The sequence below is a fragment of the Streptomyces sp. NPDC002776 genome, assembly GCF_053592195.1.
The window spans coordinates 1-57,671 of sequence record NZ_JBSFVG010000010.1; the positions used below are offsets into that span (position 1 = coordinate 1).

Annotated in this window: 43 protein-coding genes (1 of these 43 running past the window's edge); 11 read left to right on the forward strand and 32 right to left on the reverse strand. The window is 71.5% G+C overall.

Annotated elements, in window-relative coordinates:
• Positions 1-338: 338 nt before the first annotated feature.
• The 3 genes from ACWD11_RS20615 to thyX form a co-directional block, all read right to left on the reverse strand.
• Positions 339-2,024: a ribonuclease J gene (locus tag ACWD11_RS20615; RefSeq protein ID WP_389414660.1), complete on the reverse strand. Its 1,686-nt coding sequence runs from the start codon at positions 2,022-2,024 to the stop codon at positions 339-341.
• A gap of 155 nt (positions 2,025-2,179) precedes the next feature.
• Entirely contained in the window at positions 2,180-3,079 is a 900-nt protein-coding gene (dapA, locus tag ACWD11_RS20620; protein ID WP_451284633.1) for a 4-hydroxy-tetrahydrodipicolinate synthase, read from the reverse strand.
• Positions 3,080-3,289: 210 nt separating this feature from the next.
• Positions 3,290-4,030 (reverse strand): FAD-dependent thymidylate synthase, encoded by a 741-nt coding sequence (thyX, locus tag ACWD11_RS20625; RefSeq protein WP_389414662.1) that lies wholly within the window; start codon positions 4,028-4,030, stop codon positions 3,290-3,292.
• A 159-nt stretch (positions 4,031-4,189) separates the two neighbouring features.
• Between thyX and ACWD11_RS20630 the strand changes: the two genes are divergently transcribed.
• Entirely contained in the window at positions 4,190-4,342 is a 153-nt protein-coding gene (locus tag ACWD11_RS20630; protein ID WP_389414663.1) for a hypothetical protein, read from the forward strand.
• Between the two features lie 101 nt (positions 4,343-4,443).
• On the forward strand, positions 4,444-4,995 hold the full coding sequence (locus ACWD11_RS20635) for a PH domain-containing protein (protein WP_389414664.1): 552 nt from the start codon (positions 4,444-4,446) through the stop codon (positions 4,993-4,995).
• Positions 4,996-5,237: 242 nt separating this feature from the next.
• Here ACWD11_RS20635 and ACWD11_RS20640 read toward each other — a convergent pair whose 3' ends face one another.
• From ACWD11_RS20640 to rpsO, 5 genes are all read right to left on the reverse strand, one after another.
• The gene (locus ACWD11_RS20640; RefSeq protein ID WP_451284635.1) at positions 5,238-5,681 is read right to left on the reverse strand and encodes a hypothetical protein; all 444 of its coding nucleotides are present in this window, start codon (positions 5,679-5,681) and stop codon (positions 5,238-5,240) included.
• A 7-nt stretch (positions 5,682-5,688) separates the two neighbouring features.
• Complete coding sequence (gene dapB, locus ACWD11_RS20645) at positions 5,689-6,441, reverse strand: 4-hydroxy-tetrahydrodipicolinate reductase (RefSeq protein WP_389414666.1); 753 nt, start codon at positions 6,439-6,441, stop codon at positions 5,689-5,691.
• Positions 6,442-6,465: 24 nt separating this feature from the next.
• Entirely contained in the window at positions 6,466-7,845 is a 1,380-nt protein-coding gene (locus ACWD11_RS20650) for a M16 family metallopeptidase (RefSeq protein WP_389414667.1), read from the reverse strand.
• Complete coding sequence (locus ACWD11_RS20655) at positions 7,842-10,061, reverse strand: polyribonucleotide nucleotidyltransferase (RefSeq protein ID WP_389414668.1); 2,220 nt, start codon at positions 10,059-10,061, stop codon at positions 7,842-7,844. Before ACWD11_RS20655 ends, ACWD11_RS20650 begins: the two co-directional genes overlap by 4 nt.
• 297 nt (positions 10,062-10,358) lie before the next feature.
• Positions 10,359-10,646 (reverse strand): 30S ribosomal protein S15, encoded by a 288-nt coding sequence (gene rpsO / locus ACWD11_RS20660; RefSeq protein WP_015657483.1) that lies wholly within the window; start codon positions 10,644-10,646, stop codon positions 10,359-10,361.
• Between the two features lie 288 nt (positions 10,647-10,934).
• Between rpsO and ACWD11_RS20665 the strand changes: the two genes are divergently transcribed.
• Together ACWD11_RS20665 and ACWD11_RS20670 are read left to right on the forward strand one after the other, a co-directional pair.
• The gene (locus tag ACWD11_RS20665) at positions 10,935-11,228 is read left to right on the forward strand and encodes a DUF397 domain-containing protein (RefSeq protein WP_389414669.1); all 294 of its coding nucleotides are present in this window, start codon (positions 10,935-10,937) and stop codon (positions 11,226-11,228) included.
• 452 nt (positions 11,229-11,680) lie between these two features.
• The gene (locus tag ACWD11_RS20670; protein WP_451284638.1) at positions 11,681-15,715 is read left to right on the forward strand and encodes an SCO5717 family growth-regulating ATPase; all 4,035 of its coding nucleotides are present in this window, start codon (positions 11,681-11,683) and stop codon (positions 15,713-15,715) included.
• A gap of 71 nt (positions 15,716-15,786) precedes the next feature.
• Here ACWD11_RS20670 and ACWD11_RS20675 read toward each other — a convergent pair whose 3' ends face one another.
• The 9 genes from ACWD11_RS20675 to rimP form a co-directional block, all read right to left on the reverse strand.
• Positions 15,787-16,755: a bifunctional riboflavin kinase/FAD synthetase gene (locus tag ACWD11_RS20675; RefSeq protein ID WP_451284640.1), complete on the reverse strand. Its 969-nt coding sequence runs from the start codon at positions 16,753-16,755 to the stop codon at positions 15,787-15,789.
• Between the two features lie 129 nt (positions 16,756-16,884).
• The gene (locus ACWD11_RS20680; RefSeq protein ID WP_451284642.1) at positions 16,885-20,274 is read right to left on the reverse strand and encodes a trypsin-like peptidase domain-containing protein; all 3,390 of its coding nucleotides are present in this window, start codon (positions 20,272-20,274) and stop codon (positions 16,885-16,887) included.
• Positions 20,275-20,519: 245 nt separating this feature from the next.
• Entirely contained in the window at positions 20,520-21,425 is a 906-nt protein-coding gene (truB, locus tag ACWD11_RS20685; protein ID WP_389414672.1) for a tRNA pseudouridine(55) synthase TruB, read from the reverse strand.
• A complete protein-coding gene (gene rbfA, locus ACWD11_RS20690) occupies positions 21,422-21,874 on the reverse strand; it encodes a 30S ribosome-binding factor RbfA (RefSeq protein WP_389414673.1) in 453 nt (150 codons plus the stop codon). Before rbfA ends, truB begins: the two co-directional genes overlap by 4 nt.
• Before the next feature lie 33 nt (positions 21,875-21,907).
• Positions 21,908-22,201 carry a DUF503 domain-containing protein gene (locus ACWD11_RS20695; protein WP_250074448.1) on the reverse strand — a complete coding sequence of 98 codons (294 nt, stop codon included), beginning with the start codon at positions 22,199-22,201 and terminating at the stop codon, positions 21,908-21,910.
• Positions 22,202-22,334: 133 nt separating this feature from the next.
• Positions 22,335-25,490, reverse strand: a complete 3,156-nt coding sequence (gene infB / locus ACWD11_RS20700) for a translation initiation factor IF-2 (RefSeq protein ID WP_389414674.1) — start codon at positions 25,488-25,490, stop codon at positions 22,335-22,337.
• A gap of 147 nt (positions 25,491-25,637) precedes the next feature.
• A complete protein-coding gene (locus ACWD11_RS20705; RefSeq protein ID WP_389414675.1) occupies positions 25,638-25,916 on the reverse strand; it encodes a YlxR family protein in 279 nt (92 codons plus the stop codon).
• 90 nt (positions 25,917-26,006) lie between these two features.
• Complete coding sequence (gene nusA, locus ACWD11_RS20710) at positions 26,007-26,993, reverse strand: transcription termination factor NusA (protein WP_389414676.1); 987 nt, start codon at positions 26,991-26,993, stop codon at positions 26,007-26,009.
• A gap of 2 nt (positions 26,994-26,995) precedes the next feature.
• Positions 26,996-27,505, reverse strand: a complete 510-nt coding sequence (rimP, locus tag ACWD11_RS20715) for a ribosome maturation factor RimP (RefSeq protein WP_389414677.1) — start codon at positions 27,503-27,505, stop codon at positions 26,996-26,998.
• Positions 27,506-27,699: 194 nt separating this feature from the next.
• Here rimP and ACWD11_RS20720 point away from each other — a divergent pair, with 194 nt between their 5' ends.
• The 3 genes from ACWD11_RS20720 to ACWD11_RS20730 are packed head-to-tail and all read left to right on the forward strand — an operon-like array spanning position 27,700 to position 29,596.
• Positions 27,700-28,209 (forward strand): hypothetical protein, encoded by a 510-nt coding sequence (locus ACWD11_RS20720; protein WP_389414678.1) that lies wholly within the window; start codon positions 27,700-27,702, stop codon positions 28,207-28,209.
• Positions 28,206-28,670, forward strand: coding sequence for a ferritin-like domain-containing protein (locus ACWD11_RS20725; protein ID WP_451284644.1), 465 nt, complete (start codon positions 28,206-28,208; stop codon positions 28,668-28,670). The genes ACWD11_RS20720 and ACWD11_RS20725 overlap by 4 nt, the downstream gene beginning before the upstream one ends.
• Before the next feature lie 26 nt (positions 28,671-28,696).
• A complete protein-coding gene (locus ACWD11_RS20730; RefSeq protein WP_389414680.1) occupies positions 28,697-29,596 on the forward strand; it encodes an aminoglycoside phosphotransferase family protein in 900 nt (299 codons plus the stop codon).
• A gap of 583 nt (positions 29,597-30,179) precedes the next feature.
• On the opposite strand, the gene ACWD11_RS20735 is transcribed toward ACWD11_RS20730, so the two are convergent.
• From ACWD11_RS20735 to ACWD11_RS20765, 7 genes are all read right to left on the reverse strand, one after another.
• Positions 30,180-31,883 (reverse strand): proline--tRNA ligase, encoded by a 1,704-nt coding sequence (locus ACWD11_RS20735; RefSeq protein WP_451284645.1) that lies wholly within the window; start codon positions 31,881-31,883, stop codon positions 30,180-30,182.
• Between the two features lie 81 nt (positions 31,884-31,964).
• Positions 31,965-32,495: a GNAT family N-acetyltransferase gene (locus ACWD11_RS20740; protein ID WP_389414682.1), complete on the reverse strand. Its 531-nt coding sequence runs from the start codon at positions 32,493-32,495 to the stop codon at positions 31,965-31,967.
• A gap of 19 nt (positions 32,496-32,514) precedes the next feature.
• Positions 32,515-33,363, reverse strand: coding sequence for a GNAT family N-acetyltransferase (locus ACWD11_RS20745; protein ID WP_451284646.1), 849 nt, complete (start codon positions 33,361-33,363; stop codon positions 32,515-32,517).
• A 132-nt stretch (positions 33,364-33,495) separates the two neighbouring features.
• Entirely contained in the window at positions 33,496-34,653 is a 1,158-nt protein-coding gene (gene ispG / locus ACWD11_RS20750; RefSeq protein ID WP_250074464.1) for a flavodoxin-dependent (E)-4-hydroxy-3-methylbut-2-enyl-diphosphate synthase, read from the reverse strand.
• Positions 34,654-34,822: 169 nt separating this feature from the next.
• Positions 34,823-36,115 carry a M50 family metallopeptidase gene (locus tag ACWD11_RS20755; protein ID WP_389415602.1) on the reverse strand — a complete coding sequence of 431 codons (1,293 nt, stop codon included), beginning with the start codon at positions 36,113-36,115 and terminating at the stop codon, positions 34,823-34,825.
• 8 nt (positions 36,116-36,123) lie between these two features.
• Positions 36,124-37,380, reverse strand: a complete 1,257-nt coding sequence (gene dxr / locus ACWD11_RS20760; RefSeq protein ID WP_451284648.1) for a 1-deoxy-D-xylulose-5-phosphate reductoisomerase — start codon at positions 37,378-37,380, stop codon at positions 36,124-36,126.
• An 85-nt stretch (positions 37,381-37,465) separates the two neighbouring features.
• Positions 37,466-39,397, reverse strand: coding sequence for an acyl-CoA dehydrogenase family protein (locus ACWD11_RS20765; protein ID WP_451284650.1), 1,932 nt, complete (start codon positions 39,395-39,397; stop codon positions 37,466-37,468).
• A 275-nt stretch (positions 39,398-39,672) separates the two neighbouring features.
• Between ACWD11_RS20765 and ACWD11_RS20770 the strand changes: the two genes are divergently transcribed.
• Together ACWD11_RS20770 and ACWD11_RS20775 are read left to right on the forward strand one after the other, a co-directional pair.
• Positions 39,673-40,680: a LacI family DNA-binding transcriptional regulator gene (locus tag ACWD11_RS20770; protein ID WP_389414686.1), complete on the forward strand. Its 1,008-nt coding sequence runs from the start codon at positions 39,673-39,675 to the stop codon at positions 40,678-40,680.
• Positions 40,681-40,746: 66 nt separating this feature from the next.
• A complete protein-coding gene (locus ACWD11_RS20775; RefSeq protein WP_389414687.1) occupies positions 40,747-42,789 on the forward strand; it encodes a glycoside hydrolase family 31 protein in 2,043 nt (680 codons plus the stop codon).
• Between the two features lie 50 nt (positions 42,790-42,839).
• Here the strand turns inward: ACWD11_RS20775 and ACWD11_RS20780 are convergent, their stop codons facing one another.
• From ACWD11_RS20780 to ACWD11_RS20810, 7 genes are all read right to left on the reverse strand, one after another.
• Positions 42,840-43,559 (reverse strand): glycoside hydrolase family 12 protein, encoded by a 720-nt coding sequence (locus ACWD11_RS20780; protein ID WP_389414688.1) that lies wholly within the window; start codon positions 43,557-43,559, stop codon positions 42,840-42,842.
• Positions 43,560-43,596: 37 nt separating this feature from the next.
• Complete coding sequence (locus tag ACWD11_RS20785; RefSeq protein ID WP_451284653.1) at positions 43,597-45,786, reverse strand: glycosyl hydrolase family 95 catalytic domain-containing protein; 2,190 nt, start codon at positions 45,784-45,786, stop codon at positions 43,597-43,599.
• Positions 45,783-47,753 carry a beta-galactosidase gene (locus ACWD11_RS20790; RefSeq protein ID WP_451284655.1) on the reverse strand — a complete coding sequence of 657 codons (1,971 nt, stop codon included), beginning with the start codon at positions 47,751-47,753 and terminating at the stop codon, positions 45,783-45,785. Before ACWD11_RS20790 ends, ACWD11_RS20785 begins: the two co-directional genes overlap by 4 nt.
• Positions 47,750-49,936 carry a 1,4-beta-glucanase gene (locus ACWD11_RS20795; protein WP_389414691.1) on the reverse strand — a complete coding sequence of 729 codons (2,187 nt, stop codon included), beginning with the start codon at positions 49,934-49,936 and terminating at the stop codon, positions 47,750-47,752. Before ACWD11_RS20795 ends, ACWD11_RS20790 begins: the two co-directional genes overlap by 4 nt.
• A gap of 124 nt (positions 49,937-50,060) precedes the next feature.
• Positions 50,061-50,990: a carbohydrate ABC transporter permease gene (locus ACWD11_RS20800; RefSeq protein ID WP_389414692.1), complete on the reverse strand. Its 930-nt coding sequence runs from the start codon at positions 50,988-50,990 to the stop codon at positions 50,061-50,063.
• Complete coding sequence (locus tag ACWD11_RS20805; RefSeq protein WP_451284657.1) at positions 50,987-52,021, reverse strand: ABC transporter permease; 1,035 nt, start codon at positions 52,019-52,021, stop codon at positions 50,987-50,989. Before ACWD11_RS20805 ends, ACWD11_RS20800 begins: the two co-directional genes overlap by 4 nt.
• Before the next feature lie 27 nt (positions 52,022-52,048).
• On the reverse strand, positions 52,049-53,743 hold the full coding sequence (locus tag ACWD11_RS20810) for an extracellular solute-binding protein (protein ID WP_389414694.1): 1,695 nt from the start codon (positions 53,741-53,743) through the stop codon (positions 52,049-52,051).
• Positions 53,744-54,067: 324 nt separating this feature from the next.
• Between ACWD11_RS20810 and ACWD11_RS20815 the strand changes: the two genes are divergently transcribed.
• Both ACWD11_RS20815 and ACWD11_RS20820 read left to right on the forward strand, forming a co-directional pair.
• Positions 54,068-56,887, forward strand: a complete 2,820-nt coding sequence (locus tag ACWD11_RS20815; RefSeq protein ID WP_451284659.1) for a glycoside hydrolase family 3 C-terminal domain-containing protein — start codon at positions 54,068-54,070, stop codon at positions 56,885-56,887.
• Between the two features lie 157 nt (positions 56,888-57,044).
• Positions 57,045-57,404, forward strand: a complete 360-nt coding sequence (locus ACWD11_RS20820; RefSeq protein ID WP_389414696.1) for a hypothetical protein — start codon at positions 57,045-57,047, stop codon at positions 57,402-57,404.
• Positions 57,405-57,466: 62 nt separating this feature from the next.
• On the opposite strand, the gene ACWD11_RS20825 is transcribed toward ACWD11_RS20820, so the two are convergent.
• Positions 57,467-57,671 carry the 3' end of an aldehyde dehydrogenase family protein gene (locus tag ACWD11_RS20825; RefSeq protein WP_451284661.1) on the reverse strand. The gene runs 1,241 nt beyond the window's last position, so the window shows 205 of its 1,446 coding nt (coding positions 1,242-1,446); its start codon lies off the right edge, out of view; its stop codon occupies positions 57,467-57,469.

The window sequence follows — 57,671 nt, forward strand, 5'->3', positions numbered from 1 at the left end:
GTTGAGTTCTCAAGGAACGGTCGCTTCCTTTGTACTCACCCTCTCGGGCTTTCCTCCGGGCTTCCCTTCGGTCTTGCGTTTCCGACTCTATCAGATCCTTTTCCGATCCGATTTCCTCGGTGCTTTCCAGGTTTCCGCTTTCGCGTTTCCCTTTCCGGCGGATCCGACTTTATCAGAAGTTCTGAGTCGGATTTCCCGCCCCCTGCGGGGACTGGTTCCGACGCACGAAGTGGTCGGGTTCCCGGTCAGGCGGAGCCGTAAACGTACTGGAGCGGGGCGCCTCGATGCAAATCGAGGCGCCCCGCTCCGGGTTCACGCGTCAGAGAGCCGACGGTCCGTCAGACCTCCACCACGACAGGGAGGATCATCGGCCTGCGGCGATAGGTGTCGGAGACCCACTTGCCCAGGGTGCGGCGGATCAGCTGCTGGAGCTGGTGGGGCTCGACGACGCCGTCCTGAGCCGACCGCTCCAGCACCTCCGTGATCCTCGGGATGACATCCCCGAAGGCGGAGTCATCGATGCCGGAGCCGCGGGCCTGGATGTGCGGTCCGCCCGTGATCTTGCCGGTGGAGGAGTCCACGACCACGAAGACCGAGATGATGCCCTCGTCGCCGAGGATCTTGCGGTCCTTCAGCGCCGGCTCGCCCACGTCACCGACGGAGAGGCCGTCGACGTAGACGTAACCCGCCTGGACCTTGCCGGAGATCTTGGCCTTGCCCTCGATGAGGTCGACGGCCACGCCGTCCTCGGCGATGACGATCCGGTCGTGCGGGACGCCGGTCATGGCGCCCAGCTCGGCGTTGGCGCGCAGGTGGCGCCATTCGCCGTGGACCGGCATCAGGTTCCGCGGACGGCAGATGTTGTAGAAGTACAGGAGCTCACCCGCGGACGCGTGGCCCGAGACGTGCACCTTGGCGTTGCCCTTGTGGACGACGTTGGCTCCCCAGCGGGTCAGGCCGTTGATGACGCGGTAGACAGCGTTCTCGTTGCCGGGGATCAGCGACGACGCCAGGATCACCGTGTCGCCGTCGACGATGCGGATCTGGTGGTCGCGGTTGGCCATGCGGGACAGGGCGGCCATCGGTTCGCCCTGGGAGCCCGTGCAGACCAGCACGATCTCGCTCTCGGGCAGGTCGTCCAGCGTCCTGACGTCCACCACCAGGCCCGGCGGGACCTTCAGATACCCCAGGTCGCGGGCGATACCCATGTTGCGGACCATCGAGCGGCCGACGAAGGCGACCCGGCGGCCGTGTTCGTGAGCGGCGTCCAGGATCTGCTGGATGCGGTGGACGTGGCTGGCGAAGCTCGCCACGATGATCCGCTTGCGGGCCCCGGCGAAGACCTGGCGCAGGACGTTGGAGATCTCGCGCTCCGGCGGAACGAACCCCGGGACCTCGGCGTTCGTCGAGTCACTGAGGAGAAGGTCGATGCCCTCTTCGCTCAGGCGTGCGAACGCGTGCAGGTCCGTGAGCCGGTTGTCCAGCGGGAGCTGGTCCATTTTGAAGTCGCCCGTGTGGACCACCATGCCCGCGGGGGTGCGGATGGCGACGGCCAGGGCGTCGGGGATGGAGTGGTTGACGGCGACGAACTCGCAGTCGAAGGGGCCGATGCGCTCGCGGTTCCCCTCCGCCACCTCGAGGGTGTACGGGCGGATGCGGTGCTCCTGGAGCTTGGCCTCGATGAGCGCGAGGGTCAGCTTGGAGCCGATCAGCGGGATGTCCGGCTTCTCGCGGAGCAGGAAGGGGACGCCGCCGATGTGGTCCTCGTGGCCGTGGGTGAGGACGATGCCCTCGATGTCGTCGAGGCGGTCCCTGATGGATGAGAAGTCCGGCAGGATCAGGTCGATTCCGGGCTGCTCCTCCTCGGGGAAGAGCACTCCGCAGTCGACGATCAGCAGGCGGCCGCCGTATTCGAAGACCGTCATGTTCCGGCCGATTTCACCGAGGCCGCCGAGCGGGGTGACCCGCAGGCCGCCTTCGGGGAGCGGCGGGGGCGGGCTGAGTTCAGGATGCGGATGACTCAAAAGACTCTCCTCAACCACGCGCGCCACGTACCGGTAGGGCACGTGGCGCGCATGACGTTCGTGCAGAAGCAGTTGTCGTTGTGGTGCAGGCACCGGTGGCCTGCCTATTCAGTTGTGAAGTCGGTGCGCGCGGTCGGGCCGCGCGAAGTCTCGTGCTAGAGCTCTACCCCACCCGCGGCAAGATCGATCTTGAGCTGTTCGATTTCCTCGGGCGAGCATTCGACCATCGGGGCGCGCAACGGTCCGGCGGGCAGGCCCTGGAGGGTGAGCGCGGCCTTGGTGGTCATGACGCCCTGGGTGCGGAACATGCCCGTGTAGACGGGCAGCAGCTTCTGGTGGATCTCGGTCGCCTTCTGGACGTCACCGCTGGTGTACGCGTCGACGAGGGCGCGCAGCTCCGGGGTGACGACATGGCCGACGACGGAGACGAAGCCGACCGCGCCCACGGAGAGGAGCGGCAGGTTCAGCATGTCGTCGCCGGAATACCAGGCGAGGCTGGAGCGGGCGATGGCCCAGCTGGCGCGGCCGAGGTCGCCCTTGGCGTCCTTGTTGGCGACGATCCGGGGGTGCTCGGCGAGCCGGACGAGTGTCTCGGTGCTGATCGGGACGCCGCTGCGGCCGGGGATGTCGTAGAGCATGACCGGCAGCTCGGTGGCGTCGGCGATGGTCCGGAAGTGCCGGTACAGGCCCTCCTGCGGGGGCTTGTTGTAGTACGGCGTGACGATCAGCAGGCCGTGGGCGCCGGTCTTCTCGGCCTGGCGGGCGAGCTCCATGCTGTGGTGGGTGTCGTTGGTGCCGACTCCGGCCACGATGTGGGCGCGGTCGCCCACCGCCTCCAGTACGGCTCGTACGAGATCCGCTTTCTCCGCGTCGCTGGTGGTGGGGGACTCGCCTGTGGTGCCGTTGATGATCAGGCCGTCGTTGCCTGCGTCCACCAGGTGCGAGGCGAGCCGCTGCGCGCCGTCGAGGTCGAGTGCGCCGTCCGCCGTGAAGGGCGTGACCATAGCGGTGAGGACCCGCCCGAAGGGGGTCTGCGGAGTGGAGGTCGGAGCCATGGGTTACACGCTACTCGTTGCTCAAGGCGCGGTCTGCCCTAGGGGTGCGGGGAAAGTCCTGACAAAGAAGGAGCCCGGCACTGCCTGCTCGGGGGTTCAAGCAGTGCCGGGTCCGTTTGATCAGGCTAGATGAACTTCGCTAAATGCCGCAATCCGGACACCTCATGAGGCTGACCCGTACATCTGTGCCCGACCGGGAACTCGGATGCGCTACGGCGCCACACGTCCGTTCGCATTGAAGGCGGCGTAGGTGAGCGGCATGAGCTTGGCCCACTCCGCCTCCATCTTCTCGCCGACCATCTCGATCTCCCGCTGCGGGAAGGACGGGACCTTGGCCAGCTCGTGCTGGGTGCGCAGACCGAGGAAGTGCATCAGCGAGCGGGCGTTGCAGGTGGCGTACATGGAGGAGAACAGGCCCACGGGGAGGACCGCGCGGGCGACCTCGCGGGCGACGCCGGCGGCGAGCATCTCCTGGTACGCCTCGTACGACCGGCGGTAGGAGTCCTCCATCGAGCGGCCGACCAGCTCCTGCTGGGCCTGGGTGCCCTCCACGAAGACATACTTGCCCGGGCGGCCCTCCTGGACGAGCTTGCGGGACTCGGCGGGGACGTAGAAGACCGGCTGGAGCTCCCGGTACCGGCCTGATTCCTCGTTGTAGGACCAGCCGACGCGGTGCCGCATGAACTCGCGGAAGACGAAGATCGGGGCGCTGATGAAGAAGGTCATCGAGTTGTGCTCGAAGGGGCTGCCGTGCCGGTCCCGCATCAGGTAGTTGATGAGGCCCTTGGAGCGCTCGGGGTCCTTCTTCAGCTCGTCCAGGGACTGCTCGCCGGCGGTGGAGACGCGGGCGGCCCACAGCACGTCGGAGTCGGCCGCGCTGTGCTTGACCAGCTCGACGGTGACGTCGCTGCGGTAGCTGGGCTTGAGGTCGTCGGCGGGGGTGTCGGTCACGACGTGGAGGGTCCTTCCATCACTTCACTCGGGCGGCGCCCACTCTACTCAGCGGCGAGGCGCGAGGTTTTTCCCGGTTGACCGGCACTTCTCCCGGTACCCGCTCGTCTGTGTTGGTGACAGTGATTCGTTCGGCTCCCGTGAGGAGCAGGATCTCCGATGTTCCGTCGGCGCGAGCCCGTACGGCGCTGGTTCCTCGGGCCCACCATCGTGTCCGCGCCGGCGGGCTCGCTCGTCCTCGGGATGCCGGCGCTCTCCGCCGACCAGCCGTCGCAGCAGACGCAGCAGACGCAGGCGTCCGACGGGCGCTGAGGCCGGTACCGACCCATCCGGACCCCCAAGGGTGGTGAGCCGGGACACAGGTCGATAGCCTCACCGGGCACAGCCCAGCATGGATTGAGTGAGGACCAGCCGTGCCCCTGCCCTTCCTGACGGCCGACCGAGCCTTCGAAACAGCCGACGATGTCGCGCTGCCCTTCGACGACCGTGACCGCTGGCGACGCCCCTACCGCCCGGGCCCCTGGCGGGTGGGCGCGGCCGCGGTTGTACTGCTGCTCGCCTCCTACGTGCTGTTCGCGGCGGTGATCATCGCGCTGACCGGCACACCGGCCGAGGCCGGCGTGGTCTTCGGCATCGCCGTGGCCGCGATCGCCGTCGCGCTGCGGCTGCTGCGCATGGGCGTGTGGGTGAGTGCCCAAGGGCTACGCCATGTCGGGTTCTTCGTCACGCGTACGACGCCCTGGGAACAAGTCGTCGCGGTGCGCACGGTGCAGCGGCCGGTGCGCTGGCTCGGGCTTCCGCGCACTCTGCAGGGGCAGGCCCTGGTCCTCGTACGCGCCGACCGGGCCGCGGACGATCTGCCGCCGCTGCTGACCACGCACAACGCGGACTTCCTGGCGCGGCCGGAGGCGTTCGACCGGGCCGCGGACACGATCGAGGCCTGGGGCGCGGAAGCGCGCCGCTAGGGGCGCCGTGACAATCTGCGGGGCGGTGGGGGCTGATCGCGCAGTTCCGCGCGCCCCTTCGGGACGCTCCTCCGGGCGATCGTTCGTCCGGGCCGCGGACACCATCCAAGCCTGGGGTCCGGAGGCACTCCGCGGGTCGTGGGGGCTCGTCGCGCAGTTCCCCGCGCCCCTTCGGGACGCTGCCCGGCTCGGCCGGACGCGAACGATCCCGTCGCGGACACCATCGAAGCGTGGGGCGTGCTTCAGCGGGCTGTTTCGCGGAGCGCGATGGCTCGCTGCATCGCCTTTCTTGCGCGGGGGGTGTCGCGGGCGTCGTGGTAGGCGATGGCGAGGCGGAACCAGCTGCGCCAGTCGTCCGGGGCGTCCTCCGTCTCGGCCTTGCGGCGGGCGAAGACCTCGTCGGCCGAGTCACGGTCGATGCGCCCGCTGGCGGTGCGCTTCAGCTCGTCGACGGGCAGGCCGCCCTCGGCGTCGAGTTCGGCGGCGAGCTTATTGGCCTTGCGGACGAACTCGGTGTTCTTCCACAGGAACCACAGGCCGATCAGCGGCAGGATCAGCACCGCGACACCGAAGGCGACGGTGAGCAGGGTGCCGGCCTGGATGAGCATCAGGCCCCGGCTGCCGACCAGGACGAAGTAGACGACCAGGACGGCGGCCGTGACGGCGTAGGAGATCTTCGCGCGCATCAGTCGGTCAGCCCAGGTCCAGGAAGTTTTCCAGGCCGACGGTGAGGCCGGGGGTGGCCACCACGCGGCGGGCGCCGAGCAGGATGCCCGGCATGAAGCTGCTGTGGTGCAGGGAGTCATGGCGGACGGTGAGGGTCTCGCCCTCGCCGCCCAGCAGGACCTCCTGGTGGGCCAGCAGGCCCCGCAGCCGGATCGCGTGGACCGGGATCCCGTCCACGCTGGCGCCGCGCGCACCGTCCAGGGCGGTGGTCGTGGCGTCCGGTGCGGGGGCCGAGCCGGCCTTGGCGCGGGCCTCGGCGATGAGCTGGGCGGTGCGGGTGGCGGTGCCGCTGGGCGCGTCCACCTTCTTGGGGTGGTGCAGCTCGACGACCTCGACCGACTCGAACCAGGGTGCGGCGATCTGCGCGAACTTCATGGTCAGGACGGCCCCGATGGAGAAGTTGGGCGCGATGAGCACGCCCGTCTCCGGGGACTCGGCCAGCCAGCCCTTCAGCTGCGCGAGGCGCTCGTCGGTCCAGCCCGTCGTACCGACGACCGCGTGGATGCCGTGGCGCACGCAGTAGTCGAGGTTGTCCATCACCGAGTCCGGCGTGGTCAGTTCGACGGCGACCTGGGCGCCGGTCCCGGCCAGGGTGTCCAGGGTGTCGCCCCGGCCCAGGGCGGCGACCAGCTCCATGTCGTCGGCCGCCTCGACGGCCCGGACCGCCTCGGAACCGATCCGGCCCTTGGCACCGAGGACCGCCACTCGCAGCTTGCTCATCTTCTTGCTTCCTTCGGGAGAGGCTTACGCGACCGCTTCGTGCAGACGGGACGCCTGTTTGTCCTTCAGCGGGCCGATGACCGACAGGGAGGGCCGCTGTCCCAGGATGTCCCGGGCCACCGAGCGGACGTCGTCCGGGGTGACCGACGCTATCCGGGCCAGCATGTCGTCCACGGACATCTGGTCGCCCCAGCACAGCTCGCTCTTGCCGATACGGTTCATCAGCGCGCCCGTGTCCTCCAGGCCGAGGACGGTGGAGCCCCGGAGCTGGCCGATGGCGCGGCCGATCTCGTCGTCGGACAGCCCGTGCTCGGCGACCTGGTCGAGTTCGTCGCGGCAGATCTTCAGCACGTCGTGCACCTGCGAGGGCCGGCAGCCGGCGTAGACGCCGAACAGGCCGCAGTCGGCGAAGCCGGATGTGTACGAGTACACGCTGTACGCCAGGCCGCGCTTCTCCCGGACCTCCTGGAAGAGCCGGGACGACATCCCGCCGCCCAGGGCCGTGTTCAGCACGCCCAGGGCCCAGCGGCGCTCGTCGGTGCGGGCGAGGCCCGGCATGCCGAGGACGACGTGCGCCTGCTCGGTCTTGCGGCCGATCAGCTCGACGCGGCCCGCCGTGCGCAGCGCGCGCCTCCCGCCGCGCGGGGCGATCGGCGTGGCGTCGAGGTTCGTCAGGGCGCCGGCCTTCTCGAAGGCGGCCCGGACCTGCCGTACGACCTTGTTGTGGTCGATGTTGCCCGCGGCGGCCACGACCAGGTGGGTCGGGTCGTAGTGCTTCTTGTAGAAGCGGCGGATGCGGTCGGCGGTGAGGGCGTTGACCGTGTCGACCGTGCCGAGGACCGGGCGGCCGAGGGGGTTGTCGCCGAACATCGTGTGCGCGAACAGGTCGTGCACGCAGTCGCCCGGGTCGTCCTCGGTCATCGCGATCTCCTCGAGGATCGCGCCGCGCTCGACGTTGACGTCCTCCTCCAGGATCAGCGAGCCCGTGAGCATGTCGCAGACGACGTCGATGGCGAGCGGCAGGTCGGTGTCGAGGACACGCGCGTAGTAGCACGTGTACTCCTTCGCCGTGAACGCGTTCATCTCGCCGCCGACGGCGTCGAGGGCGGAGGAGATGTCCAGGGCCGAACGGCGCCGGGTGCCCTTGAAGAGCAGGTGCTCCAGGTAGTGCGTGGCGCCGTTCAGGGCCGGGGTCTCGTCGCGGGAGCCGACGTGCGCCCAGATACCGAAGGTCGCGGAGCGGACCGAGGGCAGGGTCTCGGTGACGATGCGCAGGCCGCCCGGGAGGGTGGTCTTACGGACCGTGCCGATGCCGTTCTCGCCCTTGATGAGCGTTTGGGTACGGGCGACGGCCCGCGCCTCCGTGGAGGTGCGGGCCGTCGTCCTGGAGGTGCTCGACGTCACTGGTCGGTGTCGTCCTTCGTGTCCTCGGAAGCCTCTTCGCCCTCGATCACCGGGATGAGGGAGAGCTTGCCGCGCGAGTCGATCTCGGCGATCTCGACCTGGACCTTGGCGCCCACGCCGAGCACGTCCTCGACGTTCTCCACGCGCTTGCCGCCGGCGAGCTTGCGGATCTGCGAGATGTGCAGCAGACCGTCCTTGCCCGGGAGCAGCGAGACGAACGCGCCGAAGGTGGTCGTCTTCACGACCGTGCCCAGGTAGCGCTCGCCGACCTCCGGCATGGTCGGATTGGCGATCGAGTTGATCGTGGCGCGGGCGGCCTCGGCCTGCGAGCCGACCTGGGCACCGATGTAGATGGTGCCGTCGTCCTCGATCGTGATCTCGGCGCCGGTGTCCTCCTGGATCTGGTTGATCATCTTGCCCTTGGGGCCGATGACCTCACCGATCTTGTCCACGGGGATCTTCACGGTGATGATCCGCGGGGCGTTCGGGGACATCTCGTCCGGCGTGTCGATCGCTTCCATCATCACGTCGAGGATGTGGAGGCGGGCGTCGCGGGCCTGCTTGAGGGCCGCGGCCAGGACGGAGGCCGGGATGCCGTCCAGCTTGGTGTCGAGCTGGAGGGCGGTCACGAACTCCTTGGTGCCGGCGACCTTGAAGTCCATGTCGCCGAAGGCGTCCTCCGCACCGAGGATGTCGGTGAGGGTGACGTAGTGCGTCTCGCCCTCGATCTCCTGGGAGATCAGGCCCATGGCGATACCGGCGACGGGGGCCTTCAGCGGCACACCGGCGTTCAGCAGCGACATGGTGGAGGCGCAGACCGAGCCCATGGACGTCGAGCCGTTGGAGCTCAGCGCCTCGGAGACCTGGCGGATCGCGTAGGGGAACTCCTCGCGCGTCGGCAGGACCGGCACGAGGGCGCGCTCGGCGAGGGCGCCGTGGCCGATCTCGCGGCGCTTCGGGGAGCCGACGCGGCCGGTCTCGCCGGTGGAGTACGGCGGGAAGTTGTAGTTGTGCATGTAGCGCTTGCGGGTCACCGGGGAGAGGGTGTCCAGCTGCTGCTCCATGCGGAGCATGTTGAGGGTGGTGACGCCCAGGATCTGGGTCTCGCCACGCTCGAAGACCGCGGAGCCGTGCACGCGCGGGATGGCCTCGACCTCGGCGGCCAGGGTGCGGATGTCGGTGACACCGCGGCCGTCCATGCGCTTCTTCTCCTTGATGACGCGCTCACGGACCAGGGTCTTGGTCAGCGAGCGGTACGCGGCGGAGATCTCCTTCTCGCGGCCCTCGAACTCCGGCAGGAGCTTCTCGGCCGCGAGCGCCTTGACGCGGTCCAGCTCGGCCTCGCGCTCCTGCTTGCCGGCGATGGTCAGCGCGGAGGCGAGCTCCGGCTTGACGGCGGCGGTGAGCGCCTCGAGGACGTCGTCCTGGTAGTCCAGGAAGACCGGGAACTCGCCGGTCGGCTTGGCGGCCTTGGCGGCGAGGTCGGCCTGGGCCCTGCAGAGCACCTTGATGAAGGGCTTCGCGGCGTCCAGACCGGCGGCGACGACCTCCTCGGTCGGCGCCTCGGCGCCGCCCTCGACCAGCTTGATGGTCTTCTCGGTGGCCTCGGCCTCGACCATCATGATCGCGACGTCGCCGTCCTCCAGGGTGCGGCCCGCGACGACCATGTCGAAGACGGCGTCCTCGAGCTCGGTGTGCGTCGGGAACGCCACCCACTGGCCGCGGATCAGCGCGACGCGGACGCCGCCGATCGGGCCGGAGAAGGGCAGACCGGCCAGCTGCGTGGACGCGGAGGCGGCGTTGATCGCCACGACGTCGTACAGGTGGTCGGGGTTGAGCGCCATGATCGTGGCGACGACCTGGATCTCGTTGCGCAGGCCCTTCTTGAAGGACGGGCGCAGCGGGCGGTCGATCAGCCGGCAGGTGAGGATGGCGTCCTCGGAGGGACGGCCCTCGCGGCGGAAGAAGCTGCCGGGGATCTTGCCGGCGGCGTACATCCGCTCCTCGACGTCCACCGTCAGCGGGAAGAAGTCGAGCTGGTCCTTGGGGTTCTTGGAGGCGGTGGTGGCCGACAGCACCATGGTGTCGTCGTCCAGGTACGCCACGGCGGAACCGGCGGCCTGCTTGGCCAGGCGGCCCGTCTCGAAGCGGATGGTGCGGGTGCCGAAGGCGCCATTGTCGATGACGGCCTCGGCGTAGTGGGTCTCGTTCTCCACTAGCAATTTCTCCATTACTTTTCGTCTTTTGTCCCGATCCGCCCGTGTGGCGGGGGGACGGGGGCGGAGAAGCGCTCTGCGGGCCGGTCTTCGATCGAAGCACCCGGGTTCGCATTGCCCGGGGGCCACTACCGAGGACCGGCGGCGGCGAGGTGCACTTCTCCTCGTGCCACTGCGTTGTGCTACCACACTACAAAGCGGGTGTGATACTCCGCACGTTTCCGTGTCTACGGCTCCGTACGTACGGCAAAGGGAGCGGCCCCCGATCGTTTCGGGAACCGCTCCCTTCACGGCGTCTTACTTGGCGCCCGCCGCACCGCGGCGGATGCCGAGGCGGTCGACCAGCGCACGGAAGCGCTGGATGTCCTTCTTCGCCAGGTACTGGAGAAGGCGGCGACGCTGACCGACCAGGATCAGCAGACCACGACGGGAGTGGTGGTCGTGCTTGTGGGTCTTGAGGTGCTCGGTCAGGTCCGAGATCCGGCGCGAGAGCATGGCGACCTGGACCTCGGGGGAGCCGGTGTCGCCCTCCTTCTGACCGAACTCGCTGATGATCTGCTTCTTCGTAGCGGCGTCGAGCGGCACGCGTACTCCTCGTAGTCTCTGAGTGGCCACCGAGTGCCCCCGGTCTATGTCTCGGGGGAGCTTCCGTTACTCGGGAGGCGGGGATCCGCTGGGCGCGGCCTCCAGAGCGAGCGCTCCGGGGGTGCGTACACAAACGGCCGTCACTCAGGGTACCAGCCAGAGGTGGGCGCCCTTGCATCGGTTCCGGAACCGCCCTGATCGCGAGGAATGGACCACTAGGGTGAGCGCGCCGATCAAGCGTACGTCGTAAGGACCCGTACGCCGGAAGTCTGGAAGGGGTCGCTGGGCATGGCGGAGACGGAAGCGGAGATCAAGGCGCGCAAGGAGCGGGAGCGCGACGAGCTGTACGCCCTCGACATCTCGGGCGTGGAGTGGCAGAGCGCGCCGGGCACGGAGGCACACGAGGAGCGGGTGGAGATCGCGCAGCTGCCCGGCGGGGCGGTGGCGATGCGGTCGTCGCTGGAGCCGGAGACGGTGCTGCGCTATACGGAGGCCGAGTGGCGGGCGTTCGTGCTGGGCGCGCGGGACGGGGAGTTCGACCTGGAGCCGGCGCCGGGGAGCGGCGGTTCTGAGGGGGAGTGATCGACGGGCGGTCGTCGGGTCGACGGGCGGTTCCCAGGCGGTCGTGGGGGTGCGGGTTCGTGGCTCTCCGCGGCCGCCAATTCTCTTGTGCGGCGGGGTGGTTGCGCGGGTGTGCGGCGGGGTGGTTGCGCGGGGTGGCTTGGTCGCTTGCTTCGCTTTCGTTCTGGATTGTTCAGAGGTGTCGTCCGGTTTGTTCACCAATAGGACGGCTGTGTACGGCACTTCGGGGCAGGCTGTGACGCAGTGGGCGGCTGCTCGGGGGTGGACGGGCCTGCCGGGGTGATGCCCGTGGTGATTAGGCTGGGACCGGGCGCGACGCCAGAACCCGTGGACCGGGCGTCGGTGGCCCAGGGGGAGAGCCGACCGAAACGGACGACCTCGAACGACTTCGGACGACGAGCAAGGGTCGCCCCGGCACGGCATGGGGGTGCTCGACCACACCAGGAGGAACTGTGAGCAGCGATCGGGACGGGATCCGCGGGGGCTGGGCCACACCCGGCGATGACCAGCCCGACGCGGAGTCGGCGAACGAGGTCACGGGTGAGTTCACCATCGACTATGCGCCGCCTGCCTGGTACACGCAGAACGCGAGTGGCTCCGCCGGGGCGGGGCGGGACGAGAGCGGGTCGGGGGCGTCGGGTGCCTCTGGCTCTACGGGGTCCTCTGGTTCGGCATCGGACTCTTCGGCGGCGGGTGAAGGTGGCCCTGCCGGTGAAGGTGGTTCCGCTGCTCGGCCGACCTTCACGCCCTCTCCCACCGCGCTGCCTTCCTCGCTCCCGGGGCTGACGCCGCCCGTTCCGCAGGGGACGCCTGCTCCGGGGGCGCCTTTCACTCCGCCCGCTCCTGCGGTGCGGCCCGCGCCCGGGGCGCCTTTCACTCCGCCGCTGCCTGCGGCTGGGGGGCCGGTCGCGGTGCCCAAGCTGCCGGTGGGGAGTGGTTTCGAACCGCAGGAGACGCCGCCCGCGGATCCGCCCGCGGGGGATGCGGCATCTCCTACGGCCGTGCCGAGCATCCCCGTCGGGGGGTTCCAGTCGCAGTGGAGCACGCCTGCTTCCGCGCCTTCCGAGGCTTCTTCCACGGCTCCGGCCGCCGAGGAGTCCGACTCAGGGAACGGTGACCTGGAGAGCGGCGCCACGATGCGGTTCTCCGCGGTGGCGCTGCAGCGGGAGATCGAGGAGCGCGCGGCGGAGGCCGGGGCGGGGCTGCCGTCGGAGGACGAGGACGGTGTCTCCGGGGAGCAGGAGCCGGAGGTAGAGCCCGAGGACGCCTCGGGCGACTCCGGTGTCGTCCCGACCGAAACGGACGCGGTGGCGGCCGAGCCGGAGGACGCGGAACTGGCGGACGCGGAACTGGTGGACGCGGAGGTGGAGAGCACCGAGCACCGGACCGCGGAACTGGCGGACACGGAGCCGGACGGCTCGGACGCCGAGCTGTCCGAGCAGGAGCCGACTGACTCCGTCCCGGAGGACGTCGTAACCGATGAGGCTGAGCCTTCGGACGAGGCAGAGGCAGAGCCGGAGGACGTCGTACCAGCTGACGCCGAACCGGAAGACGCGACACGGGCCTACACGGAACCGAAGGAAGAGGCCGCAGAGGCCGACGCCGAACCCCAGGACGCCGTACCCGCCGACGCGGAACCGCAGGAGGCCGTACCCGCCGACGCGCAGCCGCAGGACGCCGTACCCGCCGACGCCGAGCCCCAGGACGCCGTACAGGCCGACGCCGAGCCGCAGGACGCCGTACCCGCGGCTGCCGCCTGGACTCCTCCGCCGACACCGCCGGTCGGGGTGCCGCCGCTGCCGCCGTCGTACCAGCCCGCGGCTCCGCCGTCGGCGCCGCAGTGGCCCGTACAGCAGCGGGAGCCGGTGGCTCCCGCGGAGCCGCAGCAGCAGCCTCCGTTCCAGCCGCAGGCCCCGCAGCCCGCGCCCGCGACCTGGGCCCAGCCGACGCCCCCGCCCCCCGGCGCCCCCGCACCGCAGGGCGGCTACGGCTTCCCGCACCCCGGCACTCCGGCAGCCCCCGCGCAGGAACCCACGGCCCCGCAGCCCGGCACGCCCACCGCGCCCGCGCAACAGCCGCCCGCCGCCCCGGCGCCCAACCCCCAGGGCGCCTCAGGCTTCCCGCACCCCGGCGCCCCCACCGCACCGGCGCAGGAACTCAGGGCCCCGCACCCCACCGACTCCCCGGCACCCGCGCCCCAGGACGGCTACAGCTCCCCTCAGCCCGGCGCTCAGCCCTCCACCCCCAGCCCGCAAGGCGGCTACGGCTTCCCGCAGGCCAGCGCCCCCACCGCGCCCGTACCGGAATCCACCGACACCTCCGCCCCGACACCTCAGGGCGCCTACGGCTTCCCGCACCCCGGCACCCCTGCAGCCCCCGCACAGCCGATGGCCGACGCCCCCAACCCCGCGTCCGCCCCGCAGAGCGGCTACGGCTCCCCCCAGCCCGGCACCCCCACCCCGCAAGGCGGATACGGCTCCCCCCAGCCCGGCACTCCGGCTACGCCCGCGCAGCAGCCGCCCGCCGCCCCGGTGCCCAACCCCCAGGGCGGCTACGGCTTCCCGCACCCCGGCGCCACGGCGGCCCCGTACGCACACCCCGGCGCCCCCGCGGCCGCGCACGCACAGCCGGGCCAGCTTCCGCAGCAGCCCTCCCCCGCCGCCCCCAACTCCCCCGCGCAGCCCGGCGGTTACGGCTTCCCCCAGCCGCCCGCCCAGCCGGGACCGGTACCGGGCCAGGACCCCGCCCAACCCGCCCCGCAGGGCCAGCCCGGCATGCCGCCGCACAGCCAGCCGCACCCCCAGCCTGAGCAGCCCGGCACCCCCGCGGCCCCGCACGCACAGCCGAGCCAGCCTCCGCAGCAGCCCTCCCCCGCCGCTCCCAACTCCCCCGCGCAGCCCGGCGGTTACGGCTTCCCCCAGCCGCCCGCCCAGCCGGGACCGGTACCGGGCCAGGACCCCGCCCAACCCGCCGTACCCCCGCAGGGCCAGCCCGGCATGCCGCCGCACGGCCAGCCGCAAGCTCAACCCGCCGTACCGGCGCAGGACCACCCCCAGGCCCAGCCCGCCGTACCCCAGCAGGGCCAGCCGGGCGTACCCACACACGGCCACCCCCAGGCCCAACCCGCCGTACCCCCGTACAGCCACCCGCAGGGCCAGCCCGGCATGCCGCCGCACAGCCAGCCGCAGGGTCCGCCGCAGCAGCCCGTCGACCCCCGGGCCGGGGCCGCCTGGCCTCAGCCGATGCGGCATGATCAGCGGCAGCCGACCAACCCCGGGGCCGCGCCGCTCGGTTACACCGCTGCCGTGGAGCTGTCGTCCGACCGGCTGCTCAACAACAAGAAGCAGAAGGCGAAGAGCGGGCGGCCCGCCGCGGGCGGTGGGCGGTTCAAGATCGGTGGGAAGAAGGAGGAGGCCGAGCGGCAGCGCAAGCTCGAGCTCATCCGTACGCCCGTGCTGTCCTGCTACCGGATCGCCGTCATCAGCCTCAAGGGCGGCGTCGGGAAGACCACGACCACCACCGCCCTCGGCTCCACCCTCGCCACCGAGCGCCAGGACAAGATCCTCGCCATCGACGCCAACCCGGACGCCGGCACCCTCGGCCGCCGGGTGCGCCGGGAGACCGGGGCCACCATCCGTGACCTCGTGCAGGCGATCCCGTACCTCAACTCGTACATGGACATCCGCCGGTTCACCTCCCAGGCGCCGTCCGGGCTCGAGATCATCGCCAACGACGTCGACCCGGCCGTCTCCACGACGTTCAACGACGAGGACTACCGGCGCGCGATCGACGTACTGGGCAAGCAGTACCCGATCATCCTCACCGACTCCGGCACCGGTCTGCTCTACAGCGCCATGCGCGGTGTGCTGGACCTCGCCGACCAGCTCATCATCATCTCGACGCCGTCCGTGGATGGGGCGAGCAGCGCCAGTACGACGCTGGACTGGCTGTCGGCGCACGGCTACGCCGATCTCGTCTCGCGGTCCCTCACCGTCATCTCCGGCGTCCGCGACACCGGCAAGATGATCAAGGTCGACGACATCGTCAGCCACTTCGAGACCCGCTGCCGGGGCGTCATCGTCGTGCCCTTCGACGAGCACCTCGCCGCCGGTGCCGAGGTCGACCTCGACATGATGCGGCCCAAGGTGCGGGAGGCGTACTTCAACCTCGCCTCGATGGTCGCCGAGGACTTCGTCCGCCACCAGCAGGCCCACGGCCTGTGGACCAGCGACGGCAACCCGCCCCCGGTGGCGGCCCCGCCGCTGCCCGGCCAGCCCATCCCCGGCCAGCCTTACGGCCACGGCCAGCCCGGTCACCCCGGACAGCCGACACACGCGCAGCCCGCCCCCGGCCAGCCCGCCCCCGGCCAGCCGTACGCCCCCGGCCAGCCCTACGGCCACGGCCCCGGCCCCGGCCACCCCGGTCAGCCGCCGGCGCAGCAGCCCGGGCAGCCGCCCTACCCCTACCCCCAGCAGCCCCCGCAGTAGGCGGTGGCGGCACACGAAAGGGCGGCCGGTGCCCGCGAGGCACCGGCCGCCCTTCGGCGTCGTAGCGGCGACTAGCCCCTCGCCTGCGCCGCCGCCTCCGCCGCTGCCGTCAGATCGCGGCTGATCTTGATGTCCTCCATCATTCGCTCGATCAGCGCGTCGAGCGAGTCGAACTTCACCTGGCCGCGCACGAAGCCGAGGAAGTCGACGGCGACATGCAGGCCGTACAGATCGAGGCCGACCCGGTCGATGACATGCGCCTCGACCGTGCGTGCGGTGCCGTCGAAGGTCGGGTTCGTACCGACGGAGATCGCCGACGGCATCACCTCGCCCTGGGCGTGCAGCCAGCCGGCGTAGACACCGTCCGCGGGGATCGCGGTGTGCGGGAGGGTCTCGACGTTCGCCGTCGGGACGCCCAGCTCGCGTCCGCGCTGCGCGCCGCGCACGACGATGCCCTCGACCCGGTGCGGGCGGCCCAGGATCTCGGCGGCGCCCTCGACATCGCCCTCCAGGACCAGCCGCCGGGTCAGGGTCGAGGAGAACGGCTGACCGCCGCCCGCGTCACCGGACACGTACAGGTCGACGATCTCGACGTCGAAGTCGTACGTCTTGCCCAGCTCGGCCAGATACACGACATCGCCCGCCGCGCGGTGGCCGAAGCGGAAGTTGGGGCCCTCGACGACGGCCTTGGCGCGCAGCTTGTCGATGAGGACCTTCACGATGAAGTCCGCCGGGGAGAGGTTGGAGAACTCCGCGGTGAACGGCAGCACCAGCACCGCGTCCACGCCCAGTTCCGCCATGAGTTCGGCCCGCCGGTGGTGCGGGGCGAGCAGGGGCGGGTGGGTGCCCGGCCGCAGCACCTCCTTGGGGTGCGGGTCGAAGGTGACGACCACGGCGGGCAGGCCCAGTTCGCGGGCGCGTTCCACGGTGTGCCGGATGATCAGCTGGTGTCCGCGGTGGACACCGTCGTAGGACCCGATGGTGACGACGCTGCGCCCCCAGTCCTGGGGGATGTCCTCCAAGCCACGCCAGCGCTGCACTGTGACCGCTCCTTGTCGAACCCGTGTCCGTCACTGCCTTCTACGCAGGTCTAAGGGTGCCATGCCGCGTGCCCCCGCCCCGCATCGGCATGGAGGCTGTGACGGTTAGCACGTGCCGGGGGGCCGAAGTCATGCGGGGACCCGGACACCCGCCAGGTTCTCGATCATCCGCCGGGTGCTGGGGCCCACCACGGCCGCCCAGTCCTGGGGCGCGTCGGTGAGCCAGCCGGCCACCCGGGCGGCGAAGCCGGGGACATGGCGGCCCAGGTCGACGAGACCTCGGTCGAAGCGGGCCGCCCCCTCGGGGGTGCGGACGAGCAGCAGTCCGGTGCGGTGCACGAGGTCGCGCAGTCCCTCGCCGTCCTGCTGGGCGGCCGCGTGCAGGACGGCGTCCAGGACGCCGGGGTCGTGTTCGTGGGCGAGCAGGATTTCCAGGAGTTCCTGGCGCAGCGGGCGAGAGGCGGGGCTCCCGGGGGCCGCGAGGACTCCGGCGAGGGCGGCCCGCAGCTGTTCGGACCCGCCGTCCAGCAACCCGGTGACCAGCGGGAACAGTACGGCTCGGGCGGCCGGACCGTGCTCCAGACGGCGGTCCATGCAGGCGGCGACGTCCCCGGCACGCTCCGGGCGCCGCTCCACCGCCTCCCGTAGGAGCGCGGCGACCCGGCGGGCCAGCGCCGGGGTGGTGACGTCGGCGAGGGTGCGCAGTGCCGGTCCCGCGTCCGGTCGGCGCAGCCGCTCCCGGAAGGCGTCGAGGACCGGCTCGGGGTGGGTGATCAGGGCACCGGCCAGCGCGCTCGGCGGGACCTGCGGGTCACCGGACGCGAAGTGGCGCAGGGCGAGCGGGAGATGGCGGGCGCGGGTGTGCGGGTCGTGCACGAGCAGGGCGAGCGCGCCGCCGTGCAGGGTGCACTCGTCGGGGCGGGCGAGCAGGGCGAGGGCGGCGTAGCGCAGGAGTTCGCGGTCGGCGCTGGTCCGGACGTGCGGGGCAGCGCGCAGTCCGTACGCCACCGCCGCCACCCTGCGCGCGGGCCGCTCGTCGCGCACCCACCGGTCCACGGCCCGGCAGAGCGCGGAGGGTTCCTCCTCCGCGAGCACGGCCAGCAGCTCGTCGGCCCGCTGGTGGCCGGCCTCGACCAGCGTCTCGATCAGATCGTCCGGTGCGCCGTGCCGATGCGTGTGCAGCAGCGCCTGCGCGGCCCTCGCGACGGTCGCGTGCGGGGTCGCGGGCAGCGGACGGTCGTCGTGGAACCAGCGGGTGAGGTGCGGCTGTACGGCGGGGGCGTCGGCGGCCAGGAGCCGGGCCACGGCGTCGAGGTAACGGGGGCCGGCTTTCGAGTCGGCCAGGACGAGGTGTCGGAGCAGGTCCAGCCGCGTGTCGTGCGGCAGGGGCAGCGCGATCCAGAAGTCCGGGCCGAACTCGGCGGGCACCGGCTGCTGTTGCTGCCGCCAGGTCACGATCCGGTCGGTGAGGGTGCGCAGGACGTCCGTGTAGGGCCGGGCGTCGGGTACGCGCAGCAGGGCCTGGGCGAGGAGGCGGGCGGACCACCAGGACTGCGGGTCGGCGTCCAGGGCGTGCGTCAACTCCTGCATTCGTAGGGCGAGTTGGAGGGGCGTGTGGTGGCGGGCGAGGAGCAGCAGGGCCTCGACCACCGGGCCGATGCGGTGGTGCGGGACGGGGAGGGGGTGGGGTCCGGCGGTGCGGTGGCGGTGGATCAGGGCGCGCAGGGCCTCGTCCAGGTCGAGGTGGGTGCCCTGGATCCAGTCGGCGAACTCCTCGTGGGCGAAGCGGTAGCCCTGGCCGGCGGGGACGAGGAGCCCTTCGGTGAGTACGGCGGAGGCCCAGCCGGTGCCGCCGCCGAGCCGTGCCGGTGCGGGGCCCCAGGGGAAGACCGCCTCGAAGGTCTCCCGGTCGAGTCCGCCCTGGCCGGGGCCGAGGCTGCGGCGGGCGGCCTCGTGGACCTGGCCGGCGACCTTGGCGGCGAGGCGTTTCACCGCGGTGCCGCGCAGGCCGTTCTCCGCGGCGAGGCGCACGGCGATGCGCAGGCACATCAGGTCCAGGTGGGCCGCGAAGACGTCGTCCCGGTCGACCCGGGTGAGCGGGGCGTCGGGGAGGGCGGCGCGGACCTCGGCGAGCAGGCGGAGGGTGAGGGGGTGGCGGGCGTCCCGGGGGGCGAGGGTGCCGTCGGGGATGCCGTGGCGGGTGCGGGCCTGGTGGGCTTCGGCGGGGGTCAGGTCGGTGAGCCGTACGCACGGGGGCAGGCGCCGGCGGATCTCACCCGTGCGCCCGTCGTGGAGCATTCCGGCCGGGAACTGCGTCCCCGCTCCCTCCCAGTACTCCTCCCGGCACGCCACCACCAGCCGGGCGCCGGTCCGGGTCAGCCATTGTGCCGTGCCCGCGGTCCATTCGGGCAGGCGGTGGGAGAGCAGCGGGGGCATCTCCTCGGGGCTGTCCAGCAGGAGCAGGAGGGGGCGGGCGGTGGTGCGGGCCAGATGCTCGGGGGTCAGGTCGCCCAGTTCCCCCGGTGCGAGGCCGCGGGACGCCGCGACGATGCGGGCGGCCCTGGTCAGCGCCCTGCTCGCCGCGTCCGCCACCGAGGTGTCGTCGGCCTTCAGGTCGGCGCCGCGCAGCCACAGGGTGGGGGCCGGTTCCGGTCCCCGGTGGCGGCGGCCGGCCAGGGCCGCCAGTTCGGTCGTACGGCCGCTGCCCGGTGGGCCCACGAGGGCCAGCACCGAGGCTCCCGCGCGGGCGGTGAAGTCGTCGAACTGCCGTGTCACCGAGGGCCGTTGCACCGGTTCCGCGTCCCCGGACGGACCGTCCTGGCCCACCGAGGTCGCCGTCAGTTCCAGGACGCCCGCCGGGTTCAGGTCGGCGCCGTAGGCAGGGACGGTGGTCGCGTTCTCGGTGAGCAGGTCGGCCAGCGGGCCGGGCGGGGGCGGCCGGAGGGGGATGGCGAAGCCCGAGTCCCGGTCGCCGCGCTTCAGAGCCGTGCCCAGGACGGCGAGCACCGTGCCGGTCTCCGCGTCCAGCACCGGTCCCCCGGCCGCCCCTCCGCCCAGCCGCAGCGCGTCCCGGCCGGCGGTGCCGATGGCCAGCTCCAGAGCATGGTCGAGGTGGTGGACACGGTCCGTCGCCGTGTACGTCACCGGGGTGGCGCCCAGTACCCGTGCCTCGCGCCAGCAGCCGGTCGCGATCCGGACGTACCAGCCGGGCTCGGCACCGTGCCGCACCGACACGGGCAGCGGCCGGGCGCCGAGGCCCTCGGTGCGGATCAGGGCCAGGTCCAGGGCGGGGAGTGCGGTCACCGCGGCGGCCGGCACGACGCAGGTGCGCTCCTCGCCCGCGCGCAGGACCAGGCGCGGCAGGCCGTCGACGGCCTCGTGGCTGGTGATCACCGTGCCGTGGTGGTCGGCCACGAAACCCAGGCCCCGAGGGCGGCCGGCGAGATCGTGGATCCGCACCAGAGCGTCCTCGTGAGCCCCACCGGACTCCTGGGGAATCCGCGGGCCGGCTGCCGCCATGGTCCCACCTCCCCGCCGTACCGAAGTGTCTGTTCTCGACGGTAGGCCGGGGATGATCAGCGGCACAGATCGCGCGGCGAACGCGCCCCCTTGCACTCCCTCGGTTCACTCCGAGCGCCTGCCCGGAAGGGTGAACAGACCGGGGCGGCTGGATACACCCTAGGGGTGGGGGAACCGAGGGGGACCGTGGAGCGGCGGGCAGTGAAAGACCCCGTGCGCGCCGCTCCGCGGGCGGGGCCGGGGCCTCAGCCGAAGACGGCAAGGCTCTTCGCCTTGCCCTTGTGCTCCTCGACCAGCGCCAGGAAGCGGCCCTCGGCGTCGAAGACCGCGACCGCGCCCCGGCCCGCGTACTCCTCGGGCATCTCCAGCCGGACGCCGTTGGTGAGCAGCCGCGCCCGCCTGGTGTCCACGTCCCAGCGCGGGAACGCGGCCGTGGCGGCCTCGGCCAGCGGCAGTACGGTCAGCTCCTGCTGGAGCTGGTCCAGGGTCCTCGCCCCGTCCAGCTTGTACGGGCCCACCCGCGTCCGGCGCAGCGCCGTGAGGTGGCCGCCGACGCCCAGACCGGCACCGAGGTCCCGGGCGAGCGCCCGGATGTAGGTGCCGGAGGAGCAGACGACCGACACCACCAGGTCCAGGACGGGGGTGCCGTCCTCGGCGACGGCGTCCCGGATGTCGTGGACCCCGAAGGAGGAGACGGTGACCGGACGGGCCGGGATCTCGAACTCCTCGCCCTCGCGCGCCCGCTTGTAGGAGCGCACGCCGTTGATCTTGATGGCGCTGACCTTGGACGGCACCTGCATGATGTCGCCGGTCAGCTTGGCGATCCCGGCGTCGACGGCGTCCCGGGTGACCTTCGAGGCGTCCTGCGACCCCGTGATCGCGCCCTCGGCGTCGTCGGTCAGGGTGGTCTGGCCGAGCCGGATCGTGCCCAGGTACTCCTTCTCGGTCAGCGCGAGGTGGCCGAGGAGCTTGGTGGCCTTCTCGACGCCGAGGACGAGCACGCCCGTCGCCATGGGGTCGAGGGTGCCGGCGTGGCCGACGCGGCGGGTCCTGGCGATCCCGCGCATCTTGGCGACCACGTCGTGCGAGGTGAAGCCCGACGGCTTGTCGACGATGACAAGCCCGTCGGGCGTCCGGTTCTGCTGGGTCATTCGGCGGTGTCGTCCTCGTCCTCGTCCTCGCCCGGCTTCTTGTACGGGTCCGCCTCACCGGCGTAGGCGGCGCCGGCCGAGACCTCGCGCACCTTCTCGTCCGACTGGCGGGCCCGGTCGAGGAGGTCCTCGATGGTCCGGGCGGTGTCGGGCAGCGCGTCCGCCACGAAGGTGAGCGTCGGGGTGAACTTCACGCCCGCCGCCGCACCGACCGCGCTGCGGAGGACGCCCTTGGCGCTCTCCAGTCCGGCGGCCGCCGCGGCCCGCTCCTCGTCGTCCCCGTACACCGTGTAGAAGACGGTCGCCTCCCGCAGGTCACCCGTGACCCGGGTGTCCGTGATGGTGACGTGCGAGCCGAGCCGCGGGTCCTTGATCCCGCGCTGCAGCTTCTGGGCCACCACCTCCCGGATGAGGTCCGCCAGCCTTTTCGCCCGCGCGTTGTCGGCCACTGGTCCGTCTCCTTAAGTGTTTCTCTTCTTGCATCAGTCTTCGTCGCTGTGGAGCCTGCGTCGAACCGAGAGCAGTTCCACCTCGGGCCGTCCGGCGACCAGCCGCTCGCAGCGGTCCAGGACGTCGGAGAGGTGTCCGGTGTCCCCGGATACCATCGCGAGCCCGATCTCGGCCCGGCGATGAAGGTCCTGGTTGCCCGTCTCGGCCGCGCTCACCGCGTACTTGCGCTGGAGTTCGGCCACGATCGGACGGACGAGTGAGCGTTTCTCCTTCAGCGAGCGAACGTCGCCGAGAAGCAGGTCGAAGGAGAGAGTCCCCACATACATGTGCGATCCGGATGTCCCGCCGGTTCGGGGTACGGGCGCCACGCATCGACGCCGATACGGGAACCGTACACGCAACGGCCGGGGCCGATCGACGGAAATAACTTCCGCCGACCGGCCCCGGTCGCGTGTCAGGTCACGCGCGCGGCTTCTCGCGCATCTCGTACGTCGCGATGACGTCGTCGACCTTGATGTCGTTGAAGTTGCCGAGGTTGATACCGCCCTCGAACCCTTCGCGGATCTCGGTGACATCGTCCTTGAAGCGACGCAGACCCTCGATGTTGAGGCTCTCCGCGACCACCTTGCCGTCGCGGATGAGGCGCGCCTTGGTGTTGCGCTTGACCTCGCCCGAGCGGATGAGGACACCGGCGATGTTGCCCAGCTTGGACGACTTGAAGACCTCGCGGATCTCCGCCGTACCGAGCTCGACCTCTTCGTACTCCGGCTTGAGCATGCCCTTGAGGGCCGCCTCGATCTCCTCGATCGCCTGGTAGATGACCGAGTAGTAGCGGACGTCCACGCCCTCGCGCTCGGCCATCTGCGCCGCGCGGCCGGCCGCACGGACGTTGAAGCCGATCACGATGGCGTCCGAGCCCATCGCCAGGTCGATGTCCGACTCCGTGACCGCACCGACGCCGCGGTGCAGGACGCGGATGTCGACCTCTTCGCCGACGTCCAGCTGGAGCAGCGAGGACTCCAGCGCCTCGACGGAACCAGAAGCGTCACCCTTGATGATGAGGTTGAGCTGCTGGATCTCGCCGGCCTTGAGCACCTTGTCCAGGTCCTCGAGGGAGACGCGGCGCGTGCGCTTGGCGAACGCGGCGTTGCGCTCACGGGCGGCGCGCTTCTCGGCGATCTGACGGGCCGTACGGTCCTCGTCCACCACCAGGAAGTTGTCGCCCGCACCCGGGACGTTGGTCAGGCCCAGGACCTGGACCGGCGTCGACGGGCCGGCCTCGGCCACGCTGTTGCCGTTGTCGTCGTGCATCGCCCGGACTCGGCCGTACGCGTCGCCGACCACCATGGTGTCGCCGACCCGCAGCGTGCCGCGCTGGACGAGGACCGTCGACACGGCACCGCGGCCGCGGTCGAGACGGGACTCGATCGAGATGCCCTGCGCGTCCTGGTGCGGGTTGGCCCGCAGGTCGAGCGAGGCATCGGCGGTGAGGATCACGGCCTCCAGCAGGGAGTCGATGTTCAGACCCTGCTTGGCGGAGATGTCGACGAACATGGTGTCGCCGCCGTACTCCTCGGCCACCAGCCCGTACTCGGTGAGCTGACCGCGGACCTTGGTCGGGTCGGCGCCCTCGACGTCGATCTTGTTGACCGCGACCACGATCGGCACCTCGGCCGCCTTGGCGTGGTTGAGCGCCTCGACCGTCTGCGGCATGACGCCGTCGTTGGCCGCGACGACGAGGATCGCGATGTCCGTCGACCGGGCACCACGGGCACGCATGGCGGTGAACGCCTCGTGACCCGGGGTGTCGATGAAGGTGATCTTGCGCTCTTCGTCGTTGACCTCGGTCGCGACCTGGTAGGCACCGATGTGCTGGGTGATGCCGCCGGCCTCGCCCGCGATGACGTTCGTCTTGCGGATGGCGTCGAGCAGTCGGGTCTTTCCGTGGTCGACGTGACCCATGACGGTGACGACCGGCGGGCGGACCACCAGGTCCTCCTCGTCGCCCTCGTCCTCGCCGAACTCGATGTCGAAGGACTCGAGCAGCTCGCGGTCCTCCTCCTCCGGGCTGACGATCTGAACCGTGTAGTTCATCTCGTCGGCGAGGAGCTGGAGCGTCTCGTCGGAGACGGACTGCGTGGCGGTGACCATCTCGCCGAGGTTCATCATGACCGCGACGAGCGACGCCGGGTTGGCGTTGATCTTCTCCGCGAAGTCGGTGAGCGAGGCACCGCGCGACAGGCGAACGGTCTCGCCGTTGCCGCGAGGCAGCATCACACCGCCGACCGACGGGGCCTGCATGGCCTCGTACTCCTGGCGCCTCTGCCGCTTCGACTTGCGACCGCGACGCGCGGGACCGCCGGGACGACCGAAGGCGCCCTGCGTGCCACCACGGCCACCGGGACCACCGGGACGACCACCGAAGCCGGGACGACCGCCGCCACCGCCACCGGGACCACCCGGACGGCCGGCGAAGCCGCCGCCACCGCCACCGGGACCACCGGGACGACCGGCGAAGCCGCCGCCACCGCCACCGGGACCAGCCGGACGACCGGCGAAGCCGCCACCGCCACCGGGACGACCGCCGCCACCGCCACCGGGACGACCGCCGCCACCGGGACCGCGGCCACCGGGGCCACCGCCACCGGGACGCGGGCCCGCGGCGGGACGCTGCGGCATCATGCCGGGGTTAGGACGGGGACCGCCGCCGGGACGCGGGGCGCCGCCCTGCGGACGGGGCATGCCGCCCGGGGTGGGACGCGCGCCGCCCGGACCCTGCGGACGGGGGCCGCCGGCAGCACCCTGGGGACGAGGACCGCCCTGGCCCTGACCCTGCGGACGCGGAGCGCCGCCGGGAGCGCCGGGACCACCCTGGCCGCCGGGACGCGGGGCACCGCCCGGACGGGGCGCCTGGGGGCGCGCCATGCCGGTGGAGCCACCGGAGGTGAAGGGGTTGTTGCCCGGACGGGGACCGGCCGGACGGGCACCGGGACGCGGGGCCTGACCACCCGGGCGCGGGGCGCCGGGACGGTCGCCACGGTCACCGCGGCCCTGGCCGGGACCGGCCGGACGGGAGCCCGGACGCGGGGCCTGGCCGGCCGGACGCGGAGCGCCCGGACGCGGGCCGGAGCCCTGACCCTGGCTCGGGGCCTGACCCGAAGCCTGGCTCGGAGCCTGGCTGCCCTGGGAGGCGGCCGGCGCGGCGGGAGCCGACGGCGGTGCCGTGAACTCGGGCGTGGTCGGAGCCGGGGACGCCGGCGCCGGACGCGGCGCGGGCTTCGGGCCCGGACGGGGGCCGGGAGCGGCCGGCGCGGCGGGAGCCGCGGGCTGCTCGGCGGCGGCCGGCTTGGGGGCCGGCGGGCGCGGGGCAGCCGGACGGGCGGCCTGCGCGGGAGAGGGGGCTGCCGGCCTGGCCGGTGCAGCCTTGCGTGCGGGGGCGGACTTGCCGCCGCCGCTGCCCTGCTGGAGGGCGTCAGTCAGCTTACGTACGACGGGCGCCTCGATCGTCGAGGAAGCCGAACGAACAAATTCACCGAGTTCTTGGAGCTTGGCCATGACGACCTTGCTCTCCACTCCGAACTCCTTGGCGAGTTCGTATACCCGGACCTTAGCCACTTCGCTCCTTTTAGGTCCGGGTTGCGGCCGGACCGTCGCTACTTCATGGGCGTACTCATCGCGTGCTCATCGAGTGCTCATCGCAATCTCGACCTACTTCCAACTCGCGGGGTACCTGGGCCGCGCGGGGGTTCCGCACGACGCTTCTTACGGTGTTGCCTGCTCGACGTAGAGGCGCAACGCCTTGGTGTCGAGCGGTCCCGGGGCGCGCAACGCCCGTGGGAACGCCCGACGGCGTACCGCCAGGTCGAGACAGACCAGGGCGGGGTGCACGTACGCACCCCGGCCGGGCAGCGTACCGCGATGATCGGGGACGCACTCGTCCTCGATCGCCACGATACGCAGCAAGTCTCTCTTGGCCGCTCGCTCCCGGCACCCCACGCAGGTGCGCTCGGGGCATGCTGGGGCTTGCGTCCGGCCAGACACTGTTAAGTCTACCTCCCCGCACCGACCTCACCCCTTTGGGGCAAGAATCGAACGGTTGTTGTCGTGATCTCAGCCACCCGCGGCCGGGTTCTATTCCCCGGGCTGCTCGGTGTCGGGGCGGATGTCGATGCGCCAGCCGGTCAGACGGGCCGCAAGCCGGGCATTCTGCCCTTCCTTGCCGATCGCCAGTGACAACTGGTAGTCGGGCACGGTCACGCGCGCGGACCGGGCCGCCATGTCCACGACCTCCACCTTGGAGACCCGGGCCGGCGAGAGCGCGTTCGCCACCATCTCGGCCGGGTCGTCCGACCAGTCGACGATGTCGATCTTCTCGCCGTTCAGCTCGCCCATGACATTGCGCACACGGCCGCCCATGGGGCCGATGCAGGCGCCCTTGGCGTTCAGCCCGGAGCGGGTGGACCGGACGGCGATCTTCGTGCGGTGTCCGGCCTCGCGGGCGATCGCGGCGATCTCGACGGAACCGTCGGCGATCTCCGGCACCTCCAGGGCGAAGAGCTTCTTCACCAGGTTCGGGTGGGTGCGCGAGAGGGTCACGGAGGGGCCGCGGACGCCCTTGGCGACCCGTACGACGTAGCTGCGCAGCCGCAGGCCGTGCGGGTAGGTCTCGCCGGGCACCTGCTCCTGCACCGGCAGGATGGCCTCCAGCTTGCCGATGTCCACGAGCACGTTCTTCGGGTCGCGGCCCTGCTGGACCACTCCGGTGACGATGTCGCCCTCACGCCCCGCGTACTCGCCGAGCGTGGCGTCGTCCTCGGCGTCGCGCAGCCGCTGCAGGATGACCTGCTTGGCGGTGGTGGCGGCGATACGGCCGAAGCCGGACGGGGTGTCGTCGAACGGGCGGGCTTCCTGGCCCTCCTCGAGGTCCTCGGGGTCCTCCTTCGCCCACACGGTCACATGCCCGGTCTCCCGGTTGAGCTCCACGCGCGCGTGTCGGCGGCTTCCCTCGGTGCGGTGGTAGGCGATGAGGAGGGCCGACTCGATCGCCTCGACCAGCAGGTCGAAGGAGATCTCCTTCTCCCGCACCAAGCCCCGCAGGGCGCTCATGTCGATGTCCACGGCTACGCCTCCTCCTCTTCCTTCATGTCCTTCTTGTCCTTGCGGCTGAACTCGACCTGGACGCGGGCCTTGGCGATGTCGCCGAAGCCGAGCCTGCGGGTCGTGGCCTTGCGGCCCTTCACACCGGGTACTTCCAGATCCACGCCGTCCTCGTCCACGGTCAGGATCCGCGCGACCAGTTCCCCGCCCTCGGTGAGCTGGAATCTCACCAGCCGGTCGACGGCGCGCACATAGTGCCGGTGCTCGGTGAGCTCGCGCTCCGCACCGGGGGTACCCACTTCGAGGTCGTACGCGCCGTCACCCATCGCATCGGTCTCGTCGAGCTTCGCCGAGAGCGCACGGCTCACATCGGCGATCTGGTCCAGATCGGCACCGGTGTCCGAGTCGACGACCACGCGCAGCACCCGCTTGCGTCCGACGGAGTCCACTGCGATCTCTTCGAGATCGAGGCCCTGGGAGCTGACAAGGGGTTCCAGAAGTTCTCGCAGCCTCTCGCTCTGGGTGGTGCTCATCCGGGTGACTCCTCGGCCGCGTGTGCTGTTGTGGGATGGGTCGCGTGTCTGGTCAAAGGGTATCGGGTCGCGGGGTGTGTTGCCGTCCATCGGGTGGCGGACGGGTGCCGGTGGGTGGTCCCGGACATGTCCACGGGTACCGTGATCACGGGCGTGCCGCCCTCCACTCCGTACGAGCACCGAGGACGTCTGCCGTGCCGTTTCCCCCGCCGCCGCGCCTGCCCTCGGGGCCGCGCAGAAGGAGCCTGCTCGCCGCGGTCACCGGTGCCGCCGTGCTGGTGGGCTGTTCACCCGGTTCGGACACCGACGGCACGGCCGGCAGCCCGTCGGCCGCGGACCGCGCACGCGCGCGTGCGGCCCGGGACAGCGCGGAGCTGGTGGACCGCTACGACGCGGTGATCGCCGCTCATCCGGCCCTGGCGGACCGGCTGCGGCCGCTGCGCGCGGAGGTGCTCCGGCACGCGGAGGCGTTCGGCGGTACGGCGGCGGCCGGGCCGGGGACCCCGTCCGCGCCGGCGACCGGGCCGGCGGTGCCGTCCGACGCGAAGGGCGCGCTCGCGGAACTCGCCGCCGCCGAACGGACGCTGTCGGACCGCAGGATCGGGGCGCTGTCGGCGCTGCCCGGGGAGCTCGCCCGGCTGCTGGCCTCGGTGGCGGCTTCCGGGGCGGCGCATGTGTATCTGCTGACGGAGGGTGCGGCGTGAGCAAGGCCAAGGCCGGGGAACTGACCGCGCTCCAGGCGGCGCTGGCCGCCGAGCACGCGGCGGTGTACGGGTACGGCGTCGTCGGGGGGCGGATCCGGGAGGGGCGCCGCGCCGAGGCCCGCGGGGCCTACGACGCCCATCGGGCGCGCCGGGACGCCCTGGTGCGCGAGGTGCTGGACCTGGGCGGGGAGCCGGTCGCCGCGGAGCCCGGGTACTCCCTGCCGTTCGCGGTGTCCGGCCCCGCCGCGGCGGCCCGGCTCGCCGCCGAGGTGGAGGACCGGGTGGCCGGGGTCTACTCGGATCTGGTGCGGGCGGCCACCGGTGAGCGGCGGCGTACGGCCGCCGAGGCGCTGCGGGAGGCGGCGGTGCGGGCGGTGCGCTGGCGCGGCGAGAGCGTAGCCTTCCCTGGGCTCGCCGAGCGGGCGGCCACCGGCTCGCCATCGGCGACGCCCACGGCGTGATGTGAACGGGAAGGAAACTCTCGCGTATGGCTTTCGAACCGCCGCGGCGTCTGGTCAGGGCGCTCGGTGAGACGGCACCGGATGCCGACGGCTGGCTGGAGAAGCTGCCCGATGCGGCGCAACAGGCCGTAACGCTACGCGAGTTGACCGTGGAGCGGGTGCAGGTGCCCGGCGGGCGCAGCAGCCTGGTCGTGCTGGTGCGGCAGGCGGACGGTACGCCGGCCGTGCTGAAGCTGGCCCCGCCGCGGGCCCGGCCCGAGAGCGAGCGCGCGGCGCTGGCGCACTGGGGCGGCCGGGGCGCCGTACAGCTGCTGGAGCCCTTCCGTACGGAGGGGGTGCTGGTGCTGGAGCGGCTGCACCCGGATGTGTCGGTGCGGTCGCTGCCGGAGGCGAAGGCGCTGCTGGAGGCGGCGGGGACGTTGCGCCGGCTCTGGGTGGAGCCGCCCGGGGACCATGTCTTCGAGACCGTCGCCGAGCGGACGGGGCGGCAGGCCGAGGCGATGCGGCTCGGCTCCGCCGGTGACGCGGGAGCGGCGGTGCTGGTGGACGCGGCGCTCTCCGCTCGGGAGGAGCTGCTGGCGGCGCCGCCCGAGCACCGGCTTTTGCACGGGACGTTCCGGCAGAGCAAGGTGCTGGCGGGGGAACGGACGCCGTGGCTGGCCGTGGGGCCGGATCCCGTGGTGGGTGAGTGCGCGTTCGATCTGGCCCGGCTGGTGCGGGACCGGGTGGAGGACCTGATCGCCACGCCGTCGGGGGCGGCGACGACGCGCCGCCGGATCAAGCGGCTGGCCGAGTCCCTGGACGTGGACCAGGAACGACTCCGCGGCTGGACCCTGTTCCGGGCCGTGGAGTCCGGCGTACGCGCCCTGCGAGTGGGCCGCCCCCAGGACGCCGAACTGCTACTGGAGTTCGCGTCCTGGCTCTGACCTCCCCACCCGGCAAGCACCCACCGCACGGGAACCCGGGCGCCCTCGCGGGCCGACTCCGCCACCGGGAACCCTGGCCCCACGGCACAGGAAGCGCGCATCCCCGCGGGGGTCTGCAGGGCGCGCGACGGCCTCCTCGACCGACTGCGCCACCGCCGTCTCTGACTCCGGAGACCCGCGCCCCCACGACCACAGGCACCCCGCCTCCCCGCGGGTCTGGAGGGCCCGTGGCCGGGCGCACGATGCCCTCCTCGGCCGTCTGCTCCCCCGCCATCTCACACCGGAAAACCGCCGCCATGACCGGACCGCGGGCCTCCTCCTCCCGGACCCGGACGGCCTAAGCGACCGGGCGCGCGAGGCCTCCCCGGCCGTCTGCGCCACCGCCGGCTCTGACGCCGGAAACCCTCGCCCCCACGACCACAGGCACCCGCATCCCCACGGGGCCTGGGATGGCCTCTCGGGCGGCTGCTCCCCCGCCTGCTCTCACGCCGGAAAAGCCCGCTGCCCATGATCGGGCCGCGGGCTTTCTCTCGGGGCTGGGGGACTGCGCGGGCCGGCTCTTGGCCGCCCTCCCCCGGAGGGGTTACGCCGTCAGGTGGGTGAGGGCTTCCTCGATGGTCAGTTCCTCGCGTTCGCCGGTGCGGCGGTCCTTGAGTTCGAGTACGCCCTCGGCCGCGCGGCGTCCGGCCACCAGGATCTTGGGGACGCCGATCAGCTCGGAGTCGGTGAACTTCACGCCCGGGGACACCCCGGCGCGGTCGTCGCACAGGACCCGCAGGCCCTTCGCCGCCAGCTTCTCGGAGACGTCGAGGGCGAGTTCGGTCTGCAGGGCCTTGCCGGCGGCGACCACATGGACGTCGGCCGGGGCGACCTCGGCGGGCCAGCACAGGCCCTTGTCGTCGGCGGTCTGCTCGGCGAGCGCCGCGACCGCGCGGGAGACGCCGATGCCGTAGGAGCCCATGGTGACGCGGACCGGCTTGCCCTGCTGCCCGAGGACGTCGAGCTTGAGGGCGTCGGCGTACTTGCGGCCGAGCTGGAAGATGTGGCCGATCTCGATGGCGCGGTCCAGCTTGAGGCCGGTGCCGCAGTTCGGACACGGGTCGCCCTCCTGGACGACCACGACGTCGACGTACTCGGCGACCTCGAAGTCCCGTCCCGCGACGACGTTCTTCGCGTGCGTGCCCTCCTTGTTGGCGCCCGTGATCCACGAGGTGCCGGGAGCCACGCGCGGGTCGGCGAGGTACCTGACCTTCTCGCCCAGGCCCTGCGGACCGACGTAACCGCGCACCAGGTCGGGGCGGCCCGCGAAGTCCTCCTCGGTGACCATCTCGACCGTCGCCGGGGCGAAGTGCGCCTCGACCTTGTCCAGGTCGACCTCACGGTCACCGGGGACACCGACGGCCACGATCTCGCCGTCGACCTTCACCAGGAGGTTCTTCAGGGTCGCGGAGGCCGGGACGCCGAGGTGGGCGGCGAGGGTCTCGATGGTGGGGGTGTCCGGGGTCGGGATCTCCTCCAGCGCGGCCACGCCGTCCGCGTCCACCGGCTGCAGCGCGTAGGTGATCGCCTCGGTGTTGGCCGCGAAGTCGCAGTTCGGGCAGTCGGCGAAGGTGTCCTCGCCGGCCTCGGCCGGGGCGAGGAACTCCTCGGACTTGGAGCCGCCCATCGCGCCCGCGGTGGCGGCGCAGATGCGGTAGTCCAGGCCGAGCCGCTCGAAGACGCGCTGGTAGGCCTGGCGGTGCAGGGCGTAGGACCGGGCCAGGCCCTCGTCGTCGAGGTCGAAGGAGTAGGAGTCCTTCATCAGGAACTCACGGCCGCGCAGGATGCCCGCCCGGGGGCGGGCCTCGTCGCGGTACTTGTGCTGGATCTGGTAGAGGATGACCGGCAGGTCCTTGTAGGAGGACGCCTGGTCCTTCACCAGCAGGGTGAAGATCTCCTCGTGGGTCGGGCCGAGCAGGTAGTCGCCGCCCTTGCGGTCCTTGAGGCGGAACAGCTCCTGGCCGTACTCGTCCCAGCGGCCCGTCGCGTCGTACGGCTCACGCGGCAGCAGGGCGGGCAGCAGCACCTCCTGGGCACCGATCGCGTCCATCTCCTCACGGACGATCCGCTCCACATTGGCGAGCACCCGCCTGCCGAGCGGCAGCCAGGACCAGATGCCGGCCGCCGTGCGGCGGACGTAGCCGGCCCGGACGAGCAGCTTGTGGCTGAGGACCTCGGCGTCCGCCGGGTCGTCGCGCAGCGTCTTCGCCATCAACTGGGACATGCGCTGGACCGGTACGTTCGCCATGGTTCGTGTACTCCTGCTGCGTGAGGGTTATGGCAGGAGGTTAGCCGGGCGGTACGGGGCGGTGGAAATCGGTTGGGGCCCCTATCGCCTGCGCAGCGGCAGCGCGGCCCCCATCACGGCGTACGGCCTCGGGGCGCTGGGGAAGAGGACCTGCCGGGCGAGGTCCTGGTAGCCGAGGGAGTGGTAGAGGCCGCGGGCCGGGCTGTCGGTGTCGATCGCGGAGAGGATCGAGCGGGGTTCGGCGGCGTCGTCGGTGAGGGCGGTGATCAGGGCGCGGCCCAGTCCGCGGTTCTGGTACGCCGGGTGGACGTGCAGCTCGGTGATGACGAAGGAGTCGTCGAGCCAGTGGTCGTTGCCCCGGCCGCGGAGGTACGGCTCCACGACCGTGGACCACCAGTGGGTGCGGTCGTTCGGCATGCCGTAGACGAATCCGACGAGCCGGCCGTCCGCGGTGGCGCCGAGGGCGCGGGCGCCGGGATAGGCCATGTGGCGCAGGACGATCTGACGGCGTACGACCACCTCGTCCGGGCCGAGCCCGAAGGCGACGGCTTGGACGGCCAGGGCCTCGTCCACGTGGGCCGGCAGATCCAGGGGGCCGATGACGACGTCCATGCGGGGAGGGTACAGGGAGCTAAAAGAGGACGCTCATGAAGGCGCCGACCTCTTCGAAGCCGACCCGTCGGTACGTCCTTCTCGCCGCGGTGTTGAAGTCGTTGACGTAGAGGCTCACCACCGGGGCCACGTCCGCGAGGGCGTAGCGCAGTACGGCTGCCATGGCGGGGGCCGCCAGGCCCTGGCCCCGGTATTCGGGGGCCACCCAGACGCCCTGGATCTGGCAGGCGCGGTCGGTCGCGGCGCCGATCTCCGCCTTGAAGACGACCCGGCCGTGTTCGTCGAGGCGGGCGAACGAGCGGCCGGAGCCGACCAGTTCGGCCACCCGGGCCTGGTACAGCAGGCCGCCGTCGCCGGCCATCGGGGAGACGCCGACCTCCTCGGTGAACATCGCCACGCACGCCGGCATGATCGTGTCCATCTCGTCCTTGCGGATCCGGCGGACGCGCGGGTCGGGGGCGATGGTCCGCGGCATGCGGTCGGTGACCATGAGGGGCTGCCGGGCGCGGACGTCCCGGGCCGGGCCCCAGTTCGGTTCCAGCAGGCGCCAGAGCTGGGCGGTGGGTTCGGCCGGGCCCACGATCGAGGAGCAGCGGCGGCCCGCCCGGCGGGCCCGGTCGGCGAAGGCGCGGACGGCTCGGGGGGTGGCGCAGATGGGGACGAGGTTGGCGCCCGCGTAGCACAGGGACGTCAGCATGCCGTCCTCGTACCAGCCCCACATCTCGCCGCCGAGGCGCCAGGGGTCCAGGCCGGCGACCTGGACCCGGGACGTGACGAAGGCGTTCGTCACGGGATCGCGGTCCAGGACGGCGAGCGCTGCGTCCAGGTCGCTCGGTTCGAGGACCCGGGAGGTGGTCTGGGTCAGCAACTGCGGGGCCTCACACTAAAGACAGCTGATCTCCGCACTGTACCTGGCGGGGATGTGGAGTGCCGCCCTGCCGGAGTGAGACCGGTCGAGGTGCTGCTCGCCGGGGGTGCCGCTCAGCCCTTCCCCGGGGGGTCAGCCCGCTACCGAGACCGACGGCTCGCCCGACTCGATGCCCGCGTCCTGCATCTGCTCGGCCAGCTTCATGGCCTCCTCGATCAGGGTCTCCACGATCTTGGACTCCGGCACCGTCTTGATGACCTCGCCCTTGACGAAGATCTGGCCCTTGCCGTTGCCGGAGGCGACACCGAGGTCGGCCTCGCGGGCCTCGCCGGGGCCGTTCACGACGCAGCCCATGACCGCGACGCGGAGGGGGACCTCCATGCCGGTCAGGCCCGCGGTGACTTCCTCCGCCAGCTTGTAGACGTCCACCTGGGCACGGCCGCAGGACGGGCAGGAGACGATCTCCAGGCCGCGCTGCTTGAGGTTCAGGGACTCCAGGATCTGGATGCCGACCTTGACCTCCTCGGCGGGGGGCGCCGAGAGGGAGACGCGGATCGTGTCGCCGATGCCCTGGGAGAGCAGCGCGCCGAAGGCGACCGCCGACTTGATCGTGCCCTGGAAGGCGGGGCCCGCCTCCGTCACACCGAGGTGCAGCGGGTAGTCGCACTGGGCGGCGAGCTGCTTGTACGCCTCGATCATGACGACCGGGTCGTTGTGCTTCACCGAGATCTTGATGTCGCGGAAGTCGTGCTCCTCGAAGAGCGAGGCCTCCCAGAGGGCCGACTCGACGAGCGCCTCGGGCGTCGCCTTGCCGTACTTCTGCAGCAGTCGCCGGTCCAGCGAGCCCGCGTTCACGCCGATGCGGATCGGGGTGCCGTGGTCCTTCGCCGCCTTGGCGATCTCCTTGACCTTGTCGTCGAACTGCTTGATGTTGCCGGGGTTCACCCGGACCGCGGCGCAGCCGGCCTCGATGGCCGCGAAGACGTACTTGGGCTGGAAGTGGATGTCCGCGATCACCGGGATCTGCGACTTGCGGGCGATGGTGGCGAGGGCGTCCGCGTCGTCCTGCGTGGGGCAGGCGACCCGCACGATCTGGCAGCCGGACGCCGTCAGCTCGGCGATCTGCTGGAGGGTCGCGCCGATGTCGGACGTCCGGGTCGTCGTCATCGACTGGACGGAGACCGGGGCGTCGCCGCCCACCGCGACCGTGCCCACCTGGATCTGCCGGCTCTTCCGGCGCTCGGCAACCCTGGTCGGAACGGACGGCATGCCGAGAGAAATCGCAGTCATCTGCTGTGCAACCCCAAGTCGTGGATCAAGGTCCGGTCCCGTCAGCAGCGGGCTCCAGGCTTCGAGATTACGGCACGGGCAATGGCGACAGCACATCACGGCCCGTAAACCCACTCGATGGAAGGCGGCCCGGGACACAGGAGCCCGGGCCGCCGCCAACGCCGTATGGCTAGGAGATTCTCACCGGGTTGACCACGTCGGCGATCAGCACCAGGAGTGTGAAGCAGACGAAGATTCCGGCCACCACGTAGGCCACTGGCATCAGCTTCGCCACGTCGAACGGGCCCGGGTCCGGGCGGCGCAGCACCTTCGCGACGTTCCGGCGCAGCGACTCCCACATCGCGCCCGCGATATGGCCGCCGTCGAGCGGCAGCAGCGGGAGCATGTTGAACAGGAACAGGGAGAGGTTGAAGCCGGCCACCAGCATGACCGCCATGGCCAGCTGCTGGGAGGCGGGGATGTCGAGGGTGAAGATCTCGCCGCCCACCCGGGCGGCGCCGACCACGCCCATGGGCGAGTCGGACTCGCGCTCGCCGTCGCCGAAGGCGGCGTCCCACAGGGCCGGGATCTTGCTGGGCAGGGCGGCGAGGGAGTCGACGGCGTCGCCGACCCGGTCGCCCATCCAGGTCACGGAGTCACCGAAGTCCTGTTTGACGATGCCGGTGGCGGCGCTGAAGCCGAGGAAGCCGGCGGTGACGTACTCGCCCTGGACGATCTGGCCGCCGGCGTCCTTCTTGGCGACCTGGTTGGTGGCGATCTTCGCGGTGAGGGTGACCTCCTGGCCGTCCCGGTCGACGACGATCGGCACCTGCTTGCCGGGGTTGGCGCGGATCAGGTCGGAGAGCTTGTTCCAGTCGTCGGTGCGCACCCCGTCGAAGGCGACGATCTTGTCGCCGGCCTTCAGGCCCGCGGCGGCGGCCGGTGCGGCCGGGTCGGACTTCTCGCAGGTGTCGCGGTTCTCGCTCTGGGCGATGACGCACTGCGAGACCGAGCTGACGGTGGTGGTCTGCTGGGAGATGCCGAAGCCCATCAGCACGGTGAGGAACAGGCCGACGGCGAGCACCAGGTTCATGAAGGGGCCCGCGAACATCACGATGACCCGCTTCCACGGCTTGCGCGTGTAGAAGAGGCGGGTCTCGTCACCCGGCCTGAGCTCCTCGAACGCGGCCTCGCGGGCGTCCTCGATCATGCCGCGCCAGGGCGAGGTGGAGCGGGCCTCCAGCCGGCCGTCGGGGCCGGGCGGGAACATGCCGATCATGCGGATGTAGCCGCCGAACGGGATGGCCTTGATGCCGTACTCCGTCTCGCCCTTCTTCCGCGACCACAGGGTCGGGCCGAAGCCGACCATGTACTGGGGCACGCGGATGCCGAAGAGCTTGGCGGTGGACAGGTGCCCCAGCTCGTGCCACGCGATCGAGAAGAGCAGCCCGACGGCGAAGACCACTATGCCGAGGATGAACATCAAGGTCGTCATGCACGGGCCTCCGCCGTCTGTGCCGCCAGTTCCCTGGCCCGGGTGCGCGCCCAGGCCTCCGCTTCGAGGACGTCCGCGACGGTGAGTGAGGTTCCCGTCACGGGGGTGCCGTGCTCCTGGACCACCCGGGTCACGGTCTCCATGATGCCGTCGAACGGCAGCGCGCCGGCCCGGAAGGCCTCCACGCACTCCTCGTTGGCGGCATTGAACACCGCCGGGGCCGTGCCCGCGAGCTCACCGACGTGCCGGGCGAGGTTCACCGACGGGAACGCGTCGTTGTCGAGCGGGAAGAACTCCCACGTCGAGGCCCTGCTCCAGTCGAAGGCGGGCGCCGCGCCGGGGACGCGCTCGGGCCAGCCCAGACCGATGGCGATCGGCCCGCGCATGTCGGGGGGCGTCGCCTGGGCGATCGTGGATCCGTCGGTGAACTCGACCATCGAGTGAACATACGACTGGGGGTGCACGACGACCTCAATGCGGTCGAAGGGAATGTCGTAGAGAAGGTGTGCCTCGATGACTTCCAGGCCCTTGTTGACGAGGGTCGCGGAGTTGATCGTGATCACCGGGCCCATGGCCCAGGTGGGATGGGCGAGGGCGTCCTCGACGGTGACGCTCGCCAGTTCCTGCTTCGTGCGGCCGCGGAAGGGGCCGCCGGACGCGGTGACGACGAGCTTGCGTACGTCCGCGCGCGTGCCGGAGGCCAGCGCCTGGAACAGCGCCGCGTGCTCGGAGTCGACCGGGATGATCTGGCCCGGCTTGGCGAGCGCCTTGACCAGCGGGCCGCCGACGATGAGCGACTCCTTGTTGGCGAGCGCGAGGGTGCGGCCCGCTTCCAGGGCGGCGAGGGTCGGGGCCAGGCCGATCGAGCCGGTGATGCCGTTCAGGACGGTGTGGCAGTCGGAGGCGGCGGCCTCGGTGGCGGCCTCCGGTCCGGCGAGGATCTCGGGCAGCGGCTCGCCGGCGCCGTACCGCGCGCGGAGGGCCTCGCGCAGCTCCGGTACGGCGTCCTCGCGGGCGACGGCGACCGTGCGGGCCTTCAGCCGGTGGGCCTGCTCGGCGAGGAGGGCGACGCGGCCGCCGTTGGCGGAGAGCGCGGTGACCCGGAAGCGGTCGGGGTGGCGCAGCACCAGGTCGATGGCCTGGGTGCCGATCGACCCGGTGGAGCCGAGGATCACCACGTCCTTCGGGCCGTCTCCCGCGACGGGGTCGTACACCAGGTGCGGGTCGGCGAGGGGGGCTGGAGAGTCGCTCATCCCTCCATTGTTGCCGCAAGCACGGCGTGGGAGGACAGGGCGTCCCCCTCACGGGGGCGGAGGGGAACGCCCGGTCGACGGCCGGTCAGCGGATCGGGCGGTGGACGTTCTCCCGTTCGCTCGGGCCCGGGAGGGCGTCGGCGATCCAGGGGCCGTCGCCCGAGGGGTCGACGATGCCCTGCTCCAGCCATGCGTAGGTACCGGACATGACGCCCTTGACGACCTTGCGGTCGACGTCGTCGGTGTTGCTCCACAGCCGGCCGAAGAGCTCCTCGGTGCGGATGCGGGACTGGCGGCAGAAGGCGTCGGCGAGGTGGTAGGCCTCCCGGCCGTTCTCGCCGCGGGAGCGCAGGTGCTCGGCGCGTACGCAGACCGCGCTCATCGCGAACAGTTCTGCACCGATGTCGACGATCCGGGCGAGGAAGCCCTGCTTGGACTCCATCCGGCCCTGCCAGCGGGACATGGCGTAGAAGGTGGAGCGGGCCAGCTTGCGGGAGGTGCGTTCGATGTACCGCAGGTGGGCGGAGAGGTCCACCTCGCGCTTGAACTCGCCGTACGAGTAGGGGAGCTGTCCCTGCCCGGCGACCAGTTTCGGGAGCCACTTGGCGTAGAAGACGCCCGCGTTCGCGCCCGCCTTGGCCTTGTCCTGGAGGGACTTGTCGGGGTCGATGAGGTCACCGGCGACCGAGAGGTGGGCGTCGACGGCCTCGCGGGCGATGAGCAGATGCATGATCTCCGTCGAGCCCTCGAAGATGCGGTTGATGCGCAGATCGCGCAGGACCTGCTCGGCGGGGACCGCCCGCTCGCCGCGGGCCCGGAGCGACTCGGCCGTCTCGAAGCCGCGTCCGCCGCGGATCTGGACGAGCTCGTCGGCCATCAGCCAGCCCATCTCGGAGGCGTACAGCTTGGCCAGGGCGCCTTCGATGCGGATGTCGTTGCGGTCCTCGTCGGCCATCTGCGAGGCCAGGTCGAGCACGGCCTCCAGGGCGAAGGTGGTGGCCGCGATGAAGGAGATCTTGGCGCCGACCGCTTCGTGCCGGGCGATCGGCTTGCCCCACTGCTCGCGGGCCGCCGACCACTCCCGCGCGATCTTCAGGCACCACTTGCCGGCGGCCACGCAGGACGCGGGCAGCGACAGCCGCCCGGTGTTGAGGGTGGTCAGCGCGATCTTGAGGCCGGCGCCCTCGGGGCCGATGCGGTTGGCGGCGGGGACCCGGACCTGGTGGAAGCGGGTGACGCCGTTCTCGATGCCGCGCAGGCCCATGAAGGCGTTGCGGTGCTCGACGGTGATGCCGGGTGAGTTGGTCTCCACGACGAAGGCCGTGATGCCGCCCTTGTGCCCGTCGGACTTCGGCACCCGGGCCATGACGACGAGCAGGTCGGCGACCACTCCGTTGGTGGTCCACAGCTTCACTCCGTCGAGGACGTAGTCGTCCCCGTCCGGTACGGCGGAGGCGGCGAGCCGGGCCGGGTCGGAGCCGACGTCCGGCTCGGTGAGCAGGAACGCCGAGATGTCGGTGCGGGCGCAGCGCGGCAGGAACCGTTCCTTCTGCTCGTCCGTACCGAACAGTTTTAGCGGCTGGGGCACGCCGATCGACTGGTGGGCCGAGAGCAGCACGCCGATCGCGGGCGAGGCGGAGCCGGCCAGGGCGAGGGCCTTGTTGTAGTAGACCTGGGTGAGGCCGAGGCCGCCGTACTTGGTGTCGATCTTCATGCCGAAGGCGCCGATCTCCTTGAGGCCGCCCACGACCTCGTCGGGGATGCGGGACTCGCGCTCGATGAGGGCACCGTCGACCTTGGTCTCGACGAAGTCGCGGAGCTTGGCGAGGAACTCCTCGCCGCGCTGGGCGGCCTCGTCGGTCGGCATGGGGTGGGGGTGGATGAGGTCGAGGCGGAAGCGGCCGAGGAACAGTTCCCTGGCGAAGCTGGGCTTGCGCCAGTCCTGCTCACGGGCCGCCTCCGCCACCTGGCGGGCCTCACGTTCGGTGACTGTGGGCTTGGTCGTTGGAGCGGACATGACGCTCACCTCGCCGCGCATAGGGATCTTTTCCGGATCTTCCGGACCGAGAGTTACTGACGGGTGCTACCCGATCGTATGTACCCGATGCGGGGCGAGGTGGCCACCCTGTGTGCGGCCGTTCAGCCGAGAATCGCTCCCGGGCAAAATCGCTGTCGAAGCGCTTCGACAGCCTATGGACACCCACCCCCGGTGGAGCTACTGTCGAACCACCCTCACCCGCCCGTATTCACCGTGCGCACTGTCGAAGCGCTTCACAAAGCTTGGAGAGCTGGATGGTCACCCTCGCCGAGGTCGCCCAGCACGCCGGAGTCTCGGCGAGCACGGTGAGCTATGTCCTCAGCGGCAAGCGGTCCATCTCCGCGACCACCCGGCACCGGGTCGAGCAGAGCATCCGCGAGCTCGGCTACCACCCGAACGCGGGCGCCCGGGCGCTGGCCAGCAGCCGGTCGAACATCATCGCGCTGATGATCCCCCTGCGCACCGACATGTATGTGCCGGTGATGATGGAAATCGCCATCGCGGTGGCCACCACCGCGCGCACGCACGGCTACGACGTCCTGCTGCTCACCGGCGAGGAGGGCCCGGACGCGGTGCGCCGGGTCACCGGCAGCGGCCTCGCCGACGCGATGATCCTGATGGACGTCGAACTCGACGACGAGCGGCTGCCGTTGCTCCGCGACACCGACCAGCCGTCCGTGCTGATCGGACTGCCCGCCGACACCTCCGGGCTGACCTGCGTCGATCTGGACTTCCGGGCGACCGGCGCGCTGTGCGTGGAGCATCTGGCGAAGTTCGGGCACCGCGACATCGCTGTCATCGGCGAGGCGCCCGCGGTCTATGAACGGCACACCGGGTTCGCCGAGCGCACCCTCGACGGACTGCGCTCGCGCGCCCAGGAGTTGGGCGCCCGGCTGCTGCACCGGCCGTGCGAGGGCGGTTACGACGCGATGGCCGTGACCCTGGCCCGCGTCTTCGACGAGCGTCCGGGCACCACGGGCTTCGTCGTGCAGAACGAGTCGGCGGTGGAGCCGCTGCTCGCGCTGCTGCGCCAGCAGGGCCGGGCCGTGCCGGAGGACGTGTCGGTGGTCGCGATCTGCCCCGACCAGGTCGCCGTCCAGGCCTCGGTGCGGCTGACGTCGGTGTCCATTCCCGCGCAGGAGATGGGCCGGCAGGCCGTGGAGCATCTGGTGGCCAAGCTGGACGGGCGGGGCGAGGACGAGGTCGTGCTCATCGCCCCCGAGTTGACGGTCCGGGCGAGCTCGGGTCCGGCCGCTTCCTGACCTGTACGTCCCCGTGCGGCCCCTGCGGGGGCGGCTTCCCCCTGTCATCGTTCAGGAGTACGCCTCGTGAATCAGCCTGCCGAAAGCCAAGCGAAGATCAGCCTGGCGCAGTCCTCCCCCACCGTCGGCACGTTCCGCGAGCGGGACGGCGCGCTGGAGTGGAGCGGCCGTCAGGAGACCGTACGCGTCGAGCCGTGGGGTCCGGACGCGGTGCGGGTGCGGGCCCGGCTGGGCGGGCCGGTGCTGGCCGGTCTGCCGGGCGCGCTGCTGGACGAGGCTCCCGCGACGCCGTCCACGGTGAAGATCGAGGGCGGGCGGGGGCGGCTGACGGTCGGGGCGCTCACCGTGGAGGTCGACGCCGAGGGCATGGTCCGCTTCCTGCGCACCGGCGACGGCGCCGAACTGCTCGCCGAGGAGCGCGCCCACTTCTGGTGGCCGGGTCCGCGGCTGTACACGGCCGTGGGCAACGGCCACCACCGTCTGGAGCAGCGCTTCGCCGCCTACGACGACGAGAAGCTCTACGGCCTCGGCCAGCACCAGCACGGCCGGCTCGACCAGAAGGGCCTGGTCCTGGACCTGGTGCAGCGCAATGCCGAGGTCGGCATCCCGGTGCTCACCTCCAGCCGCGGCTACACCCTGCTGTGGAACAACCCGGCGATCGGCCGGGTGGAGCTGGCCCACAACGGCACCCGCTGGGTCGCGGACTCGGCCCGGCAGATCGACTACTGGATCACCGCGGGCGACCCGGCCGACGCCCAGCGCCGCTACAGCGCGGTGACCGGCCGGACGCCGATGCTGCCCGAGTGGGCGGCCGGGTTCTGGCAGTGCAAGCTGCGCTACCGCACCCAGGACGAACTCCTCGCCGTGGCACGGGAGTACAAGCGGCGGGGCCTGCCCCTGGACGCCATCGTCTGCGACTTCTTCCACTGGACGCACCTCGGCGAGTGGAAGTTCGACCCCGCGGAGTGGCCGGACCCCGCGGCGATGGTCCGCGAACTCGAGGAGCTGGGCGTCACGTTGGTGGTGAGCGTCTGGCCGTCGGTGTCCCCGCTGTCGGAGAACCACCCGGTGATGGAGCAGCGCGGCTGGTTCATCGGCACCCAGTACGGCCCGATGGCGCACGCCGACTGGCCGGACAAGGAGGTCGCCTCGACCGTCCAGGTCTCCTTCTACGACGCCACCAACCCGGAGGCCCGGGAGTTCGTGTGGTCGCGGATCCGCGACAACTACCTGCGCCCGTACGGCATCACGGCCTTCTGGCTGGACGCCTGCGAGCCGGAGCTGAAGCCGGGCTTCCAGGAGAACCTGCGGTACTGGGCGGGGCCCGGCCTGGAGGTCGGCAACCTCTACCCGGCGGAGAACTCCCGCACCTTCCACGAGGGGCTCAGCGCCGAGGGCGAGTCCGACATCATCACCCTCAACCGCTCGGCCTGGGCGGGCAGTCAGCGCTACGGCGCCGCCCTGTGGTCCGGTGACATCGGCACCGACTTCCCGACCCTGCGCCGCCAGATCGCGGCCGGTCTCAACACCGCGCTGGCCGGTATCCCCTGGTGGAACACCGACATCGGCGGCTTCCACGGCGGCGACCCGCAGGACCCGGCGTACCGGGAGGTCATGGTCCGCTGGTTCCAGTTCGGCGCGCTGTCCCCGCTGATGCGGCTGCACGGCTTCCGCGACCCGGGTATGCCGCTGGGCCCGGACATGACGGGCGGTCCCAACGAGGTCTGGTCGTACGGCGAGGAGGCCGGCGCGATCCTGGAGCGGTATCTGCGGCTGCGCGAGCGACTGAAGCCGTACGTACTGAAGGTCATGCGCGAGGCGCACGAGGAAGGGCTGCCCGTGATGCGGCCGCTGTTCCTGGAGTTCCCGCGGGACCCGGCCGCCTGGTCGGTGGACGACGCCTATCTCTTCGGCCGGGACCTGCTGGTGGCGCCGGTGCTGACGGCGGGGGCCACCGCCCGGACGGTGCATCTGCCGGCGGGCGCGGTCTGGACGGACGCGTGGACGGGTCAGACGTACCAGGGCGGCGCGGCCGTGACGGTCGACGCCCCGCTGGACCGCATCCCGCTGTTCCTGCGGGACGGGGCCGAGCTGCCGATCGCGGAATGACGGATGCGGCCGGTCCCGCTATCCGCGGGACCGGCCGCACGCTCAGACCGTCAACTGCTGCTGATGGTCAGGTTGTTGGTGACGAAGTCCAGGCCGCCGGAGGACGAGGTGATCTCGTAGCCGAACTGGACGTCCCCGATCGTCTCGTTGGCGGACATCCAGCCCTTGGTGCCCGCGATCCAGGTGAGGATCGGCTTGATGTTCACGGTGCCGGCGTTGGAGTCCGAGGTGCGCAGGAACGAGAAGACCTCGTTGGCGCCGTTGTTGCCCTTGTAGACGTTCCAGGTGTGGCCGCCGAGCGTGACCGAGCCCTGGGAGCTGCCGAGCGGGCCGACCGGGCCGTGGTGGTTGACCCACAGCATGATCTCGTAGTCGTAGTCGGTGTCCCAGATGTCGTACGACGTGTTGTAGGCGCCGGACGCGGGGACCGTGACGTTGTAGCTGCTGGTCAGCGACGCGATCGAGGAAATCGGCTTGTTGACCACCTTCTTCGCGTTCGGGTACGACTTGATGCCGCCGGTGTTGGGGTGGTTGGCCCAGACGCCCCAGTTGGTACCGGAGTTGGCCCAGACGCACTGGCTGCCGGCGCCGGAGCCCCAGATGTTGTTGTAGAGCGTGTAGCCGTTCAGGGTGGTGTTGCCCCACTGGTCGCAGGAGTTCCAGACGGCGGCGTGGGCGGGTGCGGAGGCGAGGCCGACGGTGGCGCCGAGGGCGAGCGCCGGGGCGACGAGGGCCCGGGTGACACGGCGGAGCGTGCGGGTTGATGCCATGGTGTCCCTTCCATGGGTGGGGGGGAAGTGCGGGGAGTCACCACGTCCCTGGGGTGAGGACGTGGTCTTCTCCGGCGACGAGGTCGAGCGGTCTCGCGCCGGTGGAAGTCCTGAGTTCGACGCGGAGCGTGCGGGTGGGGCGGAGGATCGCGCTCGCTCCGTGCGGGGTCCAGTCGAGGTCGAGTTCGGCGCCGAACCGGGTGCGGATGCCGGAGATCCGGCCCGTCGGGTACGCCCGTGGGAGCGCGGGCAGCAGGACCAGCCGGTGGGGGGTCGACTGGACGAGCGCCTCGATCAGCACCGCGGGCAGGGTGTGGGCGGCGTCCGCGTTGTAGACGTCCCGGTTCGGGTAGTGCGCGCTCATCAGGGAGGCGTGGAAGAAGTCGCCGTCCAGGACCTGGCCGAGGGCGTGGGCGACACGGTCCGCGTCGCGCAGGCGGGCGGCGACGAGGGCGTGGTGGAGATGGCCGTGCGCGGAGTCGTTCTCGGCGCCGCGCAGTTCGAGGGCGCGGTGCGCGGCCCGCGCGAGGTCCGGGGTGTCGTAGGGGTTGATCTCGTCGAGGGGCCAGACGCCGTAGAGGTGGCTGAGGTGGCGGTGGTCGTAGCTGTCCTCCAGGCCGGGCCGGGCCCATTCGGCGAGGGCGCCCCGGTCGTTGACGCGGTGCGGGGGGAGCCGGTCGGCGAGTGCTCTCCAGCGGTCGGCGTGCTCGGGGTGGTACTCGGCCGCGGCGCGCAGGGCGTGCCGGGCGGCCGAGAGGTCCATGGCCGCGTTGAGGGTGCCCCAGCTCGCGTTCGCGGGCCGGTTCTCCGGCGAGTAGGACGGGACGACCACCAGGTGGCCTTCGTCGTCGGTGCGGGTGAGGAAGTCCTCGTAGAACCGGGCGACTTCGGCGAGCGCGGTCGCGGTGCCGAGGTCGCGTTCGCCCCGCGTCTCGTCGTGGTCGACGAGTGGTTTGAGCAGCCAGTCGGCGCCCGCGGTCCACAGGTGCAGGGGGTACTCGCGGCTGAAGTGGTACAGGTGCCCGGACTCGCCGTCGGTGTGGGCGGGCGCGACGACGCCTCGGGTGCCGAAGACGGCACGGGCGTTCTCACGCCAGTGCGGGAGCTGACGGGCAATCAGCGCGGCGTGGGCTGCCGTGACTTCGGGGAGCGAGGCGGCCACGGCGGAGGCGGTCTGGAGGTTGAGGTTGGCGTCGGTGGTGAAGGCGCCCGACCAGGCCGTGTTCCAGTCGCCGGTCCACACTCCGGTGAGCCGGGGCGGCAGCAGACCGCTGCTGGACAGCAGGTGGTAGCGGCCGGCCGCGAAGAGCCGCTCCAGCAGGGCCGCACCGCGGGTCCGCCGGAGCAGTTCCGAGCCGGGCAGGGCACGCTCGGCCGGGTCGCCGTCCAGGTCGAGGGTGACGCGCTGGTAGGCGGTGCGGTGCCGGGGCAGATGACGGGCGAGGAGGACGTCGTACGGCTGCTCGGTGGCGGGCAGCAGTGCGCGCAGGGCGCGGCCCTCCTCGATCACGTCCAGCGCGCCGGTGTGCCGGCGGACCCGGGTGAGCAGCAGGACCGAGGCGGCGCCCTCGACGCGCACGCCGGGGGGTACGAGCACGCAGGTGCCGCGGGTGACGGCGACGAGGGTGATGCCGGTGTACGCCCGGTCGCTGTCCGGGTAGCGGGCGCGCAGGCTGAGCAGGGCGCCCTCGGGGGTGAGCAGCGCGCCCTGGCCGACGCCGAGGCCGTCGGGGGCGCCGGGGAGGCGGTGGTCCAGGGTGATGTCGAGGCGGGGGCCGGCGGTGGTGACGTGCTGGACGATCACGTCGTCCGTGCGGGAGACGAAGAGGCGGCTGGACCAGTCGGCGCGCTCGGCGATGGTCTCACCGGTGGTGAAGTCGACGGAGCGGCGGTAGCCGGGGGCGCCGGCGGGCGGTCTGCGCAGCCGGATCCGGAAGGCGGGGTGGAAGGGCTGCACCCACTGGAGGGGGCGGCCGTCGGTGAAGGTCTCGGCGGCCGTGGTGTCGCCTGCCAGCAACCTGTCCTGCAGCGCGGGGAGTTCGGCCGCCAGCTCGGGGGGACGGGCCCTTTCGCCGCCGTTGGGTCGTACCAGGGTGTGCTGGGTGACGATGACACGGTCGTCGTCCGGATCGCCGAACACCAGGGCGCCGTGGTGGCCGTTGCCGCTGAGGAAGGCGTCCTCCCAGCGGGCGGCGGGGGCGGGCTCCCACGTGCCGTGCACGGTCATGGCTTCAGCACCGCCACCGCGTACCGGCCGAGGGTGAGTTCGTCCGTGACGGTCGTGTCCGTCAGGAGGTCCCGGTGGGTGCCGGGGACCTGCACCGTGACCGGTTCGCGGCCGTGGTTCAGCACGAACAGGACCTCGCCCCGGCGGACGGCCTCCACCTGCGGGGGCAGTCCGTCGAGCACGGGCCGGACGCCCGCCTCGGCGCCGATCCGCTCCAACAGCTCGCGCAGGTCCGGCGGTTCGGGGAGCGTGGAGAGGTACCAGGCGCGGCCGGTGCGCAGGACCGCGGGCAGGCCGTCGAGCTCACCGCCCTGGTAGGAGGCCACGGTCCGGGCGTCGTCGCTCTTCTCGATCTCCTCCGACCACAGCGTGCCGCGGAACCCCTCGCACTCGACGCTCTCCCCCGCCTCCAGCGGCCACCACTCGTGCAGGGTGCGGATGCCGAACAGCTCGCGCAACCGGGCGTCCATGCCTCCGGGGCGCACCCGGTCGTCCTCGTCGGCGACCCCGGTGAGGAAGCCGGAGACGAGGGTGCCGCCCTGGCGGACGTAGCCGAGGAGGTTGTCGATCGCGGTGTCGGTGAGGGCGTACAGCTGGGGCACGACGACCAGCCGGTACCGGGTCAGGTCGTGCTCGGGGTGGGCGAAGTCGGTGGTGAGGTGGGCCTCCCAGAGGGCGCGGTGCCAGGCGGTGAGGATCTGGGCGTAGTCGACCTCGGTGGAGAGCCGGCCCTCGTGGGCGCCGGCCCACCAGGAGTGCCAGTCGTGCAGCACGGCGATGTCGTGGTCGCTGTGGCCGCCGCTCACCTCACCGGCGATCCGGGCGAGGTCGGCGCCGAGCCGCTTGATCTCCTGGTACGTCCGCCCCTGCTCGCCCGCGTGGCCGACCATGCCGGAGTGGAACTTCTCGGCGCCCTGCCGGGACTGGCGCCACTGGAAGTAGCAGACGGCGTCCGCGCCCCGGGCCACGGCCTGGAGGGACCACAGGCGGTTGAGGCCGGGCGGCTTGGGGTGGTTGACGCCCCGCCAGTTCACCGGCCCGGCGGCCTGTTCCATCAGCATCCAGGGGCCGCGGGCCTGGGAGCGCGTCATGTCCTGCACCAGGGCGCCGTGCTGGGCGCCGAGGGGGTCGCGGGGGTCGGGGTAGAGGTCGACGGAGACGACGTCCTCCTCCTCGGCCCAGCGCCAGGCGTCCTGCCCGGCCCACAGCGGCATGAAGTTGGTGGTGACCGGGAGGTGGGGGGTGTACCGGCGGACGATGTCCCGCTCGGCGAGGCAGCACTCCAGGAGCATGTCGGAGGTGAACCGCTTGAAGTCCAGGACCTGGGCGGGGTTCTTCAGATAGTGGGCGTGACGGGGGGTGTGGATCTCCTCCCAGTCGTCGTAGCCCTGGCTCCAGAAGGCGGTGCCCCAGGCGGTGTTGAGGGCGTCGAGGCTGCCGTACTTGCGCCGCAGCCAGCCGCGGAAGCGGGCGGCGGCCGCCTCGCTCCAGTCGTAGGTGCAGTACTCGTTGTTGATGTGCCACATGGTGAGGGCCGGGTGGGTGGCGTAGCGGGCGGCCAGGTCCTCGGTGATGGCGGCGGCATGACGGCGGTAGGTGGCGCTGGAGTGGGAGAAGTGCTGGCGGCCGCCCCACCACTCGGTCCGGCCGTCCTGGTCGACGGGGAGGGTGTCGGGGTGCAGACGGCCGAGCCAGGGCGGGGGCGAGGCGGTGGGGGTGGCGAGGACGACACCGATGCCGCTCGCGTGGAGCAGGTCCATCAGGCGGTCGAGCCAGCCGAACTCCCTCGCTCCGGGGCGGGGTTCGAGCTTGGCCCAGGAGAAGACGCCGAGGGTGACGGAGTTGACGCCGGCGTCGCGCATCAGCCGGATGTCGTCCGGCCAGGTCTCCTCGGGCCACTGTTCGGGGTTGTAGTCGCCGCCGAAGAGGACGCGGCCCCGGGTGACGTCGGCGAGGGACGGCTTCACGCGGGCTCCCCGTACTGGATGCCCCGGCCGTTGGTGGCCAGGTACACCCGGCCGTACACGCGCGGGTCGCCGGTGATGGTCTCGCCGATCCAGCCCCACTGGTGCCGGTCGTCATTGATGCGGACCCAGCTCCGGCCGGCGTCGTCGGAGCGGTACACGGCGGTGATCGCCTCCGTGGAGCCGACCTGGTAGACCGCCGGATAGTCGGCGCCGTCGGCGGCCTTGCCGAAGCCGAGGGTGTACGAGGCCCAGCAGCTGTCGACCTCGGCGAAGCTCGCGCCGCCGTCGGTGGACCGGTACAGCCCGTTCCACTTGGCGCTCAGCCACAGGTCGCCGGATCTGCCCGGCGCCGCGACGACCTTGAACTGACTGTCGCCGGAGGGCAGCCCGGTCGCACGCGCGGTGAACGAGCGGCCACTGTCAGTGCTGGCGAGTAGCGTTCCTGTATCGGTGTCGTACGCGTAGAAGAGCGTCGGGTCGGCCGGGTCGGCGACCGGCGTGGCGCCCTTCGGGAAGGAGGGGACCTCGGTCCAGGTGGAGCCGTTGTCCGCGGAGCGGTAGGCGGGGTGCCTGGTGCCGTCCCAGTGCACGAAGACCCAGAGCAGGGCGGTGCCGTCGGCGTTGGTCGCGATCGGTCCCGGTGCGTTCCTGGCGAGGTCGGGCGAGCCCGCGAAGGGCGCCCAGGTCCGTCCGCCGTCGTCGGAATATGCGCCGTTGCCGTGGTCGCCCCAGCCGGTGCGGACGACGTACGCCGGCTTCGCCGCGGCCTGCGCGAGTCCCGTCGCCGACCCGAACACGGGGTTCGTGGCCATGCCGCGCGAGGGGGACGCGGTGAGCTTCTCGTGGTACATCACGCCGATGTCCCTGGACCCGCTGAGCAGGTGTGCCTCCCCGACCGGAGGTGACACCAGCTGCACCACCGAGGCTTCCTCCAGGCCGCGGATCTGCGGGGCCCAGTGCTTCAGGTCCCGGGTGCCGTACAGGGTGGCGCCGGTGCCGAAGACGAGGTGCCGGGAGTCGTAGGGGTCGAGGGCGAGCGCCTGGATCCACCAGCCGAACTTGGGGGCGTCTCCGCCCCACTTCAGATAGGGGGTTTCCGATACGTCGAGAACCGCGGAGTCCTTGAGGGACGTCCAGGTGCGTCCGCCGTCGGTGCTGCGGAAGACGGTGTCGACGGCCGCCCACCGGTTGTTGGTGGAGACGACGACGGTGCCGGGCCGTCGGGCGTCGACGGCGACGCCGCCGTACCCGAAGGTGTCGTCACCGCCGGGTGCCACCGGCGTGACGTCGCTCCATCTGCCGTCCAGGGTGCACAGCCGGTGGACGCTGCCGTCGGACTGCCCGTTGGGGCCGGGCGCGTCGGCGTACGTCAGGTACAGGTGCCGGCCGGTGCGGTCGTAGGCGGCGCGGATCGGGACCTTGGCGGCGGTGCCGGAGGGCCGGCCGGGGACGGCTTCCCAGGTGGTGCCGTCGGAGGTGCGGTAGAGGTTGGCCTCGGTGCCGTCGGAGTCGCCCCAGCCGGCGTAGAGGCTGCGTCCTGCGGCGACCAGCAGGGTGACGCCCTGCCCGGAGGCACTGGGCGTGGCGGGGAAGCCGCCGGCGGGGGCCCAGGTGGCGCCGCGGTCGGTCGACTTCAGCAGGCCGTCGTGCCGGGTGCCGAGCCAGAGGGTGTCGCTGTTGCGGGGATCGACGAGCAGCCGCTCTCCGGTGCCCCGTCCGTCCTCGTTGGCCCCGAGCTTCACGCCGAGGTCGGTACGGCTCCAGGTGGCGCCCCGGTCGTCGGAGCGCAGGACGGCGCCGTTGGAGGCCCAGGACTGGGCGTAGGTGCCGACGGCGAGGTAGAGGCGGCCGGGGTGGGCCGGATCGACGGCCATGGCCTCGACGCCGAGCAGGTTCCAGTCGTCCCACCCGAGGTGATCGAGGAGCGGGGTCCAGCGGGCGGTGCGGTCGTCCCAGCGGTAGGCGCCGCCGATGTCGGTACGGGCGTAGGCGAGGCCGCGCACGGAGGGGTGGAAGAGCACACCGGTGATGAAGCCGGTGCCGCCGATGACGGCGTTGCGCCAGCGGTAGGCGGGGGCGGTGGGGGCGGCCTGCGCGCTTGCCTGGAACGCGGGGACAGCGGTGAGCGCGGCGGCCGCGGTCCCGGCAAGAACGGCTCGCCGGCCAAGGCGGGGCGTGAGCATGACATACCTCGCTTGTCGAGAAGGGCGGGATTACCTACCTCAGGGGCGCGGGGAACCGCGCGACCGGCCACGACGAACCCGCGGCCGCCGCGCAGCAGGTGACCCCCGCTGACCAGGCGCCATGTCAACCCTTGACCGCGCCCGTCAGCATCCCCTTCTTGAAGTGCCGCTGGACGAACGGCGACAGGACGGCCACCGGGAGCAGCGCCATCACCATGACCGCCATCTGCACGGCCAGCCCGGACAGTTGCCCCGTCTTGATGGCCTGGCCCAGCCCCACCGGTGCCTCCTGCTTCTGCACCAGCTGGATCATCACGTTCTGCAACGGCATCATGTTCTGGTCGTTCAGGTACAGCGACGCGTTGAACCAGGCGCTCCAGTACCCGACCGCGTAGAACAGGGTGATCACGGCGATGACGGCCCGGGACAGCGGCAGGACGATCTGCCGGAGGATCCGGAAGTCCCCCGCCCCGTCGATCCGGGCGCTGTCGATCAGTTCCTGCGAGATCCCCATGAAGAAGCCGCGCAGGACCAGGATGTTGAAGACGCTGAGCGCGCTGGGCAGGATCAGCGCGAGATAGCTGTCGGTCAGGCCGAGCGTCTGCACCAGCAGATACGTCGGGATGAGCCCGGCGCTGAAGAACATCGTCGCCAGCAGGGTCATCAGGATCCACCGGTGCCCGAGCGATCCGGTGCGGGAGAGCCCGTACGCGCACAGCACCGACACCGTCATCGAGAACGCCGTACCGACGAGCGTGACCAGCACGCTGATGATCGCCGCCCGGGTCACCTGCCCGCCGCTCAGCAGCTCTTGGTAGGCGATGAAGGTGATGTCCTTGGGGATCATCACCAGACCGCCGGCCTCGTCGATGGTCTCGCGGGTGGACAGGCTGGTGACGACGACGATCCACAGCGGGAACAGGATGGCGAGGCAGGCGATGCCCAGCACGAGACCCTTGCCCGCCAGCCCGGCCCTGGTCGGCTGTTCCTCCCAGACCGGCCGCGGCGGAGCGGCCCAGCGGTTGCGTGCGGGCTTGTCGAGGACGGTGGTCACTTCTTGTACACCCCCTGCTCGCCCATCAGATGGGCCACCTTGTTCGCGGCCAGGACGAGTCCGATGCTGATGACGCCCTTGACGAGCCCCGCGGCGGCCGCATAGCCGAAGTCTTGGTTGCGGACTCCGTTCCACCACACGAAGGTGTCGAGGACTTCCGCCGCGCCCGGCCCCACGGCGTCGCGTTGGAGCAGGATCTGTTCGAAGCCGACGGTCAGCGCGTCACCGACGCGCAGCACCAGCAGCAGCGCGATCACCGGCCGCAGCGCGGGCAGCGTGACGTGCCACATCCGGCGCCAGCGATTGGCGCCGTCCATCGCGGCGGCCTCGTACAGATCGGGGCTGACCGCGGCCAGCGCGGCGAGGAAGACGATGATCCCCCAGCCGGCGTCCTTCCACACCGCCTGCGCGGTGACCAGGAACTTGAAGGTGTTCGGGTCCGTCATGATGTCGAGCCCGTCGTACCCGTGATCGCGCAGCAGCTGCGAGAACAGCCCCGCGCCGCCCAGCAGTTGCTGGAAGACGGCGATCACCAGCACCCACGAGAAGAAGTGCGGAAGATAGAGCACGGCCTGCGCGATCGCCCGCACCCGGGGCCTGACCACGCTGTTGATGAGCAGCGCGAGCAGGACCGGGATCGGGAAGAACAGCAGGAGCTGGAGGAAGAACAGCACCAGCGTGTTCTGCACCGCCTGCCAGAAGGCGGAGTCCTCGAAGATCCGCTGGAAGTTCTCCAGGCCCACCCAGGGGCTGTTGAGGATGGACACGACGCCGTTGTCGCTGATGTAGGGGTCGTAGTCCTGGAAGGCGACCACGTTGCCGAGGATCGGCACGTAGTTGAAGAGCAGGATCAGGACGACGGCCGGCAGGGTCATCAGGAGCAGGACGCGGTCGCGTCGGAACCTGTGCCGCAGGCTCGGTTTCGGTGCGGGGGGCCTGCCGCCCCGCCCGCGGGCGCCGTCCGGCGGCACCGGGGACTTCGCCGTCATGTCGGCCTCGGCCCTGCTCCGAGGCACCGTGCTGTGGGACACGGCCGTTCTCCTTGCCTCGGTGCCCGGTCAGTTGGCCGCGGAGCCGTTCTCGTCGAGGACCTGCTGGTACCAGTCGCGCAGCTTGTCGCCGCCCTTGCTCTTCCAGTCGGAGATCCACTGCTGCATGTCGCTGATCTTCTTGCGGCCCCGGACGACGTCGTCCTCCATCTGCTCCATGTCGTTGGCGAGGTTGGTGTAGCGGCTGGGCTCGGTGATCTGCATGCCGTAGAAGGAGGACTTCTTGGTGAAGGCGCCCATCCGCTGCTGCCATTCGACCTGGCCCTTGGCGACCTCCGGGAAGTCCGGGTGGGCGAGGGTCGGGGCGGGGCTCGCGACCATGACGTAGGCGTTCATCACGTCGATGTTGCCCTGGTCGGTCTTGGTGGGGACGCCGTCCTCGACGGCGTAGTGGGTGCCCTCCACGCCGTAGTTGGTCATCATGTACTCCTTGGTGCCGTACGGCGCCGCGGTGACGTTCGCGACGGCCAGCACGTCGCGGATGACCGACTCGGACGCCTTCTTGTTGACGAAGGCGAAGATGCCGGCGGGCTGTTCGGCCCAGAGCGTGGGGTCGCCGCCGTCATGGCCCCACACGTCCATGCCCCAGACCTTGAACTCCGGGTTCTGGGTGGCCTGTTCGGCGGTGCGGCTCCACCACTGCGAGATGTTGTTGGCGTAGATCAGGAACTCGCCCGCGGCGAACTTGGGGCCCGGGTCGGTGGCCTGGCTCTTGCCGAGCTCGGCGTCCGGGTGGACGACGCCCGCGGCGAAGAGCTTGCGGGACCACTCCAGCGCCTCGAGGTACTCCTCGGTCTCGATGCGGTAGATCATCTTGCCGTCGACCAGGTTCCAGCCCAGGGGCTTCTCGCTGCCGGAGAGCACACCGAAGGCCTGGAAGGCCGTCCACTTCATGTCCATGCACGCCCAGCGCTTGGCCTTGGCGTTGGTGATGTCCTTGGCCAGCGCCAGGAACTCGTCGCAGGAGCGCGGGACTTCGTAGCCCTCCTTGTCGAAGACGTCCTGGCGGTACAGCGGCACGATGCCGGTGACGTACGGCGCCGGCTGCGGCAGGCCGCGCAGCTTGCCGCCGAAGATGGAGCGCTGCCAGGCGTCCGTCGGGATGGCGGCGAGGTTCGGGAACTCCTTGACCGCGTCACCGGAGAGATAGGGGCCGAGGTCGGCGAACTTGCTGATGATGGCGCTGGGTATCTTGCCGTTCATGTTCCAGCCGGGGACCACCACCACGTCCGGGACGTCGCTGGAGGCCAGCACCGCGCCGAGCTTCTGCTCGTAGGTGTTGCCGTCCTGGTTCTGCCACCGGACGTCGACGCCGATCAGGTCGTTCATCGCCCGGTAGTAGGCGTTGTCGCTCTTGGGGGGCGAGCCCCAGAACGGCGACATGATGGTGACCTTGCCGCCCTTGCCGAGCCTCTTGGGCACCGAGGTCTTCAGCTCGGCCAGCTCCAGCTTGCTGGTGAAACCGGCCGCGGAGCCGTTCTTGGCGGGGATGTCCGGCACGACGACATTGCTGGCCACATAGGCCGGCAGAAGCTTCTTGGCGTCCTTGCCCGAGGTGGTGCCTTCGCGCGAGCCGCTGTCCGAGTCTCCGCACGCGGCAAGCAGCGGCATTCCTCCCGCCACCGCTGCGGCGGCGACCGCCGAGGAGGCGAGGAAGCTTCTCCGGCTGGTCGCGGAAGAGGCGGAGGAGGCGTTCGGCGTCATTGCGTCAACCCTTCATGGCGCACCTGGACACCCGGCGGTGGGCCGTCGGCTGCGGTGTCGTAAGTGGAACTGGCTGAGCGGAAGCAGTCCTCCGACCAATGTCTGCGTGCTGCGTCGAAGCGCTTCGATGTTGCTGTGAGGTTAAGTGAACACCCAGGGGCGCACAAGGCCCGCTCCCAAGATTCCTCCGCCGCATACGACCCGCCCCTTTCTTATGTGCTGCCTGAATGGGCAGTGCTGATCCCTTGACACCCACCCCCGTGTCGAATGAGCATCGAAGCGCTTCGAAAGAGCCGCGTCGATCCATCGCAAGGGGATCCCCAAGTGACCGCAGTCCCGCCGCCCACCCCGCCTTTCCGCGATCCCGGCCTGCCGGTCGCGAAGCGCGTCGACGATCTGTTGGCGCGGCTCACGCGCGAGGAAAAGATCGGATTTCTGCACCAGTTCGCCCCGGCCGTCGAGCGGCTCGGGGTCGCCGCGTTCCGCACCGGCCAGGAGGCGCTGCACGGCGTGGCGTGGATGGGCCCGGCGACGGTCTTCCCCCAGGCGGTCGGGCTCGGCGCGACCTGGAACCCGGACTTGGTGCGCCGGGTCGGCGAGGCCGTGTCCCGGGAAGCCCGCGCGATGCGCGCCCGCGACGAGCGCGTCGGCCTCAATGTCTGGTCCCCGACGGTCAATCTGCTGCGCCACCCGCTGTGGGGCCGCAACGAGGAGGGCTACTCCGAGGACCCGAGACTGACCTCCGCCATCGCCACCGCGTACACCCGGGGTCTGCGCGGCGACCACCCGGTGTACTGGCGGACCGCCCCGGTCCTCAAGCACTGGCTGGCCCACAACAACGAGACGGACCGCGACACCTCGTCCTCCTCGGTCCGCCCGCGGGTGCTGCACGAGTACGACCTGCGGGCCTTCCGCGAGACGGTCGAGGCGGGCGCGGTGGCGGGGGTGATGCCGGCGTACAACCTGGTCAACGGCCGCCCCAACCACGTGTCGCCGTATCTGCGTGAGCAGTTGCGCACCTGGACCGCGGACGAACTGCTGGTCTGCTCGGACGCGGGCGCGCCCTCCAACCTGGTCGACTCCGAGCACTACTTCGACACCCACGAGGAGGCGACGGCGGCCGCGCTCCGGGCGGGCGTCGACAGCTTCACCGACCACGGCACGGACGGTTCGAAGATCACCGGCCGGGTGCGGACGGCGTACGAGCGGGGCCTGTTGACCGAGGCCGACATCGACACCGCGGTCCGCCGCCAGCTCTCGGTCCGCTTCCGGCTCGGCGAGTTCGACGACCACGAGGACCCCGGCGCCTTCGACACCCCCGAACACCGCGCACTCGCCCAGGAGGCGGCCGAGCAGGCGGTCGTCCTGCTGCGGAACGACGGCGTGCTGCCCCTGCGCCCGGACAGCCGGATCGCGGTGGTGGGACTGCTCGCCGACGAGTGCAAGCTCGACTGGTACAGCGGCACCCTGATCCACCGCTCCACCCCGCTGGAGGGGCTGCGCGAGCGGTTCGGCGCCGACCGCGTGGAGTTCGCGGAGGGCGTGGACCGGATCCGGCTGAGGACGTCGGCCGGAGCCTTCCTGTACGTCCCCGAGGGCGCCGCCGCCGAGGAGGTACTCGGCGCCGAGGGCGCCCTGGACCCGGCCCTGCTCGCGGGCCGCACCGACCTGCCGCCGCTGACCACGGACTCGGTCGGCACCGAACTCGCGCTGGTGGACTGGGGCGAGGGCGTGCTGACGCTGCGCGCGCCCGACGGCCGCTATCTGTCGGTCGCCGAGGACGGCTACGTCCGCGCCTCGGCCGACCGGCCCGGCGGCTGGGTCGTGCAGGAGACCTTCCGGCTGGAACCCCATGGCAGCGGACACCTCCTCCGGCACCTCGGCACGGGCCGCCATGTCTCGGTCGCCGCCGACGGGGTGAAGGTTGCCGAGGCGGACCCGGAGATCTTCGAGACGGTCGTCGTGGAGCGCGGCGAGGAGGCGGTGACCCGGGTCGCGGCAGGAGCCGACGTGGTGCTGGTGGTCGCCGGCAACGACCCGCACATCAACGGCCGCGAGACCGAGGACCGTACGACCCTGTTCCTGCCCGCCCACCAGGAGCGGCTGCTGCGCGCGGCCCGCGCCGCCCACCCGAAGACGGTGCTGGCGCTGGTCTCCGCCTACCCGTACGCGGTCGAACCGGGTTCCCTCGCGGCCCTGCTCTGGACGGCGCACGGCGGCCAGGCCGCGGGCACCGCGCTGGCCCGCGTCCTGGCCGGCGACGTCTCCCCCGCCGGACGCCTCCCGCAGACCTGGTACGCGAGCGACGCCGACCTGCCGGACCTGCTCGACTACGACGTGATCGGCGGCTGCCAGACCTATCTGTACTTCGAGGGCACCCCGCTCTACCCGTTCGGCCACGGCCTGTCGTACGCCTCGTTCGCCTACGGCGATCTGACCGCGCGCGTGACCGGGGACGCGGTGCGCGTGTCGTTCACGGTGACCAACACCGGGCGGCGCACGGCCGACGAGGTCGCCCAGCTCTACACCCGCGCCGTGGACCCGTCGGTCCCGCGTCCCCGCCGCGAACTGCTCGCCCACCGCCGTGTCACCCTCGCGCCCGGCGAGCGGACCGGGCTCGCCTTCGACGTGCCGCTGTCCGCCTTCGCCTTCTGGGACGTGGCGCACGGCCGATGGCACCTCGACCCGGGCCCGTACGACCTGCTGGCCGGCGGCTCCAGCGAGGACATCCGGCTGCGGACGACGGTGACGCTCGCCGGGGACCCGGTGGCCCCGCGCGCGGTGCGGCAACACGGGCTGGACGCGGCCGACTTCGACGAGCAGAGCGGCACCGCGATCGTCGACCGCACGCGGGCCACGGGCGACGCGGTGACCCCGGCCGGGGACCGGGCGGGCGAACTCCTCTACCGGGCCTGCGACTTCGGCACGGGCGTCACCCGAGTGACGGCGACGGTGGCCGGGGAGGGAACGGTGGAGGTGTCCCTGGACGGCACGCCGCCGCTGGCGACCCTCACCGCCGCCTCCCGGTCGGGCCCGTACTCCTACACCGCGCTCACCGCCGGCTTCCCGGCCGAGGGCGTGCACGACGTCCGCCTCAGACTGCGCGGCGCCCTGCGGCTCGCGCACGTCGGCTTCTCCGGTTGAGGGGCCGGACCGAGCCGACGCGGAGGAAGGGGCCCGGCGCCGGAAGGCATCGGCGCCGGACCCCTTCGGGAAGACTATATGAAAACGGTTCCCATTAGCTAGAGTTCGGGACGGGAAACCCGTTACGGCCGCCGCCGTACTGTGGCAGCCTGCCGCCATGCCAGCCGAACTGCGCGAGCACGCGGGCCGCCACTACGCGGTCCAGTACCACTACGCGCTGCCCGACGACGCCTGGGCCGTGGAACTGAGCGAGGCCAGGCCCACCCCGGCGTCCCTCAGCGAGGCCCCCGGCGCGGAGACCTTGATGCCCGGGGTGGCCTTCGCGGTGGCGTTCGTTCCGGACGAGGACCCGGACCGGGAACCGGTCGTCCACATCCACAGCCACGACGAGCATGTCGTGCCCTACGAGATCATGCGCTGGTTCATGGAACTGGTGGCCGATCAGGTGGAGCGCTGCCGCACCGCTTTCGCGCAGGACGGGCGGGAGGAGCGCGGCGGCTCGGCGGCCACCGGCTGAACACGCCGGCGGCCGGAGCCCCCGCACAGTGGGCTCCGGCCGCCGGTGGCCGTCGGGTCGGCTCAGAGAGCGAGGCCGGTGAGGACCAGCACCCGCTCGTAGGTGTAGTCGTCCATCGCGAACCGCACGCCCTCACGGCCCACGCCGGACTGCTTGGCGCCGCCGTACGGCATCTGGTCGGCGCGGTAGGAGGGGACGTCGCCGATGACCACGCCGCCGACCTCGAGGGCTCGGTGGGCGCGGAAGGCGGCCTGCACGTCGTGGGTG

What these genes read in the sequence shown, in the direction of transcription:
- dapA (WP_451284633.1), bottom strand. Translation starts at nt 3,079, where the DNA reads ATGGCTCCGACCTCCACTCCGCAGACCCCCTTCGGGCGGGTCCTCACC.
- ACWD11_RS20630 (WP_389414663.1), top strand. Translation starts at nt 4,190, where the DNA reads ATGTTCCGTCGGCGCGAGCCCGTACGGCGCTGGTTCCTCGGGCCCACC.
- ACWD11_RS20640 (WP_451284635.1), bottom strand. Translation starts at nt 5,681, where the DNA reads ATGCGCGCGAAGATCTCCTACGCCGTCACGGCCGCCGTCCTGGTCGTC.
- dapB (WP_389414666.1), bottom strand. Translation starts at nt 6,441, where the DNA reads ATGAGCAAGCTGCGAGTGGCGGTCCTCGGTGCCAAGGGCCGGATCGGT.
- ACWD11_RS20665 (WP_389414669.1), top strand. Translation starts at nt 10,935, where the DNA reads ATGGCGGAGACGGAAGCGGAGATCAAGGCGCGCAAGGAGCGGGAGCGC.
- ACWD11_RS20680 (WP_451284642.1), bottom strand. Translation starts at nt 20,274, where the DNA reads ATGGCGGCAGCCGGCCCGCGGATTCCCCAGGAGTCCGGTGGGGCTCAC.
- truB (WP_389414672.1), bottom strand. Translation starts at nt 21,425, where the DNA reads ATGACCCAGCAGAACCGGACGCCCGACGGGCTTGTCATCGTCGACAAG.
- ACWD11_RS20695 (WP_250074448.1), bottom strand. Translation starts at nt 22,201, where the DNA reads ATGTATGTGGGGACTCTCTCCTTCGACCTGCTTCTCGGCGACGTTCGC.
- rimP (WP_389414677.1), bottom strand. Translation starts at nt 27,505, where the DNA reads ATGAGCACCACCCAGAGCGAGAGGCTGCGAGAACTTCTGGAACCCCTT.
- ACWD11_RS20730 (WP_389414680.1), top strand. Translation starts at nt 28,697, where the DNA reads ATGGCTTTCGAACCGCCGCGGCGTCTGGTCAGGGCGCTCGGTGAGACG.
- ACWD11_RS20735 (WP_451284645.1), bottom strand. Translation starts at nt 31,883, where the DNA reads ATGGCGAACGTACCGGTCCAGCGCATGTCCCAGTTGATGGCGAAGACG.
- ACWD11_RS20740 (WP_389414682.1), bottom strand. Translation starts at nt 32,495, where the DNA reads ATGGACGTCGTCATCGGCCCCCTGGATCTGCCGGCCCACGTGGACGAG.
- ispG (WP_250074464.1), bottom strand. Translation starts at nt 34,653, where the DNA reads ATGACTGCGATTTCTCTCGGCATGCCGTCCGTTCCGACCAGGGTTGCC.
- ACWD11_RS20755 (WP_389415602.1), bottom strand. Translation starts at nt 36,115, where the DNA reads ATGTTCATCCTCGGCATAGTGGTCTTCGCCGTCGGGCTGCTCTTCTCG.
- dxr (WP_451284648.1), bottom strand. Translation starts at nt 37,380, where the DNA reads ATGAGCGACTCTCCAGCCCCCCTCGCCGACCCGCACCTGGTGTACGAC.
- ACWD11_RS20765 (WP_451284650.1), bottom strand. Translation starts at nt 39,397, where the DNA reads ATGTCCGCTCCAACGACCAAGCCCACAGTCACCGAACGTGAGGCCCGC.
- ACWD11_RS20770 (WP_389414686.1), top strand. Translation starts at nt 39,673, where the DNA reads ATGGTCACCCTCGCCGAGGTCGCCCAGCACGCCGGAGTCTCGGCGAGC.
- ACWD11_RS20780 (WP_389414688.1), bottom strand. Translation starts at nt 43,559, where the DNA reads ATGGCATCAACCCGCACGCTCCGCCGTGTCACCCGGGCCCTCGTCGCC.
- ACWD11_RS20785 (WP_451284653.1), bottom strand. Translation starts at nt 45,786, where the DNA reads ATGACCGTGCACGGCACGTGGGAGCCCGCCCCCGCCGCCCGCTGGGAG.
- ACWD11_RS20795 (WP_389414691.1), bottom strand. Translation starts at nt 49,936, where the DNA reads ATGCTCACGCCCCGCCTTGGCCGGCGAGCCGTTCTTGCCGGGACCGCG.
- ACWD11_RS20810 (WP_389414694.1), bottom strand. Translation starts at nt 53,743, where the DNA reads ATGACGCCGAACGCCTCCTCCGCCTCTTCCGCGACCAGCCGGAGAAGC.
- ACWD11_RS20820 (WP_389414696.1), top strand. Translation starts at nt 57,045, where the DNA reads ATGCCAGCCGAACTGCGCGAGCACGCGGGCCGCCACTACGCGGTCCAG.